We start from the raw sequence: 57060 nt of genomic DNA on the forward strand, positions 1-57060 counted from the left end.
TAACCATTAGGGGAATTTTCCATAATGGGAGACAAGGATATTGTTGTGAACCCTAGTTCTTTTATGTAATCTAACTTATCAATAATACCCTGAATGTCTCCTCCATGATATGCATTCGGATCATCAATATCGACCTGCTTATCACGTGAACGATCTATATTGTTAAATCGGTCAACAAAAATAGAATAGATGACCTGTTCCTTTACCTGATCTGATTCTTCTGCATTAATTGAATCGGTCCAACTAAGAAGAAGCGGTATCATTAATACGAGTGTTGCTAGCTTTTTCATACATAGTTCCTCCAGATTATTATTCATCCTCTGTTTATTATTGACGATTCTATCTATTAGTCAATGGTTTCCATCCAATTGTTAAAAATACTTCAAAATTTAAGCTAAACCACATGTGAGTAGTTTAGCTTTTATCTTGAAAAGACTCCATATTCGTTGAAAATAACGCTTTTAATTCTTCGCTTGGTGCAATGTGCAGCTTAGCACTATTTACTGCGATTGGTCCTTCATTAAATCCTCCAGCAATCAAATGTAGCTTATTTGGATAATTTGCTATGTCCCCTACTGCAAAAATGCCTGGTATTGATGTTTGCATAGTATTGTCTACTTTTATAGTACCATCAGCCATGTCACATCCCCATCCAGCAATATCTCCTAAGTCAATTGCAAACCCATGATTGACGATAAGATGATCAGATGAAATTGTTTGTTGTCCCTTTGTTTTTACATTTTCAATTACGATATCTGAAATAATTTCACCATCTCCGTTTAATATGACAACCTCATAGGGTGTTAATACATTAACAGATGAATTTTTCATTTTTGAGATATTACTTTCTATTCCTGAAAACGTCTCTTTTCGATAAATTAACGTTACTTCTTCAGCAATTGGCTCTAATTCATTCGCCCAATCAATCGCGGAATTACCACCACCAGAAATAACTATCTTTTTACCTCGAAATTTTTCAAGATTACGTACAGTATAATGCAAATTGCCACTCTCATATGTAGTAGCCTCTGGAATATCTAATTTTATTGTTTTTAAACTGCCAAACCCTGTTGCTAAAATAATTGTTCGACTGTAGTGCTCTTCACCATCATTTGTTCGGACGATAAAGTTTCCATTTTCTAATTTTTGGAGTGTCGTCACTTGCTTCCCTAACACAATAGTTGGATCGAACGTCGTGGCTTGTTCGATTAATTGTTCGGTAAATGTATCCCCGGTTACGGCTGGAATCCCTCCGACATCACGAATAATTTTTTCTGGATAAAAATAAGATACCTTTCCTCCTAAAAATGGAAGATATTCTAATATTTTTGTTTTCATTTCTCGCATTCCACTATAAAATGCGGTAAACAATCCAACAGGTCCCCCGCCAACGATTGTAACATCGTATAGTTCTAATTCCTTTTCCATAAGTTCAACCTCCAGTGTCAATCTATCCTACTTCGTCTTCATCAATAAATACACAAAGTATGGTGTACTTAAAATCGCAACAACGATACCGACTGGAATTTCGGTTGGTGCAAGTACGTTTTTACCAATAACATCCGCCATCATGAGTAACAATGCGCCGATGAGCGTTGATATTGGGATGATTCGTTGGTGAGTAGGTCCAACAATTCGTCTTGTAATATGTGGTACGACTAAACCAAGAAACGCTATCCCACCACCTGCAGCAACACATGCACCAGCGAGTGCGACTGCCAATATTAATAGTAAGCGGCGCTCATGTTCAACCTTTGACCCTAATCCAGCCGCTACATCATCACCTAAGTTTAGCACGTTTAAACCATGAGCCTTATGTAGCGTATATGGAATTAAAAATAAAATCCACGGTAACAGTGCCAAAACAAAATTCCAGTTTGCACTCCATATATCTCCCGCAAGCCATACTGTTGCCTGACGGAAGTCCTGTGGGTCCATTTTAAGTTGAAAAATAATAAGCGCTGCACTAAATCCTGCATTAACACCAATCCCCACTAATATTAACCGAATTGGATTGACGCCATTCTTCCATGCCAATGTATAGATAAGAAATGCGGCAAATACCGCTCCTATCAAAGCAAATATCGGCATGATAAATGCTGATATCGAACTCGTCATGGAAAGCGTGTCCTGGAAGAAGTATATAAATAACACGACCGCAAGACCCGCACCTGTATTAATTCCTAAGATCCCAGGATCAGCAAGGTCATTTTGCGTCACACCTTGTAAAATCACTCCAGAAACTGCAAGACCTGCTCCAATTAATAAAGCGAGTATAATACCCGGTAAACGGAACTCAAATAAAACTAGCTCCTGCTTTTCCGTACCAAAATTAAAAAGTGTTTTTACAACGTCGCTTGGTGAGATCGGAATAACACCCGTGCTTAAACTAATAAAAAACATCATGATTAGTAAAGCGATGAGTAGTATTAAAATTGATACATATCGTTTTTGTTTTATAGCCTGTGGTTTCGCCATTATTTTCCACCCCCACTACCGCGTGCTAAATACAGGAAGAATGGTACACCAATTAGTGATGTTATTGCCCCTACTGGCGTTTCAAATGGAGCATTCACTAATCGTGCAACAACATCCGATAAAACTAATAAAAGCGCACCAAATAATGCGGAAGAAGGGATAATCCAACGATAATCTGTTCCCATAATAAATCGTGTAATATGTGGAATGATAAGTCCAACAAATCCAACCGTACCCGCAATCGATACAGCTGCACCTGTTAATATTAATACCGTTACAATTCCTAGGGCTTTTATAAGAATATTGTTTTGCCCAAGTCCTGTTGAAACATCTTCACCAAGGCTAAGTACGGTAATGGACCTGGAAATAATTAATGCCAAAAACATTCCGATTCCACCGGTAATAAGCAAAATATGAATGGATGTCCAATTTGTTCCTGATAGTCCGCCAGCAAACCAAAAGCTCATTTCCTTTTCAAGCTGAAAATGGAGTGAAATAACAGACGAAATCGAGCTGAGCATTGTTCCAATAGCAACTCCAGCGAGTGCAAGCTTTACAGGTGTTAATCCGCTTGTTGAAAAGGATCCAACTAAAAAGACTAGCACAACAGCAATACCTGCACCGACAAAGGAAGCGAATGTTAATCCTAAATTAGATACCCCTGGGAAAAATGCAAGCATAATTACTAATGTGAATGCTGCCCCATCGGTAACCCCCATAATAGATGGTGATGCTAATGGATTTCGTGTCATCCCCTGCATGATGGTACCAGACACAGCTAAAAATGCACCAACTAATGCTGCTGCAAATGCTCTAGGTAAACGTAATTCCTGTATGACCTGATGTGTAGACAAATCAGGATTAAATGAATTGATTGCTTGCCAAACGGTGGATAGTTTAATATCAACCGCACCATATGAAACGGATAAGGCAATTGAAAAAAGTAATGCAATAATAGCAATACCATTAATAAGTAATTTAAGTATTCGCGAATGATTGATGTAAGATAGCATGATATTCCCCTGACTAAACAAACTACTTTCTATTTTTAATTATGTAGTTAATTTGATTAAGAATCATTATCAATTAAAATTATAATGGTATTTTAGACTCACTGCAATGTTTTCTATTTTGTAATACTTACATCTTAATAAATTGTTGAAAAAATATTGACACCTCAAATGAAAATGATTATCATTACCATTAATAAGGGATTTTTCAAAAGGAGAAAATACATATGAGATCAACAAACTACCGTTTTTTATTAATTGGAATTCTATTCGTTTTAGCACTTATCGTTTCAGCTTGCGGGAATGATGATACTAAATCGGATGATACCGATAAAAACACTGATAAAGAAACACCTTCTGAAGTTACACTTGATAGTAAAATGGGAGAAGTCACAATACCTGCAAATGTGGAACGTGTAATTGCACCATATCATGAGGATGCATTATTAGCACTAGGTGTTACACCAGTTGCAAAATGGGCAATTGGTACAAGTGTTCAGGATTATTTAGAACCCCAACTAGAAGATGTACCTAAAATCGAATGGAATCTTCCACTTGAAAAGGTTCTCGAAAGGACTCCAGAATTAATCATTCTAGAAAGCAATCTAGATAGTTATGAAGGTTCTATAGAAGATTATCAAAAAATTTCAGATGCGACCTATGTTATGACAGAAGAAGTTACAAACGATTGGCGCAAACAAGTTGAGTTATTCGGTAAAATGCTTGGAAAAGAAGATAAAGCTAAAGAAGTGCTAAACAATTACGATGAAAAAGTTGCTAACGCTAAAGAAAAGCTAAATGAATCAATTGGTAACGAAACAGTTGCAGCAATTTGGGTAGCCGGTAATAAATTTTATTTATTTGAAAAAAATCGCCATAGCGCAGAAGTTCTCTATTCAGAACTTGGCATTAACCAGCCTGAATTTGTAAAAAGTTTGGGGAAAGCAGATTTGGCACAATGGAATGCCTTATCTATGGAAAAACTATCTGAACTTAAAGCCGATCATATTTTCCTTCTAGCACTTGAGGGAGAACAAGGCATTGAAACACTTGAAAATAGTAAGGTATGGCAAAGTATCCCCGCCGCTCAAAACGATCACGTATACATTATGAACGATCCAAGCTTTTGGACGAATAAAGGTTTAATTGCATCAGAAAAAACAATCGATGCAGTTGTAGATACGTTAATAAAATAAAAAAACAGGTTTCTGTTCGATAAGAACGGAAACCTGTTTTTTTACCCTTTTGAAATTGTGTGCTCTTTCCAGGAGTTGCGCGGTTACTCCAGATGTTGCACGTTTATCCTCAGGGATTGCGCGGTTACTCTCGATGTTGCACGCTTATCCTCGGGATTGCGCGGTTACTCTCGATGTTGCACGCTTATCCTCGGGGATTGCGCGGTTACTCTCGATGTTGCACGCTTATCCTCAGGAGTTGCGCGGTTACTCTCGATGTTGCACGCTTATCCTCGGGATTGCGCGGTTACTCTCGATGTTGCACGCTTAACCTCAGGGGTTGCGCACTATTTCCTAAAGTTGCGTGCCTGAACTGCGTTGTTGTTGCACAGTTTTTAGCTGCTTTTCATCTTTATGGTAGTAACCCAAGTGGCAAACGGCCAAATCCTAAAATCATTGTTAGCAATACAGCAATCACTAACTGGATCCACCATCCTTTTGTTGCTTCTTCTCGTCCTGACTTCATACTAATCATTTCCATTGCAAAAATTGCCCAGATACCTGCAAGTCCTTTAAAAATGGCTTCCCCCATCATTGGACTTCCGCCAAAGTAATTTGCAAGTAATGATCCACCTGAATATAAAATTAGTAGATAATCCAAACGTAATATCATTTGTATAATTTTAGCGCCTTTTGCTTTTCCTTGTTTATGTAAAATAACAACTACAATAAATAAGATAAATGCAAGCGCCCATGCAGTTATGTGTAAGTGTGTATTCATCTAAGTTCCTCCTATTTCATTGTTAGTTTTTACAGTGCTTAATTTTCTTTGCATACTAAATCAATAATACCATGTCCTACACAGAATTCATATGAAAATTACGTGAACATTTATTACAGGAAGTAAAACTAACTGAAAACTGTTATAATAAATTTGATTGCATTTTTCACTCAAAATTTATCGATTTTCGGAGGGATATTATGTCACAAAACAGTCAACAAATCATTGATCAAACACAGGAATATGGCGCGAAGAATTATCACCCACTACCTGTTGTGATAGCAAAAGCAGAAGGTGTTTGGGTAGAGGATCCTGAAGGTAATCGCTACATGGATATGTTAAGTGCATATTCAGCAGTTAACCAAGGACATCGCCATCCCAAGATTATTGAAGCATTAAAAAAACAAGCAGATGCAGTAACACTAACCTCACGAGCATTTCATAATGATCAACTTGGACCGTGGTATGAAAAAATTTGTAAACTTACAAACAAGGAAGCAGCTTTACCAATGAACACTGGAGCAGAGGCTGTTGAAACGGCATTTAAAGCAGCAAGAAGATGGGCATATGATGTAAAAGGTGTCGAGGAGAACAAGGCAGAAATTATTGCTTGCGAAGGTAATTTCCACGGCAGAACAATGACAGCGGTTTCCTTATCATCAGAAGCTGAATATCAACGTGGGTTTGGTCCCATGTTACCAGGAATCAAATTAATCCCATATGGTGACATTGACGCGTTAAAAGCAGCAATCACCGAAAATACAGCTGGCTTTTTATTTGAACCTATCCAAGGTGAAGCAGGTATTGTCATGCCTCCAGAAGGTTTTCTAAAAGAAGCATATGATGTATGTAAGGAAAATAATGTCCTATATATTGCCGACGAAATTCAAGCAGGACTTGCTCGGACTGGGAAAATGTTCGCTTGCGACTGGGAAGATGTAACACCAGATATTTTAATTTTAGGAAAAGCTCTAGGTGGCGGTGTTATGCCAATCTCATGTATTGTGGCCAACAAAGACATCTTGGGTGTATTTAATCCTGGATCACACGGTTCAACTTTTGGTGGAAATCCATTAGCCTGTGCTGTTTCCGTCGCGTCACTCGAAGTTCTTGAGGAAGAAAACTTAGCGGAACGTTCATTAGAATTTGGAAACTATATGATGAATGAACTTAGAAAAATCGATAATCCAATGATTAAAGAAGTTCGTGGTAAAGGATTATTCATTGGCGTTGAACTTACTGAAGCTGCACGTCCATATTGTGAAGCATTAAAAGAACGAGGATTATTATGTAAGGAAACACATGAAAATGTTATCCGCTTTGCCCCTCCATTAGTTATTGAAAAAGATGATTTGAATTGGGCTATTGATCACATTAAAGAAGTTTTGAAAGGGTAAAAAAGCTCAACGCAAGACCGCAGAAAGCGTAGTATTTTCCCATAGCGGTCGCAGTTTCTGTGAACAGTAATAAAAAATGCGAAAAGAGCCTTAAAATAAAATGACCATCAATTTATATTAAAATCTGATGGTCATTTTTATTATAAAATTTAGGGATTTATAACTTAAACCTTAAGTCAAGGTAACGAGCGTATTAAAAACAATCAAATTACTAATTTATATATTTCACAACCGCCATTTCTTTACCAAACCTATCACCATTATCCACAAATCCCAAACTTTTATATAGATTATGAGCTCCTATATTTTCCGGATAATAGCCTACAACAATTTTAGCATTTGGTAATTTAGACATCTCTGTGATCATTAGTTTAGTTGCTGCCTTACCAATACCCTTGCCTTGGAATTCCTTATCAACCATTATTCTGTAAACCCAATAACCTTCAAGTTCCTCTTCTACTGAATTAAACATTAAAAAACCAACTACTTTTTCTTCAAAATAGATAGCATATGGTCTTAATGTTGGTTCAAACTTGGATTGTGCTATTGAAATAGTATTTGATTCCATGTATTTTGCTTGTTCTGTTGATACCTCTAATTCACAGCATTCGTACCAGTTTTCTGCATTTAACTCTACAATTTTTACATTACATGTACGCATTATTTTCCCCTTTCAAAATTTGGGGAAACGCTAAACAACTTTGTTAATTAGGCGCTATCCCCTTAAGTTTAGTAACGATATAAATTCTTTTGTTTGTCATAATGAACGCCTCCCTTAACAAATATTGCCTAAAATTAAGTCAATGAATTTTTAGACTCTTTCATAATAACATATTTCTATCCATAATCTTATACTTATTTATTTTCAACCTCTCTTGTTCGAAACGGCTGTATTTTTAAATAGGTAAGACTTCGCCATATCCATTCCAATGGCCCAAAACGAAACTGGGAGAGCCACCATTTGCTTAGTAAAATTTGCACTACGAAAATCAGTACTACAATACCGATACTTACAGACGGCGTAACAGATCCATACCACCCTAAACCTACCCCGTAAAACAAAAAGAAACTAATCACCGACTGTAAGATATAGTTTGTTAATGACATTCGACCAACATATGTGAATGGTTTTATAATTTTGTTCCCGAGCTTGCCAGTTGCTAATAATGTTATTGAAAATAAATAAAATAGTGCTGATGCGGCTCCACCAACATTATCCTGAATAAAGTAGAACCATTCTGGATTTCCGTATAAATAAGGACCCATTTTTAAGAAAACGAAAACGATTAAACTAACAGACCAGCCTATTTTTACTATCCGCTTATTTTTACTAGGCGTGTGTAACCACCGCTTTCTAGCAATATACATCCCAAGTAAGAATAAAGGTAGCAACGTTGTAAGTGAAAGAAAGCCCGAGAAAATTCTATTTGCATAAAACCAGTCATTTGCATTTTGCTTCAAAATAACAGACAGATCATCACTTCGATAATGCATTTTTGCAAGATAAATTGCCCCAACATCATAATCTTGCAGGTAGAACCTTACCTCGTATAATAGCTTGGAAACATAAAAAACAACCCCCCCTAATAATAGGAAAGCCCATATCAACAAAGTTTTATCCGAGCGATTTAGGAATGCTATCAACAATAATCCAAACATACCATATGATAATAAAATGTCCCCACTCCAAACGAAAAACGCATGAATGAAACCGAAACAAATTAATATAAATAGTCTTCTAAACATTAACGGATGCACATCAATATGTTTTAACACCAACCGTTCCTTCATTATTTGAAAACCAAACCCAAATAATATCGAAAATAGTGTATAAAAGCTTGCCTGAAAGAAGATATCTTTTACAGTCTGTGTGAATTGATCAACAGGTTCTGTCCATGCATCTTCTGCCCCACCGTAAAAAAAATAAGGCGCGGAAAATATGCCGATATTAACAATAAATATTCCAAAAATAGCAAAGCCTCGTGCTGCATCAATCCATGTTAAGCGTTCGGATTCTTTTAAAGGTGAAGCTTTTTCCATGAAGTTCACTTCCTCCAAAAATAGATACTCTTTATAATTTCTACAGCAGTTTGAATTTTTCCTTCAGATACCTTCAACAAATTAGTGCATTCACATAAACTACATACGAAGGAGGAATTGTTATGCCAGCAAAAGTAGGAGCAGTTAAAGTCATCACAGTCGCATCATCAAGCATTTTCAACATTGGAGATGTATATTCCATGTGCCCTGAGAGCTCCGCAAAAACCTATGCTGGTGGTGGCTCCTTTAATACGGGCGATGGAATTCATATTGAACTTGCAAATTCTAATACGTATGTTTATGACAAAGACAAAGTTGACCAACCAGTAACGTAACGGAGTGAATTTGACATGAGTATTACAATTCATCAATCCATCAGTATATATATGATAAAAATTGGTGCGATAACCAACTCTTCTGTTTTACAGATCGGCAGCACCGGCAGTATCCAAGCCCAGTCTGATATATACAACACAGGAGGGTATACAGAGCCTGCAGAAGAAGCTGTGCCTTTGGGTCAACAGCCCCCTCCCATGATCCCACTATCACAATCAGCCCAATAATAGCACCATTTTTTCATTTACACATACACTAATCATAGGTCTTTGCCTAGTATGAAGGGGGACTCTTTTTATGAATGGAAATGAATGGACCAATTATGTTTATGATCTTCACCAGTATATTCAGAAACAGGATCAAGAAATAAACCAATTAAAATCAAGAGTAACTCAGCTAGAACAGGACATTCGGGACAAAAATACAAATACAATAGAAAAAATCGAATACCATTTTGATCAGTTAAAGATAGAAAATTTAGATGGGACACTACACATCGGTCTTTCACCGAGTGATTTGGCAAATATCGAGGATTTAGGGGTTCCAAAGGAAAATCAACCTAACTATCAACCTCCGATGAAACAACAGTTACAATCGGACCTAAGTCAGTATTTGCAGCAAACAGGGCCATCTATGATCCGTGATTTAGCAACTCAATATAATAAGCCTGTGGACAATGCATTTCAATCAATGCTTTTAGATGATATTGAAAAGCAACTTCCCCATCGAATAGCTTTTTATGAACAAGAAGCCAAAAACAAGAGGGGGATGCGGTCTGAAGAATCATTACAGACCTATATAACAGATCAAATTAAAAATGAAATCTATCAATCTCTTTTAAAATATATGCAAAAAAATGAACAAAAAGGAGAGGAAGAATGAATATAGAAGTTCATAATTGGGGATTAAACGTAGGTAATGTATGTATAGACGCCCTATCTGCCTCATCTATTTTTCTTATAGGAGATAATGACGAAATGACTTTATCATCTTTTTTTGATACTCCACCTGAAGCGTTTACAGTTGGTAATATCGTTCCGTTAGCTCCATAAGCCACATATTTAGAGAAATTGTAGGAGGATTTGATGGAAAAGCGAAACGTAAATGTTAATTACATTAAAGTAAATTCCGCCTCATTTAGCTCCATCCTTTCAATCGGTGATACAGCATATGCAGGGCCGAAATCCCGAGGAATTGCAGTACAAAAAGAAGGTGCAATTTTCACGAAAAAGGATGAAGTACAATTTAAAAACTATGATTTATTTAGCAGAAAGGCAACATGGCCAAAAAAAGCGAAGCATGTTCGCCAGCACATCCATCATCACGAACCAAATATAAATATGGAATATGCATCATTCATTGGAATAGGTAGCTCATCGATCTGTCAAGTTGGAAGTATTGATAAAATATGCGCTGAAGCACGATTGAAACATTTCCGTATACTAAGAAATAATGAATCCCACACAAAGAAATAAATCAATCATATCTTATTCTAAGAAATAAATTCTTGAAGAAGGTGTAAAAATGCCGTCTATTGTTGGACCGTTAAAAATAAATAGTATTGGTGGTGGAGTCGTTAACTTTGGCGATTCCTTCTACTTATCTCCAAAAAGCACTTCTAAAACCAGTGCTGGATCCGGATCATTGAATACTGGTGACTTTATTTGTACAAATACTGGTCTAAGCTCAACGAACCCAATTGATCCAGACGTCAATGATCAGAATGTAACTGCAAACGCTTAATGTTTGTTACGCAACAATTATAAACAGGAATAATCAATGGAAATGACTATCAATATTTATTTGATAGTCATTTTCTATGACAGTATTTACGCTCTAAATTTTATGTTAAAGAATAATAATTTATTGCAAAACGATAAAATTTATCATATGATATAGCTACATTAAATAGTGAAATGCTTTATGACTACATGGTTTAATAATTATTTCGAAGCTTGCTTACTAATAATCTTTTTTAAATCAGGGAGGTTACTATGAATTCATATATTCCTAAACATGTTGCAATAATGATGGATGGAAATGGCCGTTGGGGAAAAGCTAGGGGGCTTACCCGAAGTGAGGGTCATTTTGCTGGTGCTCAAACCATGCAAAAAATTATCGACGCAAGTATGGAATTAGACATAAAAATACTAACCCTATATGCTTTTTCTTCAGAGAACTGGACAAGACCTAAAGAAGAAGTTAATTATTTAATGAAGCTACCAGTAAAATTTTTTAATAAAAAATTACCTGAATTTATGAAAAGAAATATTAAAATACTTATTTCAGGAAATATTTCAGCCCTTCCAAGGCCAACAAAAAAAGCAGTTAGTAAAGCGGTTGAAGAAACTAAGAATAATGATGGAATCATTGTTAATTTTGCATTTAATTATGGTGGAAGAGATGATATTTTACAAGCGATACGTAAAATAATTGAAAATGTGCAAAATAAGAGAATTGAATTAAATAACGTAAATGAAGAATTAGTACAACATTTTTTATATACAAAGGGACTACCTGATCCAGAATTAATTATACGAACTGGTGGAGAAAAAAGAGTGAGTAATTTTCTTTTATGGCAATCTTCTAAATCAGAATTTTACTTTTCTGACTTCTATTTTCCAGATTTTAATAAGGAGTTACTTAGTGAGGCAATCATTGAATTTCAAAAAAGGACTTCTAATTTGTAAAACCAATTAATATATAAGAATTCACTCTGTTATGATGTTTTATTGTATATCATAACTTACTAAAGGCACCAGAATGCGATGCCTTTAGTAAGTTTATATTCTTTAACCACAAATCTTGCTATTTATTCAAATTCCGATTGATCACCGAAAATCAATTGTACAATATAAATAATCATACATGCTGCCAGCGTCACGTATCCCCAACCGAGCGTTATTTGGTCAACTCTCAAGTAGTTATTGCATATTTGATCATCCACTCCAATAAATAGCCATCCCATTAAAATAAACAGTATTATAAAAATGAGAAAAACGATGTTCTTGCTTACCGATCCTAGTTTTCTCCAACTATCCCTTAACGGTATCCCTGCTAAGAATGGTAAACTAATAAATTTAAATATTTCTGATGCGTACACTGTTAATGCTTCATCCATTGTACGCGGAATCATCCAGTATACGAGGATAATAGAAAATAGTAAGATCCCAGGAATCCCATTCCTATTCCACTTGTAGAAAAACGCAGGAAAACGAACTTTAAAGAAACGTGCCATTAGAAATCCAGAAAAAATCAACAGCGGCATTTGCAAATGCATATGGATAATCATGATTGATTCTAACAACGTTGCAACTGGAGGAAGAGTTAAGAAAACAAATAACAGCAAACCATAAATGAATTGTTTCATAAATTAATCCCCCGCTTCGTTTTCAAGAATAGATACAACCTTACTAGCAGTTTCCTTAATTTTCGTAAAGTCCATCATTTCTTGTAAATGACCTTTTTTCCCTATCAAATAAAATGCGGTATTATGCGTGAAATTTCCGTTTCCATCTGGGATAACAATAACACCAAGCTCCTTCAGCAACGTGTCTAATTCAGCTTGATCCGTAATGCGTGCCATACGCCATGTTTCTCCATCACTACCAAAATACGTTCTATATTTTGCTAATATTTTAGGGTTATCTCTTGCTGGATCAAAGCTAATACTTAAGAAGACGATATCCTCACCCATATATTTACGTGGTATCAAGTCATAAACTTGAGCCATGTTCATTTCTAATTGTGGACATACCGTTTTACAGCTTGTATACATAAATGTAAGAAATACATATTTATCATTACCAAATTCCTTAAACGTATAGGTTCTCTCTTGACTATCCTCCAATGTTACAGATGGAAACTTCGGTTTATCTTGTAATAGTTCATACGTTCTTGCGCTTTCCGCTGTATATGCTCTAAATCCATCAGTTTCAACATAAAACAATATGCTACCAAATAAAATCACAACGATAATTGCTAGTGTATTTTGATTATTTTTAATCATAATAATCACCATCCCTTAGCAAATGCTAAATGATAGAATTCGGAAGTCAGAATTGAGTTGTTCCTATCCGACTCCCGAACTCTGTCTACCATGTCTTAATTGGCGGTGATCCTGGAGGTGCATTAACAATCATGTCTACTATTGGCACAACATATGCCATTGCAACAACCATTAGTAGTAATACGCTCCATAGCCCCCAACGCTCTGTCCACATTGGTGCTGGTAGTGCGTTATCCTCTGGTTCGGCAACCGGAAATGTCGTTTCTCCTTTTGGTGCAAAGAACATCATATTAATAACTGCATAAACTTGTATAATGACACCTAAAAGTAATAAAGATGCTCCGATACCCATTACATATTCATATGGTATCCAGCTTAATGCTCTTGGGTGATCTCCATATGTTGTAAAGGACGTACGGCGTGGGTCACCTAGCAGCCCTACTAAATGCTGTGAACCCGCCATAAGAATCATGCCAACGGTCCATATAATTGTTTGAATAACTCCTAATCTATTCATTTGTGGTGTAAGCTTACGTTTGGTTAAATATGGAATTAGCCAATAACAAATTCCGAAAAATGTCATAACAACTGACATACCTACTGTTACATGAAAATGACCTACAACCCACATCGTATTATGAATAACCTGATTCATCTGGTTACTCGTGTTGACAATTCCACCGGCACCACCGGGGATAAAGGAAATCATGGCAATCATTGGTGCTAAGAAACGAACATCTCCCCAAGGTAATTTCGTAATCCATCCCAGCAAGCCTTTACCGCCTTTTTTCCTTCCCGCACGTTCAAATACAGCAAACATGGCAAATGCTGTCATTAATGAAGGAACAGCGATAGATAGACTCATAAATACATGCAGAAATTTAATTGACTCTGAGATTGCTGGATCAATGATCTGATGATGAAACCCACCAGGAATATTTAAAATTACAAGTAATATAACAACAAGACGAATTAATTTTTCATTAAAATGTCGTCCACCAATAATTTTTGGTACAATTACATACCATGCAGAAGTTGCTACAAGGTACCAAATATTTACTAATGTGTGGCCAAACCACCAAAATAATGTACGATCGACCATAACATTCGTTGTCTCAACAATTCCCATTGACCAAGGGATAAGTGTTAGCACCTCAATTGTTACACCGATACTTGCGAAAAACCATAATACGAAAACACCCATAGCGAAAAATGCTAATAATGGAGTTGTTTGACCTGGGTGTGTCTTTCTCCAATGACGGTAATTAATGAATACTCCGAAGCAGCAAGCCAGGATACCTAGTACCACAAATACTAATCCAACATAAAATATTGGATGTGCTGCTAACGGCGGATAAAATGTGTACAATACCGATGCTTCATTTAATACAATCATTGTAACTACTAATATTACCCCAATTATCATGAGAGAGAAGCCACTCCAAGCAAGTTTTCTAACCTTTGGCAGAAGCCCTCCTAATGAATGGGAAAGATTCGCATATTGGTAACCAATTGTAAATGTAGTAGAAAATACTAGTAACAATAAAATTCCATGTGCTGTTAATACTTGATAATAATTTAACCATGGCGGTAATTCTAGAAGTCCCGCCCGCTGCAGCCCTTGGACTAAACCTAATATTCCACCAATAAGTAACGTTGCAAATGCTACTGACAAATAGGATAATGATATCTTTGCATCTTTTGTATTTACACCTAATGCTTTTATTGTCTTTTGTTGTAAGCTTAGTGCTGATAATTCTTTCATTTATCTGTCCCTCCTTTACTTCACAACAATTGTAGTGGACATTAATTGATGCCCAGTTCCGCAATATTCATTACATAACACTAAATACTCACCTGGTTTATCAAATGTGTGTGAAATCCTTTGAATATGACCTGGCATAACCATAGCATTAATATTTGTCCCAGCAATTTGGAAACCATGTGTCACGTCTTTTGATGTCATAATGAAGTGAACCTCCGCACCCGCCGGAATTTCAATATTATTTGGATTAAAGCCGAATGTTTGCAATGTCATAACAACTTCATATTCATTTTCGCCAATTTTTGTAATACCAGGTTCATCAAAAGGCGCAGTCTGATCTACTTTTTGCGGATCGATTATTTCTTTATTACTTGGTGGCCCCATACCAAGTGCAAATGTTTGATAACCAACTATAATCATAAAAATGACTAAAATACCGGAGCTTATTGCAATCCACATTTCTTCTAAGCGATGCATATTCATACCCTCCCTAAATCCTTGACATATATAAACTAAATACTGCCACCCACATAATCACGATAACTGCTCCTACGAATCCAACTGATATAAGCGTTCCTTTCAATGACTTTTCGTTAGATTCATCTACCTGCTTCATTGATCTATTTGTTCCCTCCATTAACACCAACCTCCCTTATCTTATTTCCTCTATAGCATAGTGCCAATGTAAGTTACGAGTAGTGAAATAAATCACATGAACCTGTGATTTTAATTACACCCTTTGAGAAAAACACGATATCGGCTAATTTATTGCATAAAAAAATGGAGAAAAAACCTTGTCACATAGGGATTTTCTCCATGAATGAATAACTATTATTAAATGCAATAAAATTGTCACAAAAAACTAAGGTAATGGTAAAACTAATTGTTTTGCGAAGAAATAAAGATATGTTTCCTTCACCGGTTTATGCCAAATACTTTCAATGGCATGACGGTATAGGTTTAACTGGGTTTCATATCGCTTAGCAAGCTTTGATCTAACCTGATCTGTAACTTCATCCGGAATCGCGTCTGTTTTGTAATCTAAGATAATCCAACCATCATCTTTTGGAATAAGACAGTCAATAACACCTTGAACCAATACCTGTTCATTGGTATCACTAGTCCAAGATGCATAAACTTGGTTAGCTGGTAACGTTATGCTAAAAGGTACTTCACGGTAAATAGTTGGTGCCTCCATCATAGACTGAGCAATTTCGGTTGTGAAAAATTGTTCGATTGCATGTACATCGATAATGTCTGCTTCAAGACGTGTAAGTATCTCTCGTTCAACCAACGACTCAATAAATTCTTGTATTTTCATCCTATCTAGCGGCTTTGTTAATGGAATATGCTGCATTACAGTATGCATAGCAGTTCCACGTTCTGCTGCTGATACTGTCTTTTCCTTTTGCATGAATTGTGGCCGTTTTACAATTGGTGGCTGGAATGATTGTACAAGTTGATCTGCACTATACTCATCTTTTAATTCACGTTGTCGTTTGATTTCCGTTACAGATTGCTTCGCACGTGAGAATGCTGCTTGTTGAAATGGATATTGATATGAAAGTCTTCTATTAACCTTATCCGTAAGTACATCGTCGTCTAGTGCTAATGGCTGCCAATTGACAATGTTTTCTTTAAGTTCAGCATCAACCTCTGAAGTCACTTCATCCAAATTTGCATATTCACTGGCATGAGCAACTATGACCTTCCATTCGGATGGATCCAACTGAATCTCATCCAATACTGCATCGCTCATTCCTTCTGTTCGTAAAGCTTCATTCGATTTATGGCGGATTAATGCAGGTCCGACCCAATCTAAATATGTCTTCGATTTAATTCGAAAATGTGCTGGTAGTATCCACTCAGAATGGTCAATCATCGTTTGCCATTTCTCTCGTTTCTTTTCAAACGAAGCGACACTTCCTACCATAACCAATTTTTCTTTTGCCCTCGTCAATGCAACATATAAGACGCGCATTTCTTCCGCTAAAAGTTCACGTAGTTTTTCTTCACGAAATGCATGAAACAGCAGTGTAGGGTACGTGATTCGTTTAATTGGATCAATATATTTACTTGCAAAGCCAAGATCTTTATGCAATAAATATCGTTGATTTAAATCCTGCAGATTAAACTGTTTATCCATAGCACCTAAAATGACGACAGGGAATTCAAGCCCCTTACTTTTATGAATGGTCATAATACGTACAACGTCTTCTTGTTCACTTAAGGCTCTCGCTGCTCCGAGATCCTCTCCACGCTCTTCCATTCGCTCAATAAACCGAAGGAAGCGGAATAATCCACGGAATGATGTTGTCTCATATCCACGTGCACGATCATACAGTGCTCGTAAGTTTGCCTGGCGCTGACGTCCTCCTGGCATTCCACCGACAAAATCATAGTAGCCGGTTTCGCGGTAAATTTGCCAGATTAACTCAGATAATGCCCCTTGTCTTGAAGCAAGACGAAAACTGTCAAGCTGTTCTAGAAAATTAGTTACTTTAACTGCTGTTTCATCCGTATTTTGCCGCTTAAATTTTTTCAATGCATCATAAAACGTTTGATATTTATCAGCAAGCCGAATTTGTGCAAGCTCTTCTTCATTCAATCCCACTATTGGTGAACGCAGTACGGATGCGAGTGGAATATCCTGTCTCGGGTTATCAATAATTTTAAGAAAGCTCAGCATAATTTTTACTTCAATTGCTTCAAAATAACCAGTCGATAATTCTGCATATACTGGAATACCTTGCTTTTTCAATTCATCGACAATGGTAGGAGCCCATGTCATTGATCGGAGCAAGATAACAACGTCACGATATTGCATATCACGCTGTACCTGGGTTGCTTTATCAACCACTTGAAGCGGAGTGTTTTCACTTTGACCTATCCACTGTTTTATTTTATCGGCATATGCACGTGCTTCAATTTGTGCTTTTTCTAAGTCTTGATAATTTTCATCTTCCTCTGCCGTCTCTTCTTTTTCCTCAGATGCCTCGCGATCAATAATTAATAACTCTGGTTCAGCTTCTGCAAGCGATTGCGAATCATACATATTATTGGCATAGATTAATTCAGCATCTTTGTCATAGTTTATTTCACCCAAATCCTCATCAAGAATCTGTCTGAAAATATAATTGGCACCAATTAAAACCTGTTTCCTGCTACGAAAATTACTGGCCAAATCAATTCGTTTCGCCTGATGCTGGGCCTGGGCGAACTTTTTATATTTCTGAATAAAAAGCGACGGTTCGGCATGGCGAAAACGATATATACTTTGTTTCACATCTCCAACCATAAACATATTACCGGGACCAGTTTGATCACTAATCAATGTCAAAATCGTTTCTTGTACAAGATTTGTATCCTGATATTCATCAACAAGCAATTCGGTAAATTGCTTCCTGTAATGAAGTGCCACACTTGATGGAATTGGGGAATCTGCTGTTGATGACTCATCGATTAATAGCTGCAAACAGTAATGTTCCAAGTCGGAAAAATCGACAATCGCCTTCTCCCTTTTTTGCTCAGTAAATCGTGTTTTAAACTCCTTCACGATTTCAGTTAGTTGTTTAATAACAGGTGCAAGTTCCCGCATATCTTCAATGTGATTCGTTAAGTCCCGTGTAAACCATCCTTGCTTCATATCATTCCATCGTTTTTTGTAACTTTCCCTTAAGACTTTCACTTTCGCTTTTTTCTCGTCTGAGCAATCTATTTTTTTCGAAGACAATTTTGCAAATGAACTTGTTGCCATATATGCTTGTAGGTCATCCCATGAATTGAGATGTGCCAATGCATTTTGCAAGTTCTCCGCATCAGAATCAATCGCTTCTGCATAATGATACGGTCCATCACTTTCCCTTATTATGTCTAACGCGAGGGTTATTTCTTCGTTTATCGCATCAAAGTGACTTTTCACTTCACGCTTAATGATGGATAACCAAGGCAACTCCGTCTCCGTCCAATTATCTGGGATATTATACACTTCAGCTAGGTTATCCAGCCATTGTTCCGGCCAGGGATTCTGCACTGCAAATGTGTACAAATCAAGCACTAAGTTTTCTACATCGACATCACTGCGATCATTCGAAAAACGATCAACGACAGCAAAAAAGCGTTCCTGCTCCTCGCCCTCTTTGCCATACCATTCTTCAAATAAATCATCTATTACTTCCTGTTTAATCAGATCCGCTTCCATATCATTAGCAATTCTGAATCCAGGATCAATATCGAGTAAATAGGCATATTGTTTTACAACGTCCAAACAAAACGAATGCAATGTTGAAATAGATGCTCGTTGTAGTAAGGATAACTGTTTCTTTAAATGTGTTGAAGACGGATCTTCCGCTAACGATTTTTCCAATGCTAACCCAACACGATTACGCATTTCCTGTGCCGCTGCATTGGTAAACGTAACAACGAGTAATGTATCGATATCAGCAGGATTGTCTTTATTAATTAGTTTCTGGATAATGCGCTCGACTAGTACCGCGGTCTTACCAGAACCAGCTGCCGCCGCAACAAGTACGTCACTACCATCTGTATATATTGCTTCTGCTTGTTCCTTTGTCCAGTTAACCATTACATTCCCTCCCCATCGCGGAGCTTATCCAATATCTCATCGTCCCTCATATCTGTAAGTTTTCGATAATTGTTTTCCTCAAGAATCGGATCAAATTGACAAACAGAATGGAACGGACAAAACGTACATGCTATATTTTGCTTATGCTGATATGGATTTAAATGTACACCACCAGCAGTCATATCAATACCTGCATTCACCATTAACTGGTGTATGTGATCTTGGAGCTTAGAAAACGTATCGTTGTCCGCTATTTTTGAATGGCTATAAAAACCACCATTTTTCTTTACTCCTGCAGGTACAATTTGACTTGAACCCGAGTTGAGCGATGTGTCCATCATTTTAACGATTTCCTCATTCGAGAGTAGTAATCCTTGCATTTTATATTTTTTAAAAATTTCATAGTCAATATCCTGATCAGTCATTCTTTGTTTGGCGGAAATCATTGGGTTATGCACATGGAAATATAGTACCCCAGCTGGTGTCGCTTTTACGCCTAACCACTGTTCAGATTGGGAGAGCACAACATCTAAATAAGTAAGCATCTGTAATGCAAGTCCATAATACACTTCAACAAGATTTAGCCCCTTGGCACTTGATTTATAATCGATAATCCGTAAAAATAAATCTTCCTCATTTAATGCTTTATCAACACGATCAATGCGCCCGCGAAGCATTAATTCAAATCCATTTGGTAAATGTAATGTTACAGGTGAAAGTGTTTGGTTTTCACCAAACCCAAGCTCCAAGCCAACAGGAGAAAAATTACTCTGTCTTGCTTGTTCACTTAATACAAAGGCTGCTCGGGCAATAACTTCCTGCAGCTTCTGCTGAATGTATTTGTAACGATTGGAGCTGTGTAAAATTTGATGCTGTAAAATAGGTGCTAAATCTGTGACTGCTTTATGTGCATAGCTATCCGTATCGAGTTTATTCAGCTGCGCAAAGTTCTTTCCTTCTTCCTGAATCCATTCCGTTATTTTTTTCAATGCTTCATGAAAAAGCTGACCAATATCTGGTGCGTCTAGCTTATATGTTTTACGTTCTTCAAGACCTAAACTATATTTCGCAAAATGTTGATAGGAACAGCGGTGATACATTTCCAGTCTGGATACGCTTGCTTTTACTTGTTTCGGGTACAGTTTCTCAGTCGTTTCGGTTGATAGATTAATTGGTTTATTTTGATAATACAAGCTTTGTAATATAGTATAAGTTGTACCGAATTTTGGTTGATTGTTCATATACCAATTTAATACGTACCACCAGATTGGTTGAACAGGGTAACCCTTTCTGTTACGAGAAAGCTGTGCCGTAAGTGCTGATCGTGTTTTTACTGGAGTAGTAATAAAACGATCTGCTTCAGTTAGTTCATCAGGATCCTGCAGTAACAAGTGGTCACAGCATTTAGGGAATAATTCCTCAATTCGTTTGATTAATTGAGACGGCATTTTGGCCTTTCCCTCTTCATCACTTAATGGATAGCTTATCCAAAGACGATCTTTTGCTGCAGTAAAGGCTACATACATATAAAACCAATCATCAAGCAGCTTACGTTTACTGCTTTCAGCCAATTGCATGCCATGTCCGGCGAGAATTTCTCGTTCACGTTCATTGATCATCCCATCGGACGGTGGCTTCATTGGCCATACACCATCATTGACACCTAGTAAAAATGCACATTTCATTCCACTAATTCTCGAACGATCAATTGTTCCGACAATGACATGGTCAATGCTTGGTGGAACATGGGAAAACTTCAATGAATCAAATCCTGCGTCCATCGTCGAACGAAACGTTGATAATTTCATTGTTTCTTCGCCAGCTATTTCCACCATTTCATCAAGCAACTGAATGACAGCATTCCACACTTGCTCTTGCTCACGGCCTTTTTCAATTTGCCCCGCATCATCGTATACTTTCCGCATTTTCTCGAGTCGTTTAGCTGCGCCTAGACTCTCCAGCCATTCGTAAAGTACCCTGCACATATCTTCAACTGTACTGACGTTTCTTATTTGTTCATCAAACGGCTGTAAGGCTTGTACAACCTGCTTTCTATAAGCATTGATGCGTTGTTCTATTTGTTTTTCAGAATCAGTCTGGGCTGCTTGGTCAAACCCACGGAATCGTCTAAAAGTCCAGTTTTTATCACTCGTCCAACGATCTCGTGAGCGAATTCCGTATTCGAGCACATAATTTTCCAATTCATCGATGGCGTCATTCGTCAAAGGATAGTTTGAATCTGTTGATGGGATAAACCCAGTTTTTAACACACGAAAAATAGCATCATAACGCCAATTACCTTCAGCAATGTCTAATGCAGAACGAATTAGCTCAATTAACGAATGATTGAGCATTGTCCGTTTTTCATCAATAAAAACAGGAATATTGTAATCACGAAAAATAGTATCGATTAAATCATGGTAACTATCTGTTTGTCGAATAAAAACTGCTATATCTCTATAACGATATTTTTCTTCGCGAACTAACCGGATAATCTCCTGTGCAGCACCTTCAACTTCAGCCCGTGGATGCACTGCTTCGGCAATCTGCAATGGCACATCCCCTTCATAAACTGGTGCTGGTCGAATGTCAAAATACTGCTCTAAATGGGCAAAATATGGCCGATCTTTAAATCTGCCATTTATAGGATCTAAACGAACCGTTTCTTCTATGGCTATATTGTTTTCCAGTGCCATTGTCCGTAGTACATGGTATGTTTCTTTTGTTTGATAAAATAAATCAAGCTCATGCATGGCTATGTTTTCAGGATTGTCCACCGTTAATGCAACCGTCACTCGTTTACATTTTTTCAATAAAGCCTCCACCACTTTAAGCTCCTGCGGTGTAAAGCGGTGAAACCCATCAATATATATTTCCGCATCGTTTAATAGTGGTGCATCTTTGACCTTTTCAGCAAGTAATTGTAATTGATCTTCACTATCAATATATTTATCTTGTAGTGCATATACTAATTTTTCATATATATAGGTTAGATCCTCTAATTTGTTTGTAAGTGCTCCCTCACCTGTCTCCTTATGAATAAACTGATTAATATGTTCAATTTCCATACGAAGCATTTCTGGTGTTATGCTGTAGCGCTTAAATTCTGTGATCATATTTTCCAGTTGGTCTAGGAATCCTTGCTTTTCCATCGCCTTTTGAAAAATATGCCATTCGGACTCTTTCTCCTCAATGATTTTCCTGAGCATCATTTGAACACCGATTGAGCTAATAAATTGTTTCGTCCCTCCACCAGTTTCCTGTAAAATACGCCACGCAAGACGAGAGAAGCTGAATACTTGCGTACGGATACTACCTTTAATCGTTTTATCACTAAATAAAGTATATTCTTGTTGAAAAGTCATTTGATCTGGAACAATATAAAATATTGGGGGTCCTTGTGGATTAACGGTTAACTTTTCTTTAATTTCGTCAAGTGTTCTACCGCTTTTTCCAGTTCCAGCTTTTCCAAGTAAAAAACGTATCCCCATGATTTTTCCCCCTTACTCGAACATTCATATAGTAAAGTTTTAATTATCTAAAAGACTGTTGCTTTTTTAAATGGCGAAATTTATTTAATAGTTGACATAAACCACGACTCAACTAAAAATTATTTTCGGTGCCCTGCTACCGCTACGGAAATACACTACACTTTCGCAGGCTCGCGATGAGCCTCTTCGTGAGAAACCCAATCACTGCGGGGGCTCATTGTCTTCGCTTTCCCGCAGGAGTCTCCGTGTATTTCCTTAACTCGTATTGTACTTGCTTTATAATAATCTCATTTCATTTATAAGAAATAGAAAAGGATATATCTTCTTACAAGCAGCCCGTATACATGTAGACTCCTGGGGGATGAGAGGTTCTCTAGCCCCCCCAGGAAAGCGGAGTGTATACGGACTGCAGGGTAATAGCAACAAACTAAATAATCTTAATAAAACAAAACAAAGCTTCTATCTATTTTATCAAAGATAGAAGCTTTATTATACTGATTATACTCAATTACCAAAGCTTAACTGCGCTTGGGTAATTGGCCAATATTTTATGTCTACTTTTCCAACAAGTTGATCAACTGATATAAAACCAAATGATCGACTATCTAAACTATTTTCCCGATTATCACCCATTACAAATAATTTTCCTTCAGGTACTTTCGCCGATCCGGTTACACCTTTTAGTGTAAAATCATCTGTTAGCGGTGATGCCTTGCTTGCTTTTTTAAATGGATCGAGAAATTCCTCTTTAACGTATTCCCCATTTATATAAAGCTTATCATCTTTATACTTTATTTCATCTCCAGGTAATCCAATTACCCGTTTCACATAATCTTCTCTTTTATTAGCATGAAATACAATTACATCGAAATGATCAACATTTTTTAAATCATAAATAACTTTATTTACCATGAGTAAATTTCCATCGTAAAGTGTTGGCTCCATTGACTTTCCATCCACCACATAACTAGCAAATAACACGGTTCGAAAAACAATTGCTAGCACCACAGCAAATAAAACAACAGATATAAGTTTACGATAATTAATTTTTTTCATCAGGATTTTCCTCCAGGGTTTAATTCTATCTTCAGCATACCCCGTTTAAGTTCGTCTTAATCCTGATTTTCTTCAGAAGTATCACTCAACTTTGATTTTTGTTGTAATTTTTTCTCAATAAATTTACCGATTATCCAAAATAGTGTAATGCAAACAGCTACAATTATTGTCCGAATAGGATTTTCAGCAAATGAAGCAATACTTGCACCGACGTAAGCCATTGTAAAAATCATAACCGATTTTCCTAATATAACAGCTAATGCAAATTGCTGGATACTAATTTTTGATAATCCTGCCACAACATTAATCACCGATGATGGCGAGAATGGAAAACACATTAATAAAAACAATGGTCCAAATCCATGCCTTTCAAGCCAATCTGTTACTTTATGTACCTGTTTGTTCTTACGAATAATCTTAAATATCCGTTTATCTCCGAGCTTTCGGATTATCATAAAAACGATGATCGCACCGAAACTTGACCCAAGCCACGATAATAGAAACCCTTCCAACAAACCATATGCTGCCGAATTGGCAAATACAAACACAACCAACGGCAAGAATGGTAAAAACGCTTCTAAAAATGGCAGCAAAACGCCTGGCAGTGGACCTAATTTTTCATAATCATTCAGTAAATGCTGAATATAATCATCTAATCTGTCTTGCTCTATCATTATCTTCCAATTTGCTAAGATGTTGAATACATACATTTAGTTATTTCCCCTCACACATGTAACAGCGTCATAATTTACCATATTTATTAGTTTAACTATTTTCATTTTAATGTAAACAATTAAATTTTGATAGTAAAATTCGGTATATATAGCCTCTTTCTTCTCATTGTTTACAATTTCCATACTTTAGTAGTATATTTTTTACTCATTTTATCATATAATAGTCAAAAGAACATGTGTTCTATTGGAGGGGTTTTCTTGCGCTATCTTAGTGATGAAGAATTAAAATTAGGTTCACGCTTCTTATTTCTTTCGATGGCAATGGTAGTTATTCAACAAGACATTCAGCATATCCAAAAAGGTTCTTTTAAAATTAAGGAACCATACATGGAACTTTTGGAAAAAATGGCTTTTGAAGCAACAAACGAACGTAAGAAGCTACGTCAGGATATGCAGAAAAGAAATCTAAAAGTCGTTACATTACACAAAAATGATTCCTTTTCTTCTTTTCTTTTCCTTTGCCAAGGCCGTGAAGAAAAACGAAATTATTTTAATCCTGCGATCAGAAAAAAAGTAGAAGCAATTGTTCAGGAACTTATGCATAAGGCTCTGCCACCATATCCACAGTATGCTTCTGCAGATACTTAATACGATTATCTAGTAGGTAGCGAAATTGTGCCGTCCGCTGTACTTGATTTAACATTGAACCAAACGAAATTTCCAGTGTAATTCTTTTTCCATTTTTAAATAGTACTTCTGTGCATTGATTGGCGGCGTTATGAATAGTTTCAATATGGGAATGTGCAATCCATGAGCATTTAGAGCTTGTCGGTGAGGTTGTGGGAAAATAATACATGCCACTGGCAGGATCAATGCATATGGGTGCTTTATGTGTAATACCGCAAATATCTCGTGTTCCTTCTTGCCTTCCTTCGTGGGTTATGAAAGTACTAAGTAATATATGAGTTCGAATCCCACCTTCTCCGTCTGGATATTTTTTAGATTTATTAATAAGTCAAACGGCATAATATCAAGTGTTCAAGCATACTATGGTATTTTGCAATAAGTGTATATTTTTAATAGATTGTTACCACAAATGTTACCACAAAAAAAGAAGGGGTGATTTTACGCCCCTTCTTTTTTTCTTTATTCAAATGAAAGTTTATATTCAAACTCCCCAAACACTTCATCTGAAGTGTCATAATCAACGCCCTTATCAAATACAAACCTAACATCCGTGATATCGGGATTCTTTATAACAAAGCTTTGTACATACTCCAATTCAACATCAGCGAATATCGGTTCATAAACGTTTACGTTTCTCACGAAATCGACTTCAGTGACATTAAACTGTTCGTTTTGGTCCGTGATAACGTGGGTTAATCCATTCCAATAAATATCGTGACCACTTGTATTTTTCAAATTGTACCTCACTTGGATAGTTTTTAACCCATCCTTGCCACTTATAGGGGAAAATTGACTGACGTACTGAGTAAATTCTTGAGTCATATCATCTCGGCTTAAAACTTTAACATCAAGGAATTCAACTTTTATAGGATCTTCTTTAATGTTTTCGTCTATTGTTTTTATCTTTTCTAATGTCACAATGCCCGTTTGATCAGTTGTAGATTCACCGATTTTGGTTAATACTTGATCGTCCTTTTGTTTATCCTCACTTTTATCTTCTTTTTCAGTGGTTTCATTTTTAACAGCTTCTGTCTCTGTATCTTCTGATTTGTCATTGGTAGCTTCTTTATCAGAACAAGCAGCTAGTAATATTAGTGCAACAATAAGTAATATCTTTTTCAAACTAAAGTCCCCCTTTTCTGTATCTAATTCTACATTGTTTATCGTCATTCCTCTATTGATTTTAAATATTCCTTCCTATAATCCTTGCAAATCAAAGAAGGTGGCACATACACTTTATCAACTTTATCTATACTTAATATCTCTTGCCATGTAATACCCTGGTCCAACAATTCAATTAACTCTCTATTCTTTTTATGTTGCCGTTTCATATTTCTATACGCTTGCACAAGGCAAAAAGATTCATGTGCCATATACAATGTGAAGATACTAATAAATAACATGCTTCACACCTGCTTTTTTACAAGCTTCTCTTAATTTATTTTTACGAAATTCTGATAAAGAGTGCCAAATCAATATAGGTGTGTGGTTGAACTGTTTAAATATCACGTTGGATAACTCTCTATATTTAGCTATCTTTTCAATGTTGGTTTTCATTGTTTGTTGGTTATCAATTTCCACAAAGTGAAATTCACCACGTTTTTTAAAGGTTGCATCTGGAATTAGTTTATTATCTCCCCAAGTGACCGGTCTCTCCTTATACCACTCTTTAGGCATTCCTAATTTTATATATAAATCATTCCGCATTAGTGTATGAGTGATCCAGGACTTTTTAAGATCACCTTGCTTTGAACCAATCCTTTGCTTTCCCCGATTTGACAAATAATATATCTTCTTTTCATAACGTGCAGCATTAATTAACTTCTCCTTTTCCATGCATTGCAGAATTCTTTGAGCGTTACGATCTCCACCTAGATTATTAATTATCTGAAGCTGTTCTCTTGTGGCATAAGTCAGATTATCCAAAGATAACATGATCTGTTCGTGTCTCAGGTTTTTCTTTTGCTGTTGTGCTAACAAAATAATCACCTAACCTTTCTTTAATTTCCTCTTTACTTATAAAAGGGGTCTGCACTAAATATTCATCCACTGTTTTATATATTGCTCTTCCTGGATACTCCAACTTCTCTGCTCCTGGTTGGTCGATAGCAACTCCTGATTGCACAGATGTTGTGAGTCTAAACGATACCCTTGCAACCGCATTTGCTTTAATTTGATTATTTAATATCTCTGCAGTAGGGTATTGCGTTCCAAATATCATTTTATAACCGATTTGCCCAGCAACTCTTGCTACATAACTCATAATTCTTTGGCAGCCTTTTACATATTCTTTGTCATCATCTGACATTGTAGGACTAGGAGCCAATTCTCCCGCCTCATCAATAATGATTATTTTTCTTGTTGGTATGTTTCCTTCTTTTGCATTTTCCGCATCAATGGATTTTAAATAATCCATATCCTTTTCAATGTCTTTTTTAACCATAGAAAGAGCCTGGTAAGATTCTTTATAATTCCCGGCCATAATTTTGACTTGTTTTAAATTTCTATAACGATGAAAAGCTAAACCACCTTTTAAATCTAAAATATAAAACTCTACACCATTAGGATTATTTTCAATTAGATGTGTCATCATCATTCTCATAAACACCGTTTTGCCCCATGTTGTTGAACCAGCAACAATCATATGTGGAATTGTATCGAAATCATGATAAATAACCCCTTCTTGTGACATTCCAACCGGAATAGACCAATTACCTTTTAATTTAAATAAAGCATAAGGATAGCTCTTATTTAACTTTTGGTTGTATACGTTGATATGAAGCTTAGTATTCGTAAAGGATATTTTAACTGGCCTGTTCAATACCTTCTCCAGAACCTCTAGCCTCGGGTCGTCAACTAATCCATATGGAACATGATACGTATATAAGGTGGATGTTTTAGTTTTGTGAGTTTTAAATAATTTTGGTTCATGATCTCCGACTTTGTAATTAATATTCCTGAATGTGTGTTGAATTTTTTCTTTGTCATTTTTGTTCCACTTTGCAGCAGCGTAAATAATAAAACTAGCCAAGCCACCGCCGATCAATAAATCCATGTTCGCACCTCTATTCGGTTTATATTTAGTAAAACGAATATACGGTTGTTGTTAGATCAATAGTTTGATAGACAAAGACAAGTAAGAAAAATTATTTCATAAAAAGAAGGAATGAATGAAATGAATGATGGAACGGACGAATTTTTAAAATGCATGTGCTTGCGACTATTCATTTGTATATTCGCTTGTAGTAATAGTATAGTCAGTTTTTTAAAATGTATACCTAAAAATATAAATAAATTTAAACTAATTATATAAAGGTTTTTATATCATAAATGTGGAAATGATTATATAGGTGATGATATGAAAAGTCGTATCGGTTATTGGATTGAAATTAGAGGATATAAAAAAGTATGGGTGGCTAAACAAATAGGAGTTAGCCATGTAGTATTATCAAGATGGATTAATGATGTTAGCATACCGTCATTGGTTAATTGTTTTAAACTAGCCGACCTCCTAAACTGCAAAGTAGATGATCTGTACGAAAGAACATCAAAATAAAAAAGCCCCTCGTATGAGGGGTTAATCTATATACACATCTAACACATTATCTAATTTTATTTCTTTACCATCATTAAGTTTTATTTTGCTTGTATCTATCTTCACCAATTTACCCTTCGCAGTTAAATAATCACCATTATCAAAATGTTTAACCTCAACAGTCAGATCATTATGCAGTGCGCATTGTAATTTAAAACCAATGTCTAATTTCTGCTGTTCATCCAGGATCGGTTTTGTCTTTTTGAGCAATTCTTTTTGATGTTCACGGATCCGCTGCTTATGCTCTGGCAACATCATCCTAGTTGATTCCCACATTAAATTAAGACCAGGAGTCAATTTGTTTGGTTTCATCTCTATGCCCCCATTCGCTTTCTAATTGATCCAACGGACAAGATATTATCTAATTTAAAGGTGCGTACTTTCTTTTTCTGATAACAGTAAGCCAAGACCATACCCCCATTTATTTTGAGTACACGAATAATCCGTTGCGAAATATGATTATCTGCAGCAAGGTAAATCATTTCAATTTTTTCTTTATTATCAATCGAACGTATAAGTAATCCTTTCATCATAAGACCACCTTTTCAGAACAATTGTTCTTATTATATCATAAAACACGAACACGTATGCGGTTATTTTGTTAGAAATTTTTTCTTATTTTATGACACCAAAAACCCTTCTCATTTCGATTATAGGTTTAGGAGGGGATTTCTTATGGAGAAAAAATTAGAAAATCATATTGCAGGATTTGGTACATTGAAGGATATGCAGCATTTGGAGGATGATTACTATGGAGAATGCACGGATGCAGGAATGACAGTAAGGTGGCGGAGTGCTTATGATGATACTCCTAGTAAGAAGGAATGTGATGAGTTGAGTGCGGAGTTGTCTGGGGAAGTTGTTGTCTACAAAATAAAAAAGCCTCTTAATTGAGGCTTTTGTAACTAGAGACATAACTTATTACTTTTGCATTTTTCGAGATGGAATATCGAAATTTTTCACAATTATATCAGTAACAAGTTTAACTGAATAAAATGAACCAATAGTCATTGACCAGAAAAAATAAAACCAGATTCCTACTCCAATAGCAGAGTAAATTCTTCCAGGAGAAGGGGGTAATAACGTTATTATTATGGATATAGTTACTACTATCAACCCATGATGTATTAACTTCCTAAGGCTTATATATAATCTTGATTGAAAAGAAGGCATTACATGTTTAAGACGTGCAAACGCAGGACTTTCCTGTAAGGTGATTAACAGTGTCAAAAACACCCCGTTAACCCCAATTACTATTGATGAAAAAGTGATTACATTGCTAACTGTATTTCTTATACCGTCAATTAAATAAAAATAATAAAAAGAAGCTGTTACCAATCCAAGGACTATGCAAATTATCAAGGAATACTTTTCCCAAATAACCTCAAGTTTATCTAGAAATTTTTCCATATTCAGCCTCCTCAAACTATTCGCTTTTAACGAACCAGTACCCTTCTGAGATCTGTTCTTTGATTATCAAATGCTTCCACAAACGTTTGATAGAGGTATTCGTGCCCTACGGTTTGTCTTGGCGGAACATCAACAGATACTCGTATAGTCATTCGTGGTTCAATTAAGTTTATTGTTTCGACATCTGCTTCCTCATTATACAATGCGGTTACTTCCATTTTAGGTTTAGTTTCACCCATTTGTTCAAATTGTTGTAATGCTTGCTGAATATATTCTTGATCTAAAGAGGAAGTCCTTTCTGTTCTTCCCAATGATATTGTGATGTCTATATTAAGTCCACTGCTTTGATGCAATAATCGACCTGCATCAGTTAATAAACTTCCATCATTTAGAGCAGCATCTAACATAAAGTCGGAACCTTTAACTCTAATTTTTTTATAATAATCAGAATTAATTACTCTTTGAACTTTTGAACTATCTATGATTGGAGTTAGTTTTACGACTAGTGGTACGTTTTCAGTTCTACCTATTTCATCCATATATTTAAATCTTAGTTGTGTAAGAACATGTTCGGTTTGCGCTACAGACAAACCATATAAGTTAGATTGCATAATAAGTGCTTTATACCTATTATCAAAAATAATACTGTTGAATTCCCCTATATATTCATCTTGTTCTAATAAAATATCCTCTTTTATTTGTCCGAACCTCTTCTTAGACGGTATATTTGTCTCTCTTAGTTTAGATAACTGAAAACTGTATAGATCTCTTCTTTGGTCGTATTGATAGGAATCTTTCTCAACTTCTGAGTATTCCGTTCCTATATCAACAGTTGTTTCAAAGTCATCCTTATGAATCATTAAATGATCAAGAAAAACTGACATATCCCAAACATTAGCTTGAAACTCCCCTTCATCTTCTTCATTTAAATCCTGCCTAATTACATATTCCGCCGGCACTAGATTAACCTCAAAATAATTAAACCGTATATATTTTCTTACCATAAGAAATTCCCCCTTTTTTTGTCAATATTCTAGACAAAATGTGGAAAATCCTTCTTTTTTACTACTTTTTATTTCTTTTATTATATAACAGGAACAAACGTTCCGTAAAGAATTATTTTACCCCTCTCAAACGAGAAGGGCTTTTTGCTTACAAATTACCTTCATTCAATCGCCTTTGAAATTCTTTTACAACTTCACTAGGAAAGCTCACTCGCTTGTCAACTATTAGCATTTTCCATCGCTCTTGCATATATTCAATAAGCCTAGATGGATCAGTAAGGATTCTATCAACTGGCGTTTTCGCCCATATCTGCATAGCTTCGATTAGATCACTACCGCCTTCACCAAACTCTACAGATGGAATGTTCTTTGTACTGAAGTTTACAGGTTGTCCACTTATTTCACCATCTACTTTTGTACCAAAGTGCTTTTGTGCCTTTCTTGTAGTTTTCGGTCCCCATTTGCCATCGATTATTAGATCGTCATCATCGTTTTCAATTTCGTGTGATTTCACTTGTTCGTTGCGATCGACAACCTGCTGCTCGTCTTCTTTAATCCCATCAATAAACGTACTCCACACATTCAATAATAAATGCGGGCAATTCTTACCGCTCCAATGTTTATGCGGTACAACATTATCAATACAAATGCTATGCTCTTTCATTAATTTGCGAACAAGCCATTGAGCATTAGCAACTGCCTTTTGAAAATCACCGTTTGCATTTTCACATATTTCAATTCCAATCGATTTACGATTACCTGGTCCGTTCTCACCATCACCTGCATGCCAACCAGCTTCATCAATTGGTAAATGTTGATATATCACTTCATCATCTACTGTGAAGTGCCATGATGTATACCTACCACTTGCACCATTCAATAAATAACGCGAATGCATTTCCGCATCCGCGCCTTTTGAATCGTTAGCAGTATTATGAATTGTAATAAACTGTGGATTCATATAAAAGCCTGGTCGTTGTCTAATCTGTGATTCTGGTATAAAACGTTTAATGATTTTAACCATTACGCAACATCCTTTCTCGGCTTATGATAGGTCCTAGCCTGTTTGCTATCACTAGTTCCTGCTACAGTTGGGTCATTAACCACACCTAAAATAACTAAAACCGCAAACACCGCATTAATAAAATTAATAGCTTCCTGTTTAAATACTTCTGTTGCAAAGTCAATACCAAACCACCCTGCTACGATTTGCGCCACTAATAGCAAAGCAGGGATAATTGTTAACCAAAATGTTTTATTTTTTAGTCGTACTTTCCAGTTGATTTTCATACTTTCTTCCTCCTTGTAGGAATTTTCTCCCTTCCTGTCGAATATTGGTAGTTGGAAGGGAGGTAAATATAATGTTACGTATTAAATTTAGTGATACCGTTCGTCAAGTTTTGGAAAAACACGGTATCAAAGATGAAAAATTAGAGTCTGCTCTAACAGACTTATTTAATGGTTTTGAAAGACGTTTACTTTCTACTGATTTCGTAGAAGAATTCACAGAACAACAAGAGTTCCTAAGAAACAGAAGAAACCAATTTAGGGGATGATACTATCCCACTTTAAAAACCTTTCCGTGAGATGAAAATTCTAATATCTCACATTTGAATATGAGTAATTCAAGTCGCTCTTCTACCGATTGGGTGGCTTGAATTTCTTCATTAATAGCCATAAGTATAGAACCTGTTGACCACTCTTCTGTGATTTCACGTAATTTCTCTGCTTTACCCATTATTGAAAACACTCCTTTCGTTGTTTATTACGTTCAATATTACTTGCTACAACTTTTCCGACTTTTTTACCATCTAGTAATACCTGAAGGTTGCGTCTAGGTACATCAACTTTCCTTTCCAATTCAGTTACACGTTGTTCTAAACGCTTATTTTGTTTACTTTTAAACATGTAAATAACCTCCTAATTAATAGTTGTAAAAATGGTATATAAAAAGACGACAATCGAAATTACGACTGCCGTCCAACTTGGTAAAGTTTTTTTCCAATTATCTTTTTCTGCAATAATACGTTGTACATCTTCTTTGCTAGCTTTAGTACTGACCTTTTCCTGAATTCGATCAATATCCTTTTCATTTTCAAGTGACCGTCTATCAGCGCTATTTGCCGTGTCATAAGCCTGATCTACTTTTGGCTTCATATCAAGCAAACTATCAAGCTTTCCGTTTTGATCTGCAAGCGAGACCTTAACCTCCATAAGTATAGTCATGAATTCCTTCATGTCCTCCACTTCCTTGTTGTCAGTCATTTCAGACCCCCCCTACATTTGCGACTTAAATTCATCAGAAAAAAACCACTCCTAAAAATGGAATGGCTTTTTTACATTGATTTAGTTAAAGTAATTTCTTTTTTCATAAATTTAAATTTTTCATCAAAGTTTTGCTTACCTCGAGCTAAATCCGTCAAAGTTGCCATTCTTGCAAAGCGTACACCGATAAACTCATTTTCAACCTTAACATCTTTACATCGAACCTTTTCTCTTTCCAGTGCAACCTCCATGTAACTTTTAAAATACTCGTCACCTTTTATTTGCTGTAATAAGTCCTGGATATAATCGAACATTTCTTTTGTGTAGTCGTACACTTCTCTATACTTTGGTATATATCCCTTGTGTATAACATTATTTCTAAAAGATATTTGCTTATTATCTATAATTGGTGGGTTTCGATTAAATTCATTTATATATGAAAAGTAGAAAGCCCCTAATTGACGTTCAGACATATTTTTTACTTGTTTCCACATTCTATCAACAACTGTAATATCTACTCCTCTTTTTTGCAGAAAAGTTCTAATACAGAATTCATGGAAACGTTCTACACTAGCTGAAATACTAGCTACAGATTGAATCAAATTCCCATCCATTAAAGCTAGTGCACCAATGTCAAATAAAATTTCAAACTTTTCGTCATGTGACAAAACTGTCGTGGTGTGCCCTCTGCTACATATTAATTCATACACACCAGATTCATTAATCTCAAGTTCAATATAATTAAAATTATTTACTCCGTCTCGTGAACATATGCTACAATTTTGCATCAATTTCATTATATCCCCTCCATTTTAATATTTTAACATAGGGGGATTTTTGATATGAATATTTTATTGAAATATCGGAATAAAAATAACGCCTTACTTGGCGTTTGATTTCTTAGAATTCACTTTGTTTATTTCTAGTACATTCCCAATAGATTTCATATCTGAATGGCATTCAACCTGCATGATTTACACCTCCCTTATAATGAAAAAGAGCCCAAATACGGCTCTTTTTAACTAATCGTCATAAATATTTAGGATAATAGTATACTCGACAGTTCCACTTGGGATTACCTGATGTATCTCTACATACTTATGTTTCCCCTTCTCCTTAACATGTTTAACCATGTCATTTAGAGCTGGTCCAAGTTTTGAACCATCTAATTTAGAAGTATAAATAGATTGATACTTTTCCATAATTATAGCTTCCTTCCGTCTACTTATTTCGACAAAAATGAGGATTATCCTTTATTCAGCGTCTTTATCACCTTCATATTTAGCTAGCTTCTGCTCCAATTCCTCAGCATATCTTACAATCGCATTTTTAGCTGCCACCTCGTTGGCTAGTTGAATTTTTAAACCTGCGATATCATTTGCTAGTATATTCTGTACCTCTTTTGCATCATATTTAATTTGTTTCACAATGTCTCACCTCCTTAATTACCCATATCCATCCAGTACGTATTTTCATAGCCGATACGTTCACCAAATATCATAAAGTCACATGTGCAATCAGATTCACTTGTAACAAAGAATCTATCTTTCTCTTTACGTATCTTGACAGGTTGATTCGGAAATACTGCATATTTCGTAATTGCTTTTGCAAAGTTTGTATCCATTAATATTTCTTTTTCGATAGTTGCAATTAAGTTAATACCAGCAATCATTGTTGATAGAAGTACCTGGGGACTATCTATTGGAGACATACCCAGTACTTTGTTATCAATCTCAATCGATCCACCGGACTTTGTACCATCACCGAAGAATGCATGTCTTTGGGTTCCGCCAATATAGAAAAAGATATTCCCTAGAGAATTCTGCATGATATAGTTATCATTGCTCTGTAGCCACCTTGAACTACCCCCACTCGAATCAATGGCTGCATTTCCAGATAGTGCAATACGTTTATCCACTACTATTTCGGTAGTATTATATAAGCCAAGATACAATTTACCTCCAACCGCATTTACAGACACATTGCCGTTTGCATGATCAGCAACCATGCGATTTGAAGTATTGTATTTACTGTATACATTTCGAACAATGACATCTTCACCAACCATTTTTGCCCCACCATCAATACGGATCTCTCCACCATTCGAGGCAATATTTTTCGCTTTAAAGTTGGTATATGCTGTATCATCGGTATTTCTTACTTGAATTTCATCAATAGCAGAATGAAATTTTAGCATCGATTTACCACCATAGACCTGATAAGTATCAGAACCTAATGGAGTGAATCCAAATGAACCCTTGATACCTAGATACTTTAGACCGTTTGCAGCAAGCGATAATTCATATTGCTTATTGCCTTCGAGTGAGTAGTCTAAATAAATACCATTTACGGCATATTTAGCTGTTAGGCTTGATGAATAATCATATGCATAGTCCGTAAAGAAATCAGAACGCATAGATAGATTCATTTCACTATCTTCTATCCACATGTCGGAAAAGTCTTTACGTATCGTATTACCATCAATGGGTCTCTCTGATTCAATCGAACTTTCAAATCGTGATCCTAAAATAGTTGCTGCTTCAATATCCCCACTAAAATAACCATTTTCAGCGTGAAAGTTTCCAAGTAGATCCATCCAGTTAACCGGTGTACCTTCTGCATCATATTGAACAAAACCGTTTACACCATCCCATTCAATGCGCGCACCACTTTCAGCGGTTCGTAAAGGTATAGCTCCAACATCAATAACACCTTCTGTTAACCTGGATGCATTTTTGCTTACTTGATCTGTATAGTAAGTAGAATCATCATAAATCGCTTGGTTTTGTGAGTCTATTGTATCTGAGTCATACGTGCCAACCTCGCTCGCTATAGTCGGAGTCATTTTCACCCAGGTATTAGCGTTGTTAACTTTCGCTACGTATGGTGTTTGTGTTGTATCCACCCATGTTACATCAGTATCATTAGGTGCAACGGTGGAAATTATTTTTTTAGGCTCAGCATATGTCTGCAATTCATTCAGGCTTACTTTATTCCTAACTTGTTTCTGCAGTGATTTCCAGATCGCTTTGACTTCATCTTCGGTGTACTCGATGTAATCGCCAAGAATTACACGTTTCTGTGACTTGTCACTTAATGATCTACCTTGGTTATGCACTCTAGCTTCTAAATAAAGGGGCGGGTTAAATTTCGTCTCTTTAATTTTAATCGTGTCACCAAATCGAATTTTCTTGTTTTCCATACCTGGTACGTGTTCAAGATCAGCGATGTCGCTCTCATATTCCATAATAGCTTTAACGCGTTTATCTAATTCATTTTGTGTTAACTCTCGTAATCTTTCTTCGGTTATTTCTTCGTCCGTAATGGTAGGCTCGTATTTATCTACTAGATGATTACCATCTTCACCCCAGCGAGCAAGTGCATCTTTATCTTCAACAAACACTTCTAATCTAGTTCCATCTTCTCTAACAGGACCAAGTCCAACTAATGCGGTGACGATGTTATCTGTATCTTGAATACGTTTTATACCTAGTAAATCTTTCCCAAACGTCACATGTCGACCTCTCCAAGTACCAACTCGTTCTAATAAATCAACATATCTTCTGACAACTTTATTTCCATCAACCTCTACGCGGAAATGTAATTCTAGATCAAACTCACTTGCAATTTTCTTTAGCAAGGAAAACGGATTGGTATGTTCTTCAACTTGAATGGTTCGTACACCATTGTAAATAATCGTACCTGGTTCCCATTTAGTGCCTGATAAAGCCGTGCCAGCCGCTTGTGATACAGTCTGACCATTCAGCGTTTGAGGACTTATTACTTTTGCTTTAATTAAATCAATATAGGATGCTGAAGAATTAACATCAGTTAATAGTACACCATTTGGATCCCTGTAATCGATTGGACGTGTAATAATGAATTCAATATATTTCCCGTCTTCATCTGGAATGATGACTTTGTTACGCCCTTCCAAATACCTTGAATACTTTTTATCGGCGAATGTGGTGAAGTCAAATGTTTCCAGATAATCCTTTAACGATTTTTCGTGCCAATCATTCCAAAACTGACCAAAAGGGATTCGTGTAAGTACATTATCTGATTTGTTCGTAATAATAATTTTTGGTTTCGACATCTAGTTCACCTCCTACTTGTAAGGCGGACGATAGCGTAAACTCGAATTAAATTGATCACTAGGTAAAGAAACTAATTGGTTAGGTCCTGGTTGCAATTTAAAAAAGTCAGTGCCAAAATCCACTTGATCTGTTATATCTTCACCATTACGCAATACTTCCTCTTTTTTAGTGTCGATCGTTAATATGTCTTCTGGCTCGGCTATATAAGGTATGGCACCGGGTTGTTGATTTATCTTAAATACACTCAAGGAATAAATACCACCAGCGATAGGTTGATTTGTACCGAATTGCCCCATGTGAACAACCACTTGAGCAACGTTTAAAGAATATAAACCTTCTGCATCTCTCCATTCAGATGCACGTCTTGTATGGTGTATTCCTGTTGAAGTATCAACCATGGCAAAGTAAACACGCCATTTAGTACCTTCTCGTTCAATTCGTAAAATTCCGTTGAAATTGTTCCAGTTACCGTCAATGTCGCCTGGTTCGTTTATAAGATAATGATTATCATCCACATTGCCAGCTCTAGCCTCACCCCAACCTAAAGCTCGTCCAGCTCTTGTGTCTTTCGTTGCTACTTTTGCCACTTGATTTCCGTTTACATCTAATAGATACAATTCAAGACGGCCAACTTGAGTCGCCCCGGCATTAAACATTGCGATAAAGGCTTCCAATCGGAAATCAGTTAACACTTCCGGTAATGAATGTTTTTTAGCTGGTCCGTGCCAAGATGAACCCGTTCCGTAATTTGCTGCTTGAAATCGTGTTCCATTCGTTTCCATAGTGCCTGCAACTGTACCATCTATTTCACCACTTAAAGCATCTGTCCACCCATTCAAACTAGTTGCATCTGAATATAAAATACGCTCGTACTTTCTGAACGTGCTGCCTGTTACAACATCAACTGGTTTTCCAATTAGAATGTATTCGTTGTTCTGATTCTGAATCATGGCAAAGGTAATAGGTGCCAGTACTTCTAATGTAATTATTGAATTGGCTTCTGCGGTACCGATATTTTCGATGTCTAGAACACCGTTAGTTGGGAAAGTGTATGGTATTTCTTGGCCATAATTATACGGATCCGCACACAAAAATTGAATCGTACCTTTTCGTTGATCAACAAACTTCTCAAAATCATTCATACTACCTTGGACTTTAGCATAATAAATTCGCCCTGGGTCATCATCAAATTGTAATTCTACTGGTTCATCAGTAATCAACCATCTTTTTAATTCGTCTAGGATTTGTTGAGCATGATCATCATCTTTAACAACGAATCCAATAGGTTGATTAATATAAAGTACATCTGTATCACTAGAAATAATGTGTGCCCCTGGCATTCCAGGAACGTGCAACAAATTATTATTAATAGGAGCGAAAGGAGATTTACTTCGCCCACTTAACAAATATAACCAGTTTTTTCGAATTCCATTAAAGGTTAGTGATTTATGTGGCAAAGGTCTTCCTCCTTCCGTGATTAAATTCCTGAATTTTAGTAATATGTGGTTCTTGAATTGTTGCTAGATTTCTGCCATCAACTTGAATTATTTTTCCTTCGCGAACAGCTCCAATTAGTTCCCTTAACAATCCAGCAACAACACCTGTTTCCTGAGGTTGATTACTTAACTGACTGACAATTCTATAAGCTTCACCAGGGGCTCTTGCACCTTCTGCATATCCTGGTAAACGATTCAATGCACTTAATATTCTTTTCGATTCATCATGTGGGAAAACTTCGTACCCGGATGGGCGGTTGTACATACCAAAGTTAAGGATTTCCCATCTGTTACCCTTTCGACCAAGTTCCCATCCTTCTTCACCTGCTATAAAATCACCACCTGGATGGAAGTCAGTTCCGTCTGCATAACCTGGACTGCCCGATACCATTCGGTGGATACTTAATGTTTTACTAATTGGATTTGATAAATCTGCATCTATTCTACTAATACTTGGGTCAGGATTAATGAGTAACCTTCTAGCAATCGGCGATGTTAATTTGTCTTCTAACCCTGAAACCGTTGGATTTGGGTTTATTTCAAGATCTTTGAAAATTGTCATTCCAGCAACATCGTTCATTTTCTCTAATTTTGATGTTGCGACATCGATTTTTGTTTGTTGCTCATCTAACTTCCCTTTTTGTTTTTCATATTCCGCTGTAGTTAATTCCCCTGCCTTATGTTGCTTTTCTAATTTTTCCCTGGCAGTATCAATTTCATCTTGTTCTTCTTTCAGCTTTTCTACAGCTTTACCTTTTTCAGCAACTATCCCTTGTTCATATAGAACCATTTGAGCGTAATCGTCTTTTAACTCTTCGAAATGGCCTAGTTCCTTTTCGTTTTGCTCGATAGATGTTTTCTTTTCTTCTATTCGTTCTAAAAGATTATCATAAGCTTCTCGGTCTGCATCTAACAACTTCTTAGCTATGCGATAATCATGACCACTTAACCCCGTCAAGGCTTCCTGATCTTCTATCAATTTCTGAAGTTTTTCATCCCGAGTTTGTTCTAAACCTTTTAGATCTTCCTGAAGTTGCTTTTGTTCAGCTAATCGGTCTCGTTGATTTATTATTTCACTAGATAAGGCGTTTTGTGTTTCGCCTGTCAAACGTTTTCTTTCCGCATCATTCAGTTTCTTTAACTCATCAACTACACCAGCATAAGCATTCCCTTGATCAGATATTGCATCAACTGTATTCGGAGATTTGTCAATAATCTTATCATTTAACCCTAAAAAATCTTCCATTTCATCATTGGTTAAGCCCGATTTTTTAAGCAGTTTCTGCTGTTCATCAGTTAATGATTTAATTGTATCTTCACTTTTTGCATTCTTTAACTCATCCATGATATCCATATATCGCAATACTTCATCAGTAGATAACTTGTTTTTATCCCGTAATTTTTCATAACTCGAAATCAACTTATCAGTAGAATCGATTTCTTTTTTACGAGTATCAATCATTTTGAGAGTTTCCTCTAAGCTTCTTTCGGTGTCCTTTGTGAGATTGTATATCCCTAATCCCAAAGCACCTACACCCGCAATAGCTAAACCAAATGGACCACCTCTCAAACCCATTAAACCGATTTTGCCAAGTAATCCGGAACCACCTTTTTTCCCTAGCAGCCCAGTTAAACCACCGATTCCTTTTGACACTCCACCGACTGTAGTAGTCAAACCACCTAGCACCATACTTGCTGGTCCGACAGCCGCTGCAAGTGCAATCATTTTTAGTACGGTTTGCTGTTCTTCTTCAGTCATATCTGAAAATGCTTGTGCTCCTGACTCAATCTTTTCAATTAATGGTTCAGCCGCATCGATGGCATCCATTACTGCAGGTACCAATGCTTCGCCTAGTGTAATACCTACATCCTTGATACGATTCCACATGATCTTTAATTGCGATTCAGTTGTAGCGTAACGTTTCTCAGCTTCTTCAGTTAAAGCAGTGTTTTCCTCCCAAGCTTTAGAACCGATGTTAAGCGCATCGGTAAACACGCCACTCGCGTTCGAAGCACGTAACAAGGCATCACGTACCCGGATTTCGGAAAAACCTAAATCTTCAAGAACACCAAACGTGTTACCGCCCTCTTTAGACATTTTGCCTAGCCCTGAAATAAACATCATGAGGGCTTTTGAAGCATCTTGCTCGAATGCTTTTGCAAACTCTTTAGAAGAAACACCTGCTACTTTTGCGAATCCTTTTAATTTCTCATCGGTATTAGCAACAGAATTAGCCATATCAACCATTACACGGCTAAAACTAGATCCCCCAGCTTCTGCATTTATTCCAACCGAACTAAGTGCCCCGGAAAATGCTAGAATTTGTGATTCAGATAAACCGATTTGTTCACCAGCACCTGCAAGCCTTAATGCCATTTCCGTAATTTCTGATTCAGTTGTGGCTAAGTTATTACCTAAATCAACAACAGTGGATCCTAACTTATCAAAGTCATCCTGGCTCATACCTACAATGTTAGCAAATCTTGCAAATGTTGTTGCTGCTTGATCACTTGTTAAGTTTGTAGCTACACCCAAATCAACCATAGTACGAGTGAATCCTTCAATAGCTTCTGTTTTAATACCTAACTGTCCTGCTGCTTCAGCTACTGCTGCAATCTCTGTAGTAGATGCAGGTATCTCCTTAGCCATATCACGGATACTAGTGCGTAAATCTTGTAATTGTTGGTCCGTTCCATCAACGGTCTTTTCAACACCAGTAAAAGCCGTTTCAAAATCCATAGCTGCCTTAAAGGCTGCGCCACCTGTTGCTAACAAAGGCAAGGTAACGTGTGTAGTAGCAGTACGACCAAACCCCATCATGTTTTGACCGGCAGTCGTCATCTTGTCACCTGCGCTTTTGGCGTTATCGCCTAACTTCTTCCACGGGTTTATTTGTTCGTTTATGTTATCCGTGACTTTTTGTAATTGAGTTTCAGTTCGATTCATTTGAGCTCGTGCATTATTGTAGTTATCTGCTAAATTTTTTGTAGCTTTTGCATTCTCACCGTTTGCTTTCTTAGAAAGTTCGTATCGTTTCGCAAGCTCTTTTACTTCTTGCTTTTGCGTTTTAAACTTTCGTGACAAAATGTCAGATTGTTCACGTAAACCTTTAAGACTATTTGTGTATTCCTTACCTTGTGACTTAGCAACGTTCATTTCAGTACGTAAGCCTTTCAAGTCACGTTTGAAGCCTTGAAGTGACCTGGTGGTATTATCATCTTCCCAGGAAAGCTTTGTCCGTAGTGTACCGACTTCTTTGGTAGCCATTTATCCACCTCCCTACCATATGTCACTGAGGTACTGATCACGTTCAGATTCACTATCTTCACCTAATAATTCATAAAAAAAGTGGACATCTAACTGATCAATTTCAGCCATCGTCCACTCTCTGCCTTTTACCACTTGACCGTTTGCTAAGGGTGTAGGTTCAGGAAACATTAGTTTTTTGTATAAACGTTTAAGGGAAGTGTACAGCTCTTCGGCTGTCACTCCCCTGTTTGGTTTCCCTCATCTTCCTCTTTTTTCTCTTTACTTTTTTTCGGTTTAATTCCGTACACTGCTTCAGCTAACTTTTCCTTTGCATACTCGCTACTTACGCCTTTGTATAATTGATCTAAAGTGAATTTCCCTTCGAAGATGATGTCTGGCAAGATAGAATACATGGCATCATCTTCTTCAAGTATCTCTTGGGCAGTTGGTGTTTCCTCTCGTTTCTCGATGTCTGCCTGTATTTCTAAATACTTCCGTTTTGCCAACATCGGTACAAATGGTACGGTAAATGTTTTCTTTTCGCCTTCAATATACAATTCAATATTCATACATTACACCGTAGGAGCCCAGTTTTTATCGATAACTTCGTTAAACCATTCATCAAAAATGGCTGTTTCTGTAATTGTAGGGTCTTGATCCCACATTTTATATTTTTCTGATTTGTCATGAAGGCGTGGAATTGACTCACCAGATAAGTTAGGTGTTTGGTAAGTTGGCGTTTCTTGTTGCGTTTGTTTATTTTCTTCGGCTGGCGCAAGTTTGACTCGATGGATCCAAAAGTACTCATATCCACCACGAGCACTTAGAGCACGTCCTCCGATAGCGATATACGGGGCATCATCGTCTCCGCTGTCTGTGATACCGCCATTAGCATCAATTTCTTTTCCTAAAACGTCAGCTTCTACTTCTTTTTCAAGATACGCTGTATTTAAAGTAACTGCAGTTGGACCCTTTGCTGAGTCAGAAAATAATACCCCGTCATCTGCTCGTAAATTGCCTCGGTTGACAGCTGGTGCTAAGTTTAATGCCATTGCTGGACCAAGTGGCTTTACTTCACCGTAGGTGGTAGATGTTTTATCTTCTGAATCGATTACCGCGTAATGTAGATCGCTTAGACCTTTTATAGCCATACTTACTGAAAGTACATTTTTATTTGTACGTAGTGAAAGTAGCGCTTGTTCTAAAATTTTTTCCAATTTTGTTTTCCTCCTCAAATTAAAATAGCAACCTACTGAATGTCGGTTGCATAACTAAATCGAATTATCTTCCTGTATTTCTGCATGTCTTTTTCGTATGACTCCGATTGAAATATACGTCCAAAACCTGCTTGCTTCATAGCTTGTTTAACTTGTTTTACGAGATTCGTAAAATCACCATTTGAGAATACATCTACCTGAACAAAATCCCTCGTTGAAACTTCATCATCATTAGCATTCAACATGGACGACTCATTATACTCCGTAAAAATGATATATTCATCTGCTGAATTATCGCTAGTCATAGGAGATACAGGAACATTTAAAGGACTTAATGTGTCCATAATAAGTTTATTTTGACTCACATTCCCATCTCCTTTCGTAGTTCCTCAACATAAATATCTAGTATTTCTCCCTTCGTCATTTCAAAAGCGACGGAAGCAAAGGGCTTAGGAGGTATAAATCGACCTGCTCGTACGTTGTAATAGCCAAATTCATGCATATATAAGTAGAAACCTGGTTGTTTTACGCCGCCCTCAGTACCAACGTATACCACACCCTTTTTAGGGTCAGTTCGTATAATGGACTCTTGTGCCTCACCGCTTTTTTCATGCAAACCGTGTTGATATACTTCCTGCTTCATGCGTTCTCGCAATACATCTCCTGCTCTTTTTAGTGCCCTGTTACGAGTTCTTGCAGAAACAGTTTCCAACAATTCAACCTCTCGAATCAAATCGTCAATGCCTTCAAATTCAAGCATTTAATTAACCGCCCTTGCATAGACAGTCATGGTAGTATTCAGACCATCATCGTTTTCAATAGATTCAATTTGATGAGTTTTACCTTTCCAAACCAATTCTAGTTTTTCAGGTCTAACGCCATCATCAAGTTTTTGTTGATAGCGAATCGTAAACTCACGATTATGCTCCAAGTTCTCACTTGCTGCAGCATAAAATGAATTACCTTTTAACGTTTTCAGCTTTGCCCAGGCGTTACAATAGAAAATAGGTTCATTAATTGGAAATCCGTTTTCATTTTGACCGCCTGCAGGTTGTTGGAATGTCAATCGTTGTTTTAGTTCTCCTGGATTGATCGGCTTCATGTCATATCACCTGCTGGATAACAGTATCTTAATTGCCGGGCAATGCTATCAAATGAATGTGGAATCTCATATGAGTTATTACCAATTCTAGATACTTCTCGGTTATCATTCCAATGTTGTACAAGTAAAGCGCAAGCTTGGTCATATTGTTCTTTCATGTCCCCGTTTGTTTCATCAATGGGCCCCACTTCATTTTTAATGTAGACTTTTGCCCTGTTATAAAACTGTTCTAAATCAGCATCGTCTATTTCATCAACTCGGAGATACCTTTTTAAGCTTTCTAATTCTTCAGTAGTGAGTGCCATAACTTCACCTCTTTAAAAGTAAAAGAGAGCGATATTATTCGCCCTCTGGTGGTTCATCAAACGCAGCTAAAAGCTCCTCGATGTATTCCGTAACACCTTTTCGATTTTTGTTTTCCATTTCCTCAGCTAGTAAAGCATTCAATGTTTCTTGATCTAAACCTTCAACAGCATTTTTTGTTTCTTCAACATTACCAGCTAACCTGGGATCTCCTTCCGGTTGCTTTTCCTCAACCACTTCACCTAAATAACCTAAACGTTGTAACTCCTTTACACGTGCTTCATTTGCTTCAAATTCTTTATTTGCAGCATATCTCTTTTTATCATTTTCCTTATCTTTAAACGCTTTAATTACTTTTGCTTTCATTTGAAAATCCCTCATTTCGAATTATTTTTTTATTAAGCTTCTGGCGTAATATCGATTTGACCGTAAACAACAGCTTCTGGATCCCAATCACCAACATCCTCACGTTCGATTGCACGAAATTCAGTAGTATTTGTTCTCCATGAGTTCCCGCCAACTTTCGTCATTTCAACAGACATTTGTTGACGGTCCCAAAGAACGATAGCCTCTTTTAAATCCCCAACAATAAATGGTGCCATTGAAGTACCTGCAGTAACATCCACAACAGTAGCAATCGTTTTATTGGAAAGAACTACAATTTGACGACCAGATAACAATTTACGTGTTGGGTCTTGTGGATCTTCTTGAAGAAGTGGTTTTCCGTTATTATCTTCCAGTTGATCAAGGTAGTTGAAACCATCTTGGTTAGTAAAGATTTTTGCAACCTGTGCATGTGCTGGATCCAAGTCCACGTTAATTGCAGTTTTAATTCCTTTATAATCAGCAAATGTCTTTTTAGTTAGTGCGTTTAATACTGCAAGAATTAAGCTGTTACGTGTTGCTTTTGATTTCTTAGCTAACCATTTCCGTAAATACGACTCTAGAGCTTGGTCAGTGTCAGCAAGTAAATCATTTGGAACAGGTAAGAATCCCGCATAATCTTCAATCGCATATTCTAATCGGTCAAATTTCGGAGAATTAATTTCAGCCATTGCATTCGGATCACCGTATTCAGATAACGGAGCAAACGGTGTAGAATCCGCACGGCGTTCAAGTGTACGAGCACCTTTATTTGTCTTAACGGGTTCAACTGTTACATATTGTTCAAGGTTATCAACTGTGTTTTTCAATTCGTTGATTGTAGTTGTAATGTCTTCAGGAACAATATATCCCCCATCTTCACCTGTCCCCTCAGAAAGAGCTGCTTTAAATTCACTAAGAGTAGACATTTCATCTTCGTTTAATTTGTGTCCACGTAAAGCCTTGAAGAATACAGCTTTATATTCTGATTTTTGCTTAGGTTCTTGTGGCTCACCTGGTAATTGACCGCCATTGTTATTCGGTTCCGGGATAATCCCTAAACCTTGAAAATCCGCTTGCAATGCAAGGAAATCGTCTAGACTTTTCTTTGCTGCTTTCGCTTCTTCAAGTTTAGATTTTGCCTCTTCGTGTTTACCTTCATCCATTAATGCTTGTGCTGCATCTTTCAAATCAGATGCATTTTGACGTAGCTCTTGCTCCCGCTTTGTCATGCCTGCTGATCCGTCCATTTTTATAGAAAGAACATTTTTATTAGTTAGTAGATTGTACATTGCATTACTTAATACATTCTTCAATTCGTTTTCCTCCTTGTTTTTAAACATAAAAAATAGACCTTACAATTCTAATAGGTCCAGTTCGTTTTGAAATTTAATTTTGTCGTATTCGTCTTCATTTGCTTCAGGTTTTGGTATTTCTGGTGGTTGCCCTCCTTTCGTTTCACCCGCTTGCGCCAATAATTTCTGTGGTGTTTTATTGTATTTGTTTAATAAATCGCTGGCACAAGCTGCGATGTTTTTAGATTCGATCACCTCCACGTTGAAGTATTTGGCTGCTTCTTCACCAGTCAGCCATGTTTCTTCTTCCATCATCTGTTTAATGGTTTCGATATCCACACCTTCTTGCAAATTAGCTTTATAGATATCTACTAGACCAGATTCAATTGTATCTAGGTCTTCAGCAAGTTTTCTAAAATCACTAGCGTTGCCAATCGCAATCGTAAGTGGCTTATGAATCATTAAAAATGAATTAGATGGCATAAATACCTTATTGGCAGCAAACGGAATAACCGATGCCATTGAAGCTCCCACTCCGTCAATGTATGCCGTTTTATATGCTTTATTTCGTTTTAACATATTGTAAATACCCAAACCTGCAAAAACTGAACCGCCTGGGCTATTCACATATATATTCAATGTTTCCAGTCCTTCAACACTTTCAAGGACCTCTTTGACATCATCCGGCATAACATCTGATTCGTCCCACTTCCAATCGGTGTTGTCTACAATCTCACCATAAATATAAAGGTCAGCAGATTTATCGGTGAGGTTTTTAACAGTCATCAATTGACCGTTATTGGATTGAATTGGTGTGACACTATTCACTACTGGATATTGAAATTTAGTCCTCTTGATTTCCCTCACCTCCTTTCGTTACTCCTGCCTTAGCAAGTTGATAATCATCCGCAATATCAATAGAAACGTGATTTAGATCTACTCTATGCTTATCTCCACCTTCTATCGCGTTTCTTTCTTCCAGTTCTCTTACTTCGTTAATCGAATATGCCCCTACATCAAGCATTGTTTTATAAAATTCAGCTTGTGTTTTCTTATCAGCACGCAACAAACTTTCAAGATTAAACTTTAAATAATACCGCCTTTGTTCTGAATCGGAAAGGGATTTATATCCGAATTCTTCCTCGTACTGTTTCAGATTCGGGCTCAACGTGTTTTGGATAAATGAAATATTTTCATGTTCAATATTTGAATGGGTTGCACGGTCCAACTCTCCAACCATATGCGGTGGTATATCAAACATAGTTGCTATTTCACTTTTATCAAATTTCATTGTTTCTATGAATTGTGCATCCTTTAACGGCATAGTAATACTTTGAAATTCTAACCCTGCATCTAATATGGCAATTCGCTGAGCATTATCTATTCCTGTGTTTGCCTTTTCCCATTCATCCCGAACAACTTTTTTCGCATCAGGATTTAACATGCCTGGTATCTTCAAAAATCCATTATTAGCTGCACCGTGTTTGTAAAACTTTCCTTTAAACTTTTGGGCAGCCTGCGAACTTCCGATAGTCTCACGTGCCGTCTGAATTGGCGGTTTACCTTTCAATCCGTCTGTAGAAAGTGCGGTAAGATGAATAATGTCTCCTTCACCAATTTTCACATTTTGACCATTTGGTAATGTGGTAAAATACCACAATAGATTAGTGTCAACATCAACATATGGCTCGGTAACTGCTGGATTTAATAACCACAGTTCTTTTGGTCTGCCATCAGCACCCCAATTAATGTTGACGTATGCATTACCCCAGGTATTACGGTGTACTTCGCATAAATGTTTAAACTTAAAAGGGCTTTGGTATGGATTTGGCCTTGTTTCTAGTAACTTGGATAGAATATGTTTCTTTTCCCGTTCTCTACCATTTGCAGATCGTCTAAACATTTGAAATGGAAGCATAGCAATTGCATTCGCTTTTATATTCACACATCGATACACAGTAGGTACTGATAGAGCCGAATTAACTGTTACCTTCTCGCCGCTTGATGCTTCATAACCAAACATCTTCATAAACCAAGGTGCTGGGTCTTTTAAATCAGTTGTTTCTGCTTTAGGGGCTAAAGCATTTTTAAATATCAATGTTTATCACCTCCTTCACCTCCTAGCAATGATAATCCCAATAAAAATAAGCATTGCTGCAAGTACATAATTCCCTGCCAGTATATTTGCATCTATAACCGTAATGAGATACGTATTAACAATTCCTAATGTAATTCCTGTAAAAATTAAAAAATCCTCCAACCATTTGGTGAAGAATGTTGTAAAAAATACGATTATAAAATTTTTAATTGCTTTTGCCATTTACTCACCGCCCTACATTGTCCAATTGTTTAAAAAGTGATTGCTTAAATCCTGCGCACCTCCGCTCATTGCTCTACTAAACGCGTTAATTACTGCTGCCGCAGGATCAATTCTTTCCACTGATTTTTCCTTGTCTAACATAATATTTTCTTGTGCATCCATTTTGGTTATAGCGTTACTTAATGCCCAATGCAGTAAAGGATCTCCAAAATGTTGTACATCTTTTCGATAAGCACCGCTTCTAAGCTCTTTAGTGGGGAATGACAAATGACGTAACATCTGTGGAATCTCTACCATGGTAAAACCGTGATTCTCCAAAATTTGAACTAGATGTGTAGCGTTCCATTTATCATAATCAATCTCAATAATGTTGTAGCCTTCATCACGCATATCCAATAAATGCTGTTCAACATAACTATAATCAACCACACTTCCAGGAGTAGTCGTCAAATATCCTTGGTCTCTCCATATATCAAAGCGTACATTATCCGTGTTGATTCTCTCCTGTAGCCTATCCTCGGGCATAAATGAATGTTGCTTTACTATAAACTTCCTATTTGGTAACTGAAAGACTTTGCCTATACTTGTTAAGTCAGTAGTACTTGATAAATCGAGTCCCACATATACAGGATAAGATATTAGATTCATGGGTTTAATAATTGCTGTTTTCCATTTTCCCATTTTCATATATCCCTGTGGCTTGGCATCTATCCAGACATCCATATTTTTAGTCAAAAAACTGCGCATTTTTTCTGGTTGTTCGAGAGCTACCTTTAATTCTGACCGTATGGCGGTCATCCCCTCGTCATACGTAGCTACAATAGGATTTGCCTTAATCCAATTCGATTCATCTTTTATATCATCAATCAGATTACCTTCATCGTCTTTATCCAATTCGCAAATAATTGCAAAATACTCATCGTTTTCTTGTGGCAAATCAGGATCTAAAATCTTACTTACGTATTCATACTCTTTAAAACATGGTAACGATAAATCAAATCCCGCAGTAGTGATTATGAACATTAACGGTTCTTTACGTGCAACCATACCTGAGGCAAGTACGTCATATATTTCACTGGTATCGTGCCTATGGTATTCATCAACAATCCCTACAGATGGATTTTTACCGTCTCCGCTTTTCCTTGCTTCTTTAGAAAGTGGTATGATTACTGAATTATTCCTATGAATTTCTATTTTGCTATATGCTTCTTTCCATTTCCCGTCTAGCAACTCACTTGTGTTTATACCAGAACGAATTGCCTCATATACTTCTTCTGATTGTTCTTTTAACCAACCAGCTATGAATACACGTTGTTTCTCATCACCGAAGAATGTAATAAATCCAGATATTATTGCCAAGAACTGTGACTTAGCATTTTTACGACCTAGCTGTATATATACTTTTCTAATTTTGCGGGCATCGTTCTTTTTCTTTTTGAAACACAATATGTTAACAGCCAAAAATAACTGAAAATCTACTAATTCAATAGGTTGTCCAGCGAGCACACCCTCAACATGCTTAAACTCATGAGCAAACCAATAAAAGTCGTCAAGTGTTTCTTCATCAAAATAAAAAAGACTGTCGCCATTTTGACACTCTTTGTAATCACGTAAAAATCGCTTAACGGCCCATATATGTTTTTTACCAGCTTTTATATTGCCTGCTAATATTTTATCGCAATAATCAAAAACACGATCAAGAAACGTCATAACCTTCCACCAAATCTTTTCTCTGCTTCAGTTTGAGGCTTTTTATCAGCATCCGTTTTTGGAATAACCAATTTCAAACGAGATGTAATGGATAGACCAAGATCACTTGCTGCAGCTCTGCACTCGTTGAAAAGTGTATTTTTCGCCCGCATTAATTTTGGATAATCATCATTGGCAAACGTTTTGCTCTTACCCTCATCTGTCTTAACTGTTATAGTTGCTTTGATTTTCTTCAAATCTTTTATAAGTTTAATGTATTGATCTCTCGAATCAATGTATCTCGCCAATCCATCCACATCCAGATTACTAAAAATATTTAACCTGATTAGTTCAGCAGAAATATTCTCGAATTCATCTTTTTGTTTTTTTGTTAAGTAGCTAGGGGCAACGATGTTATCCGTAAATCCCTTCATCGCTTCTTCTTGTTCATGGCGTTCTTTTGCAACCTTTTTTGTAATGTGTTTCGAGCGTCCTTTTCCCTCGATAACCGATAGCGGTTGCTTGTTTCGTCCAGCCATCCTTACACCTCCTTTCAAAAAATTATCAAAAACGGGTTTTTATGTGCGCTTGAGGGAGCGTCGCTCACTAAATTGTGTCTAAAAAAGAAACAATTAGGGGGGTATCTTTCCCTTTATCTGAATTGTTCCAGGTTTAAACACAATTATGATTTATGAATTTGATTGTGACAGAAGTGGCAAAGGCTCTCTAGGTTATCTAAATCCAATCGCTTCGACCAATCCTCTTTAACTTCTATCTTATGATGGACCATCTGTGCTGGTCTAAGTATCTTGTGTCGCTTACATCGTTGGCATAGATGGTTGTCCCTCTCCATTGCTAATGCCCTTGCTTTTCTCCATGCAACAGTTTTATAGAACCCATCTGTTTTAGGATCCCGTTTGTACTTGTTGTAATCACTGTTTAATTCTTGCTTACTCTTATAGTGTGTTTCGCAGTAAGCATTACGGGTTAAGTTATTGCAACCTACTTCAGCACATGGTCTCTTAGCCTTGTTCATTGGTTATCTCCTGCTTTAGCTCGGTCATACGTTCATTAACTAACTCCATCATTCTAATTCGGACACTTCTATTACGATGTCCAGTTAATCTGCGTATCTTCTTCTGAAGTTGTCTCACTTTAGGATCCGTAACAAAACAGGTGTATCGTTTATTGCAGTGCTCACAAACAAAGTACGTATGCTTAATTCCTCTGGATAATTGTTCTTCTTTATACTTTATATCTGTGATGTAGTTGCAGTTATCACATAGTCCTGTCATGAGTTGTCACCCCCCATGATTAACACGCTCCTTAATATTTTTGTATATAAAATAAACAAGGCACCAATTTAGGCACCTTGTCCGTCTTTTCTTAGCAATGATGTTTTCTTTTCTTCTTTTTAGGTTTCTTCTTTTTGTCGCATGGATCGTAAATTTTAACTTTATATTCACAACAACAGCAACAACATCTACACTTGCAACAGTATCCGTGGTCACTATACGACATAGTTTACACCTCCTGTTACAATATTCTATTTGTGAAAAATGTTATTGAAACGGCAACAATCTTAAGAGATTCGTATACTTTTGTATATAAAAAAGACACTCGAAAGAGTGCCTAAATCTTAATAAAAAAATATAAAAAGAGGAGTTAAAAACCCCTCTTTCGTTATTATTGTACTGTAAAGGTATTAGAAACATTTAAAAAATCACCAGTTGGATAGAACCAAATTTTAATAATATAGTCGTTACTTGTATCCCATGATGAGTCAGTTTTAATGGATCCTTCGAAGTCACCGTTTGCATCTGTATAGACTACTGTTTCAGTAACGTATTCTCCAAGATAAGGATCTCCTTTGATAACCTCTAACTTTAATTGAGCACCTGGTGGATAAGTATCAGAGTTACCACTAATATAGATAGTTTCACCTTTTTGATACACTTCTTTATCAGTAGATGTATATGTTGCAGCTGACACAGAACTACTCATTACAAATAAAGATAACACCAAGGCAATGGTAAATGTGAAATAAAAGCCTTTGCTTTTGTTCAATATTTGCATCATACTTTCACCTCCTTATTTACTACATTTCGACAAAAAGGATATATTTTCCTTTATTTTTTACAAAATTATTTATAAATGGGTAAATAGAACTAATACATATAAAAAAGACACCTTATTGAGATGTCTTGATTTACTAATAATCTATATTATCTAATTTCGCTTTAATTATTGGATATATTTGAGTAAAGTAATCAATGACGTGTTGAACATTTAATCTATCACCTATTAAATAATCATTTCCTTCCACTCTTATGGAGGTACCGTCAGTAATAAAATCGTTGCCTACTGCTTTATGAAAATTCTTTTGCTTATGCCCTTTTCCTTTGTAGTAAGAAATATCATGTTCGTTCATATTTCTTACATCTCTTAGATCTGGAAATTTATCATCTAACGTCTTTAAAATTTCTTTTAATTCCATGTCAACGTCAGCTAATTCTATCAACCAATCTCTCGCTTTTGCAGCAGAAATCAAGAAAAAGTGTCGATGCATAAAGGTTTGGTCATATATATCTTGTCCGTATTCCAATGAATGCTTGAAAAGATTATTCATATAATCCATATTCCTATCATGTAATTTCATTATAGAATTACCCTCACTTATGGTACTTTTAATCCAGATTCTAGTATGATTTAAACAAACAAATTGATCTAAAATCATACTTTCCACCTCCCATCTATCTACTCAATTCGACAGACAGGAAAATTCTCCTGCTATACTAACAGGAATTAACAAGATTAATATCGAATATAGTAGAAAAGGAGGTGGATTGATCAATGGCTGAAAACATAAAAGTAAAACCTACGCCTATCCAGAGAAATCCTCTAGATGTTGCAATGGAACTTACTAAGATATACATTGAGAAAGGTTTCCAAACGGAACCAGAGAATCTAGAAGATATTTACTCAAGATTTTATGCTGTAGCTGCTACGTTACACCATAAGCATCCTGATTATCTAAAAAAATTAGTTCCAGACGAATTACTATCTAAGATTAAAAAATAAGTGAAAGGAATAAAAGGCACCCATCAGATAATGAGTGCCTTTTGTCAATTCTCTATTAATACTATAGTAACTTATTAAATTGTAAATGCTCTGCTTTTATTCTGCCATTTATCTGCCATTTTAAAAAGGTATTGATTCTGAATAATCAACAGAAACCTGAGTAGGTTTAAAGGTTGGTCTTTCCAATTCTAAATTGTTAACTTCTAAATTTTCATCTGTTTCAATATTACAGCCTACCTGAAAATATCCTGTTCTTGATCCCAAATGAAAATATTCCTCATCTCCAAGTTCGTATAATGGGTTTCTTTCATAAAACTCCATATTAATTTCAAAAAATATCCTTCCGTAAAAAATTAAACTATCGTCAATCACCTCGGACATATCAATCTCGAAATGAGTTAATGTTCCACCAAATGCTTCTAGATAGGTGTAATCAAATATTCCGGTGAATAACTGGCTAGGGTTTACGTAATTCTCCGCAAAGTAACTGATTTCATAATAAATTATATCAAAATAATCTTTTTCAAGTGTTCCTTTTAATCTATTCTGAATTACATTTAAATCTTGCATAGATAACCAAGATTCTTTTTCATGTGATTTCTTAAGTAACTTCAGATACTCGATATTTTCAAAGAGATTCTTTGCGGACAAATAAATAGTAAACGCATCTGAATCTTTCAATAAATCTGGATGCACTTTTGTTTTATCATTAGGATCAGAAAAATCCTTAATATTATTCGTGATAAAAATAGCATCTTTTATGTCATTTTTCTTTACATATTCGACATATGATAACCAAATGATCGCATCTCTAAATTCCTCCTTATTTTTACTAAATGGTTTTATTCTCTTAATAGACCTATTTACAAGCTCAGGCATTAATTTGTTATTAGTCTTAATAATTTTTATAGTTTCTTTATCAATTAATCCTTGATAGTAATCAGTTAAACTCTTCTGATGAAAAGACGCATCATTTTTTGGTTCAATATTATCACTCATTTTAATTAGGTTATTTAATTCTGAATTCACTTTACTTATTTTACTATAGAGTTCATTCATTAATTTCGAGTGATTGTTTAAAATTTCTTGTAATACAACTTCAGACAAATATATATTAACTTCATATTTTTTTGCTAATGTAAGCAATAATTTATTATTAATTGATTTAAAAAATGGATCTGTATAAAGCATATTGGAATCAATAAATATGTCCATCTTCTATCCCCACCACTTTTATTAATTTATTTCAAACAAATCATCTTTTATGTTATATCTAACTATCATATTCATTCCATTTTCGAACCAGAGATATATGCTCATTTTTCCTTCCGGCCTATAATCATTTACATATGAAGCCAAGTGAGAGTGCTTATTGCAAAACCTTTCATAAATATCCCCATGAGTTATTATTTCGTTATTATCTATATTCATCAAATACCCCCCTACTTATTTATCTAAATTTTAACTACCCAATTAATGTAATTAATTACCCATATCTTATATTGTGTTGAATCTATATAACTCTGAAATCCCTTGATATATATAATTCTATCATAACTATCTAAAATGAGTTACACATTGTTTATTTATGGATAATTAATGAGTTTATAAACGCCTACAAAATATTTCAAACGATTTTTAACAAAGAAAAGACGATCAAATTAATGATCGCCTTGTTTAACTCTTGCACCATTTACTTCAATAACTATTCAGAAGCTACAAGTTCTACTTTTATCCTATCTGGGTCTTCAAAATAAACGGCATAATAATCATTCCCCCCAGCAAATGGGTGTTTATCTAAGTAGAGAATATTGACTTCCCTTTCTTTCAATTTGTTCGTCAACTCGTCTACTTGTTGACGTGATGATGCGTGAAATGCTAGATGATTAAGCCCTACTCTACATCTATGATATGGAGGGTCCTGAAACCTATCTTCTGCTTGAACAAAAACGATGTAAGTGTCACTCAATTTCCAACTGTGACCACTTTCCCATTCTTGAAAAGAAGTATAACCTAATTCTTCTAGGAACCATCCCCAAAATTCAACAGTTTGTTCTAAATCTGAAACATATATCTCTATGTGATGCAGTAATCCTTGTGGCATTATAAATCCCCTTTACAATCACTTAGTTCTTCTTCAACTCTTCTGCCCGTTACTTTAAGTACATTACTTCCCGTACATTACTTCACAATCTCATTTACAATTTAACATAATTGCATAAATAGGTTAGATTTGTCAAAAAAATAAACCCATCTGTTTATCGATGAGTTTATATCTTAAAGTTTTTTATAGCCTTATCTAGGATGTCCTGATTGATTCCAATATACTTTAATGTAATTGCTGGGCTAGAATGATTGAAGATCTCCTGCAGCATTGCTACGTCCTTCGTTTGCTTATAAAAGTGATACCCAAATGTCTTTCGTAAGGTATGTGTACCTATTTCATCCATGCTAACATACTCTGCAGCTTCCCTTAATATTTTATATGCCATACTTCGACCAATTGGTTTATTTATACCTTCTCTGCTTTTAAACAGAAATTCATGATCTTCCTTTCCTTCAACATATGCTTTTAATTCACGTTTTAAAGAAGGTGTCATATCAATTCGCTTCTGTTTCTTAGTCTTCATTTCCCTCAAACTAAAATAAGGTCTTTTTGTGTCACTAACACGCAATGGAAGTATATCTGATATACGTAAACCACTGTTTATCCCTACAACAAACATCATGTAGTTTCGTTCGCTCTTCTCTCTAAGGAAACGTTTAATTTCCCGTAAAATCTCCGGATCCCGAATAGGTTGTACAAAATTCAACTTACCTCACCTTCTTGCTTATAAACCTCTATACGTAGAATGAATGCAAGCTTATAAAATGCCCTAGCTTTTATTCTGTAATACTTTCGTTCACTGTAACCCAGCTCATTGTAAACCTCATAATCATATACATCATCATCTTTCAAATATCGATTTATTATAATTGAGCGTTCTTGATAATTTAATCGATTAACAGATTTTTGAATCTTCTTTAAGAACTCTTTCCGTTGTTTTTCTTGGTCCATCCGTTTAATTGCGGTTTCTTCAGTAGATGAA

At 36.2% G+C, this 57060-nt stretch carries 73 protein-coding genes (2 of these 73 only partly in view); 14 read left to right on the forward strand and 59 right to left on the reverse strand.

Annotated elements, in window-relative coordinates:
• The 4 genes from CS937_RS04270 to CS937_RS04285 all read right to left on the reverse strand — a co-directional run.
• Positions 1 to 290, reverse strand: the 5' end (the start) of a protein-coding gene (locus tag CS937_RS04270) for an alpha-amylase family glycosyl hydrolase (protein ID WP_176555747.1). The gene continues 1186 nt to the left of window position 1, outside the view; only the first 290 of its 1476 coding nucleotides appear in the window; the start codon lies at positions 288 to 290; its stop codon lies off the left edge, out of view.
• A gap of 124 nt (positions 291 to 414) precedes the next feature.
• Positions 415 to 1428, reverse strand: coding sequence for an NAD(P)/FAD-dependent oxidoreductase (locus tag CS937_RS04275; protein WP_099157224.1), 1014 nt, complete (start codon positions 1426 to 1428; stop codon positions 415 to 417).
• Between the two features lie 27 nt (positions 1429 to 1455).
• Positions 1456 to 2478, reverse strand: a complete 1023-nt coding sequence (locus tag CS937_RS04280; RefSeq protein WP_099157225.1) for a FecCD family ABC transporter permease — start codon at positions 2476 to 2478, stop codon at positions 1456 to 1458.
• Positions 2478 to 3491: a FecCD family ABC transporter permease gene (locus CS937_RS04285; RefSeq protein WP_099157226.1), complete on the reverse strand. Its 1014-nt coding sequence runs from the start codon at positions 3489 to 3491 to the stop codon at positions 2478 to 2480. The genes CS937_RS04280 and CS937_RS04285 overlap by 1 nt, the downstream gene beginning before the upstream one ends.
• Positions 3492 to 3715: 224 nt before the next feature.
• Between CS937_RS04285 and CS937_RS04290 the strand changes: the two genes are divergently transcribed.
• Positions 3716 to 4684, forward strand: coding sequence for an iron-hydroxamate ABC transporter substrate-binding protein (locus tag CS937_RS04290; protein ID WP_099157227.1), 969 nt, complete (start codon positions 3716 to 3718; stop codon positions 4682 to 4684).
• Positions 4685 to 5075: 391 nt separating this feature from the next.
• On the opposite strand, the gene CS937_RS04295 is transcribed toward CS937_RS04290, so the two are convergent.
• On the reverse strand, positions 5076 to 5444 hold the full coding sequence (locus CS937_RS04295) for a YisL family protein (RefSeq protein ID WP_099157228.1): 369 nt from the start codon (positions 5442 to 5444) through the stop codon (positions 5076 to 5078).
• Positions 5445 to 5644: 200 nt separating this feature from the next.
• Here CS937_RS04295 and CS937_RS04300 point away from each other — a divergent pair, with 200 nt between their 5' ends.
• Positions 5645 to 6841 (forward strand): ornithine--oxo-acid transaminase, encoded by a 1197-nt coding sequence (locus CS937_RS04300; RefSeq protein ID WP_099157229.1) that lies wholly within the window; start codon positions 5645 to 5647, stop codon positions 6839 to 6841.
• A gap of 211 nt (positions 6842 to 7052) precedes the next feature.
• Here CS937_RS04300 and CS937_RS04305 read toward each other — a convergent pair whose 3' ends face one another.
• Complete coding sequence (locus CS937_RS04305) at positions 7053 to 7502, reverse strand: GNAT family N-acetyltransferase (protein WP_099157230.1); 450 nt, start codon at positions 7500 to 7502, stop codon at positions 7053 to 7055.
• A gap of 194 nt (positions 7503 to 7696) precedes the next feature.
• A complete protein-coding gene (locus CS937_RS04310; protein WP_099157231.1) occupies positions 7697 to 8881 on the reverse strand; it encodes a DUF418 domain-containing protein in 1185 nt (394 codons plus the stop codon).
• 122 nt (positions 8882 to 9003) lie between these two features.
• On the opposite strand from CS937_RS04310, the gene CS937_RS04315 reads away from it, so the two are divergent.
• The 7 genes from CS937_RS04315 to CS937_RS04345 all read left to right on the forward strand — a co-directional run bounded on the left by CS937_RS04315 (position 9004) and on the right by CS937_RS04345 (position 11907).
• A complete protein-coding gene (locus CS937_RS04315; RefSeq protein WP_099157232.1) occupies positions 9004 to 9216 on the forward strand; it encodes a spore germination protein in 213 nt (70 codons plus the stop codon).
• Between the two features lie 15 nt (positions 9217 to 9231).
• Positions 9232 to 9444, forward strand: a complete 213-nt coding sequence (locus CS937_RS04320) for a spore germination protein GerPB (protein WP_099157233.1) — start codon at positions 9232 to 9234, stop codon at positions 9442 to 9444.
• A gap of 70 nt (positions 9445 to 9514) precedes the next feature.
• Positions 9515 to 10099 (forward strand): spore germination protein GerPC, encoded by a 585-nt coding sequence (gerPC, locus tag CS937_RS04325; RefSeq protein WP_099157234.1) that lies wholly within the window; start codon positions 9515 to 9517, stop codon positions 10097 to 10099.
• Positions 10096 to 10269, forward strand: a complete 174-nt coding sequence (locus tag CS937_RS04330; protein WP_099157235.1) for a spore gernimation protein GerPD — start codon at positions 10096 to 10098, stop codon at positions 10267 to 10269. The genes gerPC and CS937_RS04330 overlap by 4 nt, the downstream gene beginning before the upstream one ends.
• 33 nt (positions 10270 to 10302) lie before the next feature.
• Positions 10303 to 10692, forward strand: a complete 390-nt coding sequence (locus tag CS937_RS04335; protein ID WP_099157236.1) for a spore germination protein GerPE — start codon at positions 10303 to 10305, stop codon at positions 10690 to 10692.
• Positions 10693 to 10741: 49 nt separating this feature from the next.
• Complete coding sequence (locus tag CS937_RS04340; protein ID WP_099157237.1) at positions 10742 to 10960, forward strand: spore germination protein; 219 nt, start codon at positions 10742 to 10744, stop codon at positions 10958 to 10960.
• A 251-nt stretch (positions 10961 to 11211) separates the two neighbouring features.
• Positions 11212 to 11907: an undecaprenyl pyrophosphate synthase gene (locus tag CS937_RS04345; RefSeq protein ID WP_099157238.1), complete on the forward strand. Its 696-nt coding sequence runs from the start codon at positions 11212 to 11214 to the stop codon at positions 11905 to 11907.
• A gap of 122 nt (positions 11908 to 12029) precedes the next feature.
• Here CS937_RS04345 and CS937_RS04350 read toward each other — a convergent pair whose 3' ends face one another.
• The 9 genes from CS937_RS04350 to CS937_RS04390 all read right to left on the reverse strand — a co-directional run bounded on the left by CS937_RS04350 (position 12030) and on the right by CS937_RS04390 (position 24833).
• Positions 12030 to 12587, reverse strand: a complete 558-nt coding sequence (locus CS937_RS04350; RefSeq protein WP_099157239.1) for a hypothetical protein — start codon at positions 12585 to 12587, stop codon at positions 12030 to 12032.
• 3 nt (positions 12588 to 12590) lie between these two features.
• Positions 12591 to 13226 (reverse strand): SCO family protein, encoded by a 636-nt coding sequence (locus CS937_RS04355; protein ID WP_099157240.1) that lies wholly within the window; start codon positions 13224 to 13226, stop codon positions 12591 to 12593.
• Positions 13227 to 13311: 85 nt separating this feature from the next.
• Positions 13312 to 14991 (reverse strand): cbb3-type cytochrome c oxidase subunit I, encoded by a 1680-nt coding sequence (locus tag CS937_RS04360; protein ID WP_099157241.1) that lies wholly within the window; start codon positions 14989 to 14991, stop codon positions 13312 to 13314.
• 15 nt (positions 14992 to 15006) lie between these two features.
• Positions 15007 to 15474 carry a cytochrome c oxidase subunit II gene (locus CS937_RS04365; protein ID WP_099157242.1) on the reverse strand — a complete coding sequence of 156 codons (468 nt, stop codon included), beginning with the start codon at positions 15472 to 15474 and terminating at the stop codon, positions 15007 to 15009.
• A 7-nt stretch (positions 15475 to 15481) separates the two neighbouring features.
• Positions 15482 to 15628, reverse strand: coding sequence for a cytochrome c oxidase subunit 2A (locus tag CS937_RS04370; protein ID WP_342748192.1), 147 nt, complete (start codon positions 15626 to 15628; stop codon positions 15482 to 15484).
• A 225-nt stretch (positions 15629 to 15853) separates the two neighbouring features.
• Positions 15854 to 19576 (reverse strand): helicase-exonuclease AddAB subunit AddA, encoded by a 3723-nt coding sequence (gene addA / locus CS937_RS04375; RefSeq protein WP_099157243.1) that lies wholly within the window; start codon positions 19574 to 19576, stop codon positions 15854 to 15856.
• A complete protein-coding gene (gene addB, locus CS937_RS04380; RefSeq protein WP_099157244.1) occupies positions 19576 to 23067 on the reverse strand; it encodes a helicase-exonuclease AddAB subunit AddB in 3492 nt (1163 codons plus the stop codon). The genes addA and addB overlap by 1 nt, the downstream gene beginning before the upstream one ends.
• A 504-nt stretch (positions 23068 to 23571) precedes the next feature.
• Positions 23572 to 24123 carry a signal peptidase I gene (lepB, locus tag CS937_RS04385; protein WP_099157245.1) on the reverse strand — a complete coding sequence of 184 codons (552 nt, stop codon included), beginning with the start codon at positions 24121 to 24123 and terminating at the stop codon, positions 23572 to 23574.
• Between the two features lie 56 nt (positions 24124 to 24179).
• Positions 24180 to 24833 (reverse strand): TVP38/TMEM64 family protein, encoded by a 654-nt coding sequence (locus CS937_RS04390; RefSeq protein ID WP_099157246.1) that lies wholly within the window; start codon positions 24831 to 24833, stop codon positions 24180 to 24182.
• 222 nt (positions 24834 to 25055) lie between these two features.
• Here CS937_RS04390 and CS937_RS04395 point away from each other — a divergent pair, with 222 nt between their 5' ends.
• Positions 25056 to 25445 carry a YhjD family protein gene (locus CS937_RS04395; protein WP_099157247.1) on the forward strand — a complete coding sequence of 130 codons (390 nt, stop codon included), beginning with the start codon at positions 25056 to 25058 and terminating at the stop codon, positions 25443 to 25445.
• On the opposite strand, the gene CS937_RS04400 is transcribed toward CS937_RS04395, so the two are convergent.
• From CS937_RS04400 to CS937_RS04420, 5 genes are all read right to left on the reverse strand, one after another.
• Positions 25393 to 25809, reverse strand: coding sequence for a competence protein ComK (locus tag CS937_RS04400; RefSeq protein WP_099157248.1), 417 nt, complete (start codon positions 25807 to 25809; stop codon positions 25393 to 25395). The genes CS937_RS04395 and CS937_RS04400 overlap by 53 nt on opposite strands.
• Before the next feature lie 134 nt (positions 25810 to 25943).
• Positions 25944 to 26606, reverse strand: a complete 663-nt coding sequence (locus tag CS937_RS04405) for a hypothetical protein (RefSeq protein WP_099157249.1) — start codon at positions 26604 to 26606, stop codon at positions 25944 to 25946.
• A gap of 44 nt (positions 26607 to 26650) precedes the next feature.
• Positions 26651 to 26887 carry a hypothetical protein gene (locus CS937_RS04410; RefSeq protein WP_099157250.1) on the reverse strand — a complete coding sequence of 79 codons (237 nt, stop codon included), beginning with the start codon at positions 26885 to 26887 and terminating at the stop codon, positions 26651 to 26653.
• Positions 26874 to 27473, reverse strand: a complete 600-nt coding sequence (locus CS937_RS04415) for a replication-relaxation family protein (RefSeq protein ID WP_245835690.1) — start codon at positions 27471 to 27473, stop codon at positions 26874 to 26876. The genes CS937_RS04410 and CS937_RS04415 overlap by 14 nt, the downstream gene beginning before the upstream one ends.
• Positions 27403 to 28539 (reverse strand): FtsK/SpoIIIE domain-containing protein, encoded by a 1137-nt coding sequence (locus CS937_RS04420; protein ID WP_099157252.1) that lies wholly within the window; start codon positions 28537 to 28539, stop codon positions 27403 to 27405. The genes CS937_RS04415 and CS937_RS04420 overlap by 71 nt, the downstream gene beginning before the upstream one ends.
• 303 nt (positions 28540 to 28842) lie before the next feature.
• On the opposite strand from CS937_RS04420, the gene CS937_RS04425 reads away from it, so the two are divergent.
• A complete protein-coding gene (locus CS937_RS04425; RefSeq protein WP_099157253.1) occupies positions 28843 to 29040 on the forward strand; it encodes a helix-turn-helix transcriptional regulator in 198 nt (65 codons plus the stop codon).
• A 21-nt stretch (positions 29041 to 29061) separates the two neighbouring features.
• On the opposite strand, the gene CS937_RS04430 is transcribed toward CS937_RS04425, so the two are convergent.
• A complete protein-coding gene (locus CS937_RS04430) occupies positions 29062 to 29391 on the reverse strand; it encodes a YolD-like family protein (protein ID WP_099157254.1) in 330 nt (109 codons plus the stop codon).
• Between the two features lie 2 nt (positions 29392 to 29393).
• On the reverse strand, positions 29394 to 29609 hold the full coding sequence (locus CS937_RS04435; protein WP_099157255.1) for a hypothetical protein: 216 nt from the start codon (positions 29607 to 29609) through the stop codon (positions 29394 to 29396).
• 145 nt (positions 29610 to 29754) lie between these two features.
• Between CS937_RS04435 and CS937_RS04440 the strand changes: the two genes are divergently transcribed.
• On the forward strand, positions 29755 to 29973 hold the full coding sequence (locus CS937_RS04440) for a hypothetical protein (RefSeq protein ID WP_099157256.1): 219 nt from the start codon (positions 29755 to 29757) through the stop codon (positions 29971 to 29973).
• 27 nt (positions 29974 to 30000) lie between these two features.
• Here CS937_RS04440 and CS937_RS04445 read toward each other — a convergent pair whose 3' ends face one another.
• From CS937_RS04445 to CS937_RS04460, 4 genes are all read right to left on the reverse strand, one after another.
• Positions 30001 to 30489: a hypothetical protein gene (locus CS937_RS04445; RefSeq protein WP_099157257.1), complete on the reverse strand. Its 489-nt coding sequence runs from the start codon at positions 30487 to 30489 to the stop codon at positions 30001 to 30003.
• A 26-nt stretch (positions 30490 to 30515) separates the two neighbouring features.
• Positions 30516 to 31493 carry a DUF6731 family protein gene (locus CS937_RS04450; RefSeq protein ID WP_099157258.1) on the reverse strand — a complete coding sequence of 326 codons (978 nt, stop codon included), beginning with the start codon at positions 31491 to 31493 and terminating at the stop codon, positions 30516 to 30518.
• A 148-nt stretch (positions 31494 to 31641) separates the two neighbouring features.
• Positions 31642 to 32517: a peptidoglycan recognition protein family protein gene (locus tag CS937_RS19790; protein WP_099157259.1), complete on the reverse strand. Its 876-nt coding sequence runs from the start codon at positions 32515 to 32517 to the stop codon at positions 31642 to 31644.
• Positions 32517 to 32783: a phage holin gene (locus CS937_RS04460; RefSeq protein ID WP_099157260.1), complete on the reverse strand. Its 267-nt coding sequence runs from the start codon at positions 32781 to 32783 to the stop codon at positions 32517 to 32519. Before CS937_RS04460 ends, CS937_RS19790 begins: the two co-directional genes overlap by 1 nt.
• 71 nt (positions 32784 to 32854) lie before the next feature.
• On the opposite strand from CS937_RS04460, the gene CS937_RS04465 reads away from it, so the two are divergent.
• Complete coding sequence (locus tag CS937_RS04465) at positions 32855 to 33049, forward strand: hypothetical protein (RefSeq protein WP_099157261.1); 195 nt, start codon at positions 32855 to 32857, stop codon at positions 33047 to 33049.
• Between the two features lie 2 nt (positions 33050 to 33051).
• Here the strand turns inward: CS937_RS04465 and CS937_RS04470 are convergent, their stop codons facing one another.
• The 27 genes from CS937_RS04470 to CS937_RS04595 all read right to left on the reverse strand — a co-directional run bounded on the left by CS937_RS04470 (position 33052) and on the right by CS937_RS04595 (position 53627).
• On the reverse strand, positions 33052 to 33231 hold the full coding sequence (locus CS937_RS04470) for a hypothetical protein (RefSeq protein WP_099157262.1): 180 nt from the start codon (positions 33229 to 33231) through the stop codon (positions 33052 to 33054).
• Positions 33231 to 33401, reverse strand: a complete 171-nt coding sequence (locus tag CS937_RS19355; RefSeq protein ID WP_176555748.1) for a hypothetical protein — start codon at positions 33399 to 33401, stop codon at positions 33231 to 33233. Before CS937_RS19355 ends, CS937_RS04470 begins: the two co-directional genes overlap by 1 nt.
• Positions 33402 to 33413: 12 nt before the next feature.
• Positions 33414 to 33758 carry a hypothetical protein gene (locus CS937_RS04475; RefSeq protein WP_099157263.1) on the reverse strand — a complete coding sequence of 115 codons (345 nt, stop codon included), beginning with the start codon at positions 33756 to 33758 and terminating at the stop codon, positions 33414 to 33416.
• 71 nt (positions 33759 to 33829) lie between these two features.
• Positions 33830 to 34555, reverse strand: coding sequence for a hypothetical protein (locus CS937_RS04480; protein WP_099157264.1), 726 nt, complete (start codon positions 34553 to 34555; stop codon positions 33830 to 33832).
• 225 nt (positions 34556 to 34780) lie between these two features.
• Complete coding sequence (locus CS937_RS04485; protein WP_099157265.1) at positions 34781 to 34960, reverse strand: hypothetical protein; 180 nt, start codon at positions 34958 to 34960, stop codon at positions 34781 to 34783.
• A 51-nt stretch (positions 34961 to 35011) separates the two neighbouring features.
• Positions 35012 to 35185: a hypothetical protein gene (locus CS937_RS19360; RefSeq protein ID WP_176555749.1), complete on the reverse strand. Its 174-nt coding sequence runs from the start codon at positions 35183 to 35185 to the stop codon at positions 35012 to 35014.
• A 14-nt stretch (positions 35186 to 35199) separates the two neighbouring features.
• A complete protein-coding gene (locus CS937_RS04490) occupies positions 35200 to 37854 on the reverse strand; it encodes a phage tail spike protein (protein ID WP_099157266.1) in 2655 nt (884 codons plus the stop codon).
• A gap of 12 nt (positions 37855 to 37866) precedes the next feature.
• Entirely contained in the window at positions 37867 to 39312 is a 1446-nt protein-coding gene (locus CS937_RS04495; RefSeq protein WP_176555750.1) for a distal tail protein Dit, read from the reverse strand.
• The gene (locus tag CS937_RS04500) at positions 39302 to 42619 is read right to left on the reverse strand and encodes a phage tail tape measure protein (protein WP_099157268.1); all 3318 of its coding nucleotides are present in this window, start codon (positions 42617 to 42619) and stop codon (positions 39302 to 39304) included. The genes CS937_RS04495 and CS937_RS04500 overlap by 11 nt, the downstream gene beginning before the upstream one ends.
• A 12-nt stretch (positions 42620 to 42631) precedes the next feature.
• On the reverse strand, positions 42632 to 42841 hold the full coding sequence (locus tag CS937_RS04505; RefSeq protein ID WP_099157269.1) for a hypothetical protein: 210 nt from the start codon (positions 42839 to 42841) through the stop codon (positions 42632 to 42634).
• Complete coding sequence (gpG, locus tag CS937_RS04510) at positions 42838 to 43170, reverse strand: phage tail assembly chaperone G (protein ID WP_099157270.1); 333 nt, start codon at positions 43168 to 43170, stop codon at positions 42838 to 42840. The genes CS937_RS04505 and gpG overlap by 4 nt, the downstream gene beginning before the upstream one ends.
• A gap of 3 nt (positions 43171 to 43173) precedes the next feature.
• Positions 43174 to 43818, reverse strand: coding sequence for a major tail protein (locus CS937_RS04515; RefSeq protein WP_099157271.1), 645 nt, complete (start codon positions 43816 to 43818; stop codon positions 43174 to 43176).
• A gap of 32 nt (positions 43819 to 43850) precedes the next feature.
• Positions 43851 to 44183, reverse strand: a complete 333-nt coding sequence (locus CS937_RS04520) for a hypothetical protein (RefSeq protein WP_099157272.1) — start codon at positions 44181 to 44183, stop codon at positions 43851 to 43853.
• Complete coding sequence (locus CS937_RS04525; RefSeq protein ID WP_099157273.1) at positions 44180 to 44578, reverse strand: HK97-gp10 family putative phage morphogenesis protein; 399 nt, start codon at positions 44576 to 44578, stop codon at positions 44180 to 44182. The genes CS937_RS04520 and CS937_RS04525 overlap by 4 nt, the downstream gene beginning before the upstream one ends.
• Positions 44579 to 44920 (reverse strand): phage head closure protein, encoded by a 342-nt coding sequence (locus CS937_RS04530; protein WP_245835691.1) that lies wholly within the window; start codon positions 44918 to 44920, stop codon positions 44579 to 44581.
• Positions 44917 to 45225, reverse strand: a complete 309-nt coding sequence (locus CS937_RS04535; RefSeq protein WP_099157274.1) for a head-tail connector protein — start codon at positions 45223 to 45225, stop codon at positions 44917 to 44919. Before CS937_RS04535 ends, CS937_RS04530 begins: the two co-directional genes overlap by 4 nt.
• A gap of 34 nt (positions 45226 to 45259) precedes the next feature.
• Positions 45260 to 45589, reverse strand: coding sequence for a hypothetical protein (locus tag CS937_RS04540; RefSeq protein ID WP_099157275.1), 330 nt, complete (start codon positions 45587 to 45589; stop codon positions 45260 to 45262).
• Between the two features lie 32 nt (positions 45590 to 45621).
• Positions 45622 to 46818, reverse strand: a complete 1197-nt coding sequence (locus CS937_RS04545) for a phage major capsid protein (RefSeq protein WP_099157785.1) — start codon at positions 46816 to 46818, stop codon at positions 45622 to 45624.
• A gap of 123 nt (positions 46819 to 46941) precedes the next feature.
• Positions 46942 to 47667 (reverse strand): head maturation protease, ClpP-related, encoded by a 726-nt coding sequence (locus tag CS937_RS04550; protein WP_099157786.1) that lies wholly within the window; start codon positions 47665 to 47667, stop codon positions 46942 to 46944.
• A 58-nt stretch (positions 47668 to 47725) separates the two neighbouring features.
• Positions 47726 to 48979: a phage portal protein gene (locus CS937_RS04555; RefSeq protein ID WP_245835693.1), complete on the reverse strand. Its 1254-nt coding sequence runs from the start codon at positions 48977 to 48979 to the stop codon at positions 47726 to 47728.
• A gap of 15 nt (positions 48980 to 48994) precedes the next feature.
• Positions 48995 to 49201, reverse strand: coding sequence for a hypothetical protein (locus CS937_RS04560; RefSeq protein WP_099157276.1), 207 nt, complete (start codon positions 49199 to 49201; stop codon positions 48995 to 48997).
• A 12-nt stretch (positions 49202 to 49213) separates the two neighbouring features.
• Entirely contained in the window at positions 49214 to 50911 is a 1698-nt protein-coding gene (locus CS937_RS04565) for a terminase large subunit (protein ID WP_099157277.1), read from the reverse strand.
• Positions 50908 to 51429: a phage terminase small subunit P27 family gene (locus CS937_RS04570; RefSeq protein WP_099157278.1), complete on the reverse strand. Its 522-nt coding sequence runs from the start codon at positions 51427 to 51429 to the stop codon at positions 50908 to 50910. Before CS937_RS04570 ends, CS937_RS04565 begins: the two co-directional genes overlap by 4 nt.
• 143 nt (positions 51430 to 51572) lie before the next feature.
• Positions 51573 to 51926: an HNH endonuclease gene (locus tag CS937_RS04575; protein WP_099157279.1), complete on the reverse strand. Its 354-nt coding sequence runs from the start codon at positions 51924 to 51926 to the stop codon at positions 51573 to 51575.
• Entirely contained in the window at positions 51913 to 52185 is a 273-nt protein-coding gene (locus CS937_RS04580) for a hypothetical protein (RefSeq protein WP_099157280.1), read from the reverse strand. The genes CS937_RS04575 and CS937_RS04580 overlap by 14 nt, the downstream gene beginning before the upstream one ends.
• A 391-nt stretch (positions 52186 to 52576) precedes the next feature.
• The gene (locus CS937_RS04590; protein WP_099157282.1) at positions 52577 to 52969 is read right to left on the reverse strand and encodes a hypothetical protein; all 393 of its coding nucleotides are present in this window, start codon (positions 52967 to 52969) and stop codon (positions 52577 to 52579) included.
• 133 nt (positions 52970 to 53102) lie between these two features.
• Positions 53103 to 53627 (reverse strand): hypothetical protein, encoded by a 525-nt coding sequence (locus tag CS937_RS04595; protein ID WP_099157283.1) that lies wholly within the window; start codon positions 53625 to 53627, stop codon positions 53103 to 53105.
• 116 nt (positions 53628 to 53743) lie between these two features.
• Here CS937_RS04595 and CS937_RS04600 point away from each other — a divergent pair, with 116 nt between their 5' ends.
• Positions 53744 to 53971: a hypothetical protein gene (locus tag CS937_RS04600; protein ID WP_099157284.1), complete on the forward strand. Its 228-nt coding sequence runs from the start codon at positions 53744 to 53746 to the stop codon at positions 53969 to 53971.
• Between the two features lie 120 nt (positions 53972 to 54091).
• Here the strand turns inward: CS937_RS04600 and CS937_RS04605 are convergent, their stop codons facing one another.
• The 5 genes from CS937_RS04605 to CS937_RS04625 all read right to left on the reverse strand — a co-directional run.
• The gene (locus tag CS937_RS04605; RefSeq protein ID WP_099157285.1) at positions 54092 to 55186 is read right to left on the reverse strand and encodes a PIN domain-containing protein; all 1095 of its coding nucleotides are present in this window, start codon (positions 55184 to 55186) and stop codon (positions 54092 to 54094) included.
• A 21-nt stretch (positions 55187 to 55207) separates the two neighbouring features.
• Positions 55208 to 55402 (reverse strand): hypothetical protein, encoded by a 195-nt coding sequence (locus tag CS937_RS04610; RefSeq protein WP_099157286.1) that lies wholly within the window; start codon positions 55400 to 55402, stop codon positions 55208 to 55210.
• Positions 55403 to 55676: 274 nt separating this feature from the next.
• Positions 55677 to 56075, reverse strand: coding sequence for a VOC family protein (locus tag CS937_RS04615; RefSeq protein WP_099157287.1), 399 nt, complete (start codon positions 56073 to 56075; stop codon positions 55677 to 55679).
• A gap of 166 nt (positions 56076 to 56241) precedes the next feature.
• Positions 56242 to 56784, reverse strand: coding sequence for a site-specific integrase (locus tag CS937_RS04620; protein WP_099157288.1), 543 nt, complete (start codon positions 56782 to 56784; stop codon positions 56242 to 56244).
• Positions 56781 to 57060 carry the 3' portion of an ArpU family phage packaging/lysis transcriptional regulator gene (locus CS937_RS04625; protein ID WP_245835694.1) on the reverse strand. The gene runs 170 nt beyond the window's last position, so the window shows 280 of its 450 coding nt (coding positions 171-450); its start codon lies off the right edge, out of view — the gene reads right to left on this strand; the stop codon is at positions 56781 to 56783. The genes CS937_RS04620 and CS937_RS04625 overlap by 4 nt, the downstream gene beginning before the upstream one ends.

Origin of the sequence: Virgibacillus ndiopensis (genome assembly GCF_900187325.1) — a bacterium.
Classification (GTDB): domain Bacteria; phylum Bacillota; class Bacilli; order Bacillales; family Amphibacillaceae; genus Virgibacillus_E; species Virgibacillus_E ndiopensis.

Coding starts and splice junctions, on each gene's coding strand:
- CS937_RS04525 (WP_099157273.1), bottom strand. CDS start 44,578: ATGCTTGAATTTGAAGGCATTGACGATTTGATTCGAGAGGTTGAATTG.
- CS937_RS04410 (WP_099157250.1), bottom strand. CDS start 26,887: ATGTTATTTATTAGTATCTTCACATTGTATATGGCACATGAATCTTTT.
- CS937_RS04315 (WP_099157232.1), top strand. CDS start 9,004: ATGCCAGCAAAAGTAGGAGCAGTTAAAGTCATCACAGTCGCATCATCA.
- CS937_RS04285 (WP_099157226.1), bottom strand. CDS start 3,491: ATGCTATCTTACATCAATCATTCGCGAATACTTAAATTACTTATTAAT.
- addA (WP_099157243.1), bottom strand. CDS start 19,576: ATGGTTAACTGGACAAAGGAACAAGCAGAAGCAATATATACAGATGGT.
- CS937_RS04345 (WP_099157238.1), top strand. CDS start 11,212: ATGAATTCATATATTCCTAAACATGTTGCAATAATGATGGATGGAAAT.
- CS937_RS04430 (WP_099157254.1), bottom strand. CDS start 29,391: ATGAAACCAAACAAATTGACTCCTGGTCTTAATTTAATGTGGGAATCA.
- CS937_RS19790 (WP_099157259.1), bottom strand. CDS start 32,517: ATGGTTAAAATCATTAAACGTTTTATACCAGAATCACAGATTAGACAA.
- CS937_RS04310 (WP_099157231.1), bottom strand. CDS start 8,881: ATGGAAAAAGCTTCACCTTTAAAAGAATCCGAACGCTTAACATGGATT.
- CS937_RS04600 (WP_099157284.1), top strand. CDS start 53,744: ATGGCTGAAAACATAAAAGTAAAACCTACGCCTATCCAGAGAAATCCT.
- CS937_RS04530 (WP_245835691.1), bottom strand. CDS start 44,920: ATGAAGCCGATCAATCCAGGAGAACTAAAACAACGATTGACATTCCAA.
- CS937_RS04490 (WP_099157266.1), bottom strand. CDS start 37,854: ATGTCGAAACCAAAAATTATTATTACGAACAAATCAGATAATGTACTT.
- CS937_RS04370 (WP_342748192.1), bottom strand. CDS start 15,628: ATGGAGGGAACAAATAGATCAATGAAGCAGGTAGATGAATCTAACGAA.
- CS937_RS04480 (WP_099157264.1), bottom strand. CDS start 34,555: ATGAAATTGATGCAAAATTGTAGCATATGTTCACGAGACGGAGTAAAT.
- CS937_RS04365 (WP_099157242.1), bottom strand. CDS start 15,474: ATGAATATGCATCGCTTAGAAGAAATGTGGATTGCAATAAGCTCCGGT.
- CS937_RS04590 (WP_099157282.1), bottom strand. CDS start 52,969: ATGATGCAAATATTGAACAAAAGCAAAGGCTTTTATTTCACATTTACC.
- lepB (WP_099157245.1), bottom strand. CDS start 24,123: ATGAAAAAAATTAATTATCGTAAACTTATATCTGTTGTTTTATTTGCT.
- CS937_RS04615 (WP_099157287.1), bottom strand. CDS start 56,075: ATGCCACAAGGATTACTGCATCACATAGAGATATATGTTTCAGATTTA.
- CS937_RS04500 (WP_099157268.1), bottom strand. CDS start 42,619: ATGGCTACCAAAGAAGTCGGTACACTACGGACAAAGCTTTCCTGGGAA.
- CS937_RS04335 (WP_099157236.1), top strand. CDS start 10,303: ATGGAAAAGCGAAACGTAAATGTTAATTACATTAAAGTAAATTCCGCC.
- CS937_RS04340 (WP_099157237.1), top strand. CDS start 10,742: ATGCCGTCTATTGTTGGACCGTTAAAAATAAATAGTATTGGTGGTGGA.
- CS937_RS04535 (WP_099157274.1), bottom strand. CDS start 45,225: ATGGCACTCACTACTGAAGAATTAGAAAGCTTAAAAAGGTATCTCCGA.
- CS937_RS04610 (WP_099157286.1), bottom strand. CDS start 55,402: ATGAATATAGATAATAACGAAATAATAACTCATGGGGATATTTATGAA.
- CS937_RS19355 (WP_176555748.1), bottom strand. CDS start 33,401: ATGTTTAAAAGTAAACAAAATAAGCGTTTAGAACAACGTGTAACTGAA.
- CS937_RS04330 (WP_099157235.1), top strand. CDS start 10,096: ATGAATATAGAAGTTCATAATTGGGGATTAAACGTAGGTAATGTATGT.
- CS937_RS04425 (WP_099157253.1), top strand. CDS start 28,843: ATGAAAAGTCGTATCGGTTATTGGATTGAAATTAGAGGATATAAAAAA.
- CS937_RS04465 (WP_099157261.1), top strand. CDS start 32,855: ATGTTACGTATTAAATTTAGTGATACCGTTCGTCAAGTTTTGGAAAAA.
- CS937_RS04435 (WP_099157255.1), bottom strand. CDS start 29,609: ATGAAAGGATTACTTATACGTTCGATTGATAATAAAGAAAAAATTGAA.
- gpG (WP_099157270.1), bottom strand. CDS start 43,170: ATGAATATTGAATTGTATATTGAAGGCGAAAAGAAAACATTTACCGTA.
- CS937_RS04470 (WP_099157262.1), bottom strand. CDS start 33,231: ATGGGTAAAGCAGAGAAATTACGTGAAATCACAGAAGAGTGGTCAACA.
- CS937_RS04320 (WP_099157233.1), top strand. CDS start 9,232: ATGAGTATTACAATTCATCAATCCATCAGTATATATATGATAAAAATT.
- CS937_RS04350 (WP_099157239.1), bottom strand. CDS start 12,587: ATGAAACAATTCATTTATGGTTTGCTGTTATTTGTTTTCTTAACTCTT.
- CS937_RS04280 (WP_099157225.1), bottom strand. CDS start 2,478: ATGGCGAAACCACAGGCTATAAAACAAAAACGATATGTATCAATTTTA.
- CS937_RS04390 (WP_099157246.1), bottom strand. CDS start 24,833: ATGTATGTATTCAACATCTTAGCAAATTGGAAGATAATGATAGAGCAA.
- CS937_RS04460 (WP_099157260.1), bottom strand. CDS start 32,783: ATGAAAATCAACTGGAAAGTACGACTAAAAAATAAAACATTTTGGTTA.
- CS937_RS04485 (WP_099157265.1), bottom strand. CDS start 34,960: ATGGAAAAGTATCAATCTATTTATACTTCTAAATTAGATGGTTCAAAA.
- CS937_RS04275 (WP_099157224.1), bottom strand. CDS start 1,428: ATGGAAAAGGAATTAGAACTATACGATGTTACAATCGTTGGCGGGGGA.
- CS937_RS04450 (WP_099157258.1), bottom strand. CDS start 31,493: ATGGTAAGAAAATATATACGGTTTAATTATTTTGAGGTTAATCTAGTG.
- CS937_RS04445 (WP_099157257.1), bottom strand. CDS start 30,489: ATGGAAAAATTTCTAGATAAACTTGAGGTTATTTGGGAAAAGTATTCC.
- CS937_RS04560 (WP_099157276.1), bottom strand. CDS start 49,201: ATGGCAAAAGCAATTAAAAATTTTATAATCGTATTTTTTACAACATTC.
- CS937_RS04595 (WP_099157283.1), bottom strand. CDS start 53,627: ATGATTTTAGATCAATTTGTTTGTTTAAATCATACTAGAATCTGGATT.
- CS937_RS04565 (WP_099157277.1), bottom strand. CDS start 50,911: ATGACGTTTCTTGATCGTGTTTTTGATTATTGCGATAAAATATTAGCA.
- gerPC (WP_099157234.1), top strand. CDS start 9,515: ATGAATGGAAATGAATGGACCAATTATGTTTATGATCTTCACCAGTAT.
- CS937_RS04360 (WP_099157241.1), bottom strand. CDS start 14,991: ATGAAAGAATTATCAGCACTAAGCTTACAACAAAAGACAATAAAAGCA.
- CS937_RS04300 (WP_099157229.1), top strand. CDS start 5,645: ATGTCACAAAACAGTCAACAAATCATTGATCAAACACAGGAATATGGC.
- CS937_RS04290 (WP_099157227.1), top strand. CDS start 3,716: ATGAGATCAACAAACTACCGTTTTTTATTAATTGGAATTCTATTCGTT.
- CS937_RS04580 (WP_099157280.1), bottom strand. CDS start 52,185: ATGACAGGACTATGTGATAACTGCAACTACATCACAGATATAAAGTAT.
- CS937_RS04550 (WP_099157786.1), bottom strand. CDS start 47,667: ATGACTGTTAAAAACCTCACCGATAAATCTGCTGACCTTTATATTTAT.
- CS937_RS04545 (WP_099157785.1), bottom strand. CDS start 46,818: ATGACAAAGCGGGAGCAAGAGCTACGTCAAAATGCATCTGATTTGAAA.
- CS937_RS04605 (WP_099157285.1), bottom strand. CDS start 55,186: ATGGACATATTTATTGATTCCAATATGCTTTATACAGATCCATTTTTT.
- CS937_RS04420 (WP_099157252.1), bottom strand. CDS start 28,539: ATGGATTTATTGATCGGCGGTGGCTTGGCTAGTTTTATTATTTACGCT.
- addB (WP_099157244.1), bottom strand. CDS start 23,067: ATGGGGATACGTTTTTTACTTGGAAAAGCTGGAACTGGAAAAAGCGGT.
- CS937_RS04475 (WP_099157263.1), bottom strand. CDS start 33,758: ATGACTGACAACAAGGAAGTGGAGGACATGAAGGAATTCATGACTATA.
- CS937_RS04305 (WP_099157230.1), bottom strand. CDS start 7,502: ATGCGTACATGTAATGTAAAAATTGTAGAGTTAAATGCAGAAAACTGG.
- CS937_RS04575 (WP_099157279.1), bottom strand. CDS start 51,926: ATGAACAAGGCTAAGAGACCATGTGCTGAAGTAGGTTGCAATAACTTA.
- CS937_RS04355 (WP_099157240.1), bottom strand. CDS start 13,226: ATGATTAAAAATAATCAAAATACACTAGCAATTATCGTTGTGATTTTA.
- CS937_RS04440 (WP_099157256.1), top strand. CDS start 29,755: ATGGAGAAAAAATTAGAAAATCATATTGCAGGATTTGGTACATTGAAG.
- CS937_RS04540 (WP_099157275.1), bottom strand. CDS start 45,589: ATGAAAGCAAAAGTAATTAAAGCGTTTAAAGATAAGGAAAATGATAAA.
- CS937_RS04295 (WP_099157228.1), bottom strand. CDS start 5,444: ATGAATACACACTTACACATAACTGCATGGGCGCTTGCATTTATCTTA.
- CS937_RS04570 (WP_099157278.1), bottom strand. CDS start 51,429: ATGGCTGGACGAAACAAGCAACCGCTATCGGTTATCGAGGGAAAAGGA.